The following is a 57,671-nucleotide window of genomic DNA, read 5'->3' as shown; positions in this document are numbered from 1 at the left end:
CTTATAACCTGCAGTAGCTGTAACCGGAACCTGGAACAACAAGTCTTTGGTATCTTTTTGCCAGAAATCAAGAATTACGTCCAGCTTTCCTTTGAAGAAGGTCGCATCAATACCAATGTTTTTGGTAATACTGGTTTCCCATTTGGCACTTCTGTTCCCGATACGGGTACGATAGTAACCTTCCAGTGCACTGGAATTTGTTCCGTTAAGGTCATACGACGATTCACCGAGATTGGCTCCGTACAAGCTGTACTGGTTGTTCGGATCCACGTTATTGGAATTACCCATCAAACCATAACCTCCGCGGATCTTCATTTCGGTGATGAACGGAATACCTTTCATAAAGTTTTCCGATGACAGACGCCATGCTGCCGAGAATGCAGGAAATACACCGTAGCGGTTGTTTGATCCGAACCTGGAAGATCCGTCCCTTCTTACAACCCCGGTAACAATGTATTTGTCGTTAAAGGTATAATTGGCACGGCCAAACAAAGAGTAGAAATTCACCCCTTTATAGAACTCGCTGCCAACGATCTTAGAACTGACATTGTTCATATTGATGTAGTTGACGTCCGTTGAAAACGGGTTCAGACCAGAGGAGTTCTGGTTTTTACCGGCTCCGCTGTTTAGTGCTTCCTGACCAACAATTACATCCAGTGCATGCAAACCAAACTGTTTTTTAAAATTCAGAGTGTTGGTCAAAGTCCAGGCGAAACGATGGCCTGAGCCTTCGTTGTAACCAAATGCAGAATTGTTTTCAGAGTTTTCATATTGCAGCCTGTTGAAACCTCTGTTGCTGTAATTGTTGAATTGTCCGCCAATGCTTGAACGAAGTGTCAGTCCCGGAATCACGTCCAGTTCAACATAGAAATTACCAAAACCGTTACCAGCGAAAGCGCTGTTATTGGCCAGTCCGTCACGGCTTGCAACCGGGTTGCGGGGATTGTTAAAGCCTTTTGCAGCTGTTCCTGCATATCCGCCGAATTCGTCATATACCGGAATAATGGAAGGCATACGGAATGCGGAAAGAATATCATTTTCATCTGCAGAAACACCTTGTCCGCCGCCGCCGCCGCCCTGGCCCAGCACCTGCAGATAAGTAAACTGTGCATTCTGGCCGATTCTAAGGTTTTTCAGCACATCGAATTCAGAATTGATCCGGAAAGCATAACGTTTAAAGCTGTTGTTCAGCAAAATACCTTTCTGATCCTGGACACTGAAGCCCGCATAAACACGGCTGTTGTCACCACCGCCTGAAAAGCCCAGGGTATGGCGCTGAAGCGGTGCGTTGCGTGTAATGGCATCATACCAGTCCGTTCCCTCCTTATTGGCACGAACAACCTGATAAATAGCACCCGCAGCAGGATTCACATTGTATTTCAGTTTTTCTGCGGCAAGATCCAATGTTCCGCGTACGCCTGTTGCACCACCGACATTGATATAATCCGGAAGTACAGGTGTGTCGCCGTTTCCGTATTGTCCGCTTGCTACGTTGGTGAATTTAGGAAGCGAGTCACCCTGGAAAGCATCATTACGGATGGCCTGCCAAGTCCAGTCAGCCTGTTCCTGCGGCGTAAGCATTTTCTGGCCCTTTCCGGGTGTTGTGATACCAAACAGACCATCATAAGTAATGCTCAGCTTTTTAGCTTTTTTGGTACCTTTTTTAGTGGTGTAAACGATTACACCGTTTGCAGCACGTGCTCCATAGATTGAAGCAGCAGCAGCATCTTTCAAAACCGTTGTTGACTCAATATCATCCGGGTTAAGGAAGTCGGTGGAGCCGGTAGGGACACCGTCCACAACGTACAAAGGCTCGTTACCGCCAAATGCACCGAATCCTCTTACACGGATCTGGCTGGTTGTTCCGGGCTGCCCGTTGGTAATCACCGTTACACCCGCAACGCGTCCCTGAAGCTGCTGCTCAACGTTACCGGACGGTGTGGCAGTAAGGTCCTTGGATTTTACGGTCGCAACGGCACCTGTAGTTTCGCGCCGGCTGTCAACGGTGTAACCCGTAACAATCACCTCTTCAAGACTGGAAATGTCGTCTTCCATTTTAATATCGACAACGCTCTGATTGCCGACCGGTACTTCAATTGTTTTGTAGCCAACAAAACTGACAACCAGTGCATCGTTCCCCGATCTTACAGTAAGTGAAAATTCACCGTCACCATTGGTGTTGGTTCCGGTCTGTGTTCCTTTCAGGACAACGGTTGCACCCGGGATCCCCACTCCCGCAACATCTGTAACTTTTCCGGTTACCTTTCTTTCCTGTGCAAATGCCGCCAACGAGAAAAGGCTGAGCACAAGAGAGAAGACAAGGTACCTCGCAGGATTCCTGTAAATTCTTTTCATAATTTTCTATTAGGTTAATAATCTTTAAGCAACCAAATTTATAATTATTTGAACATAATTTTGTCTCATACCTGCTAATATTTTTTTGTAGTGAAAAAATAGTATTATAAAAGGATAAAATAATGTCACTCAAATTGGATTTTAAGGTACTTGTTACCATTTTGTAGCCAAAATTTGTAAAAACATAATGTTTGTAACCGATAGCAACTTTTTATTTCCTTATAATTGAATGATAAATTTGTATCACTATTTATTTCTTGTTAGACGTACGTTTTTAATAATAGTCACATACATTCTTGTACTTTCTTGTCAGTTTGAAAAAGAATCTGCCTTGACAGAAGGCAAATTACTGGCCGGGAAGTACTGCAGCAGCTGCCATTTGTTTCCGGAACCGGCCTTACTTGATAAAAAAACGTGGATTAATGGTGTGTTGCCTGCAATGGCCGGCCAGCTGGGCATTGAAGTATTACAGGGAAATGTTTATCTGACAGACAAGAAATCGGTACTCACAGGTAAAGAATGGTCCAGATTGGTCGAGTATTACAAGACACTGGCACCGGATACACTGCAAAAAGCAACTGTTCCAGTTGTTGCCTCAGATGACTGGTGCAATTTTACATTGAAGAAACCTGCAGAAAATCCGGATGCAGTCAGCAGCACGACAATGGTTGCCATCGATGAAAAAAGACACCAGATTGTAACAAGTAGTTCTGAACGCTCTGCTATATATGAATACAGTTCAAACCTCGAAATAATTCTCAGCTCAGACTTGCCTTCCGCTGCAATCGACATTTCATTTGCACAACAAACCAGCCAGGAAGATATCATAACGTGCATGGGCGGAATGCAGGCAGCCGATCATACCAAAGGGCAAATATTAGAATACAGACAAAAAGACAGCAAAGCTAATCTACTGTCATCGGACCTGATCCGACCGATACAAACCCGGCCGCTGGATTATAATAAGGATGGATTGCAGGATTATGTCGTATGTGCTTTCGGGCACAACCGCGGAGGTTTGTATATTCTAAAACAAGATGCGGATCATACTTTTGAAAAAGTGCCGGTCCGGGAAGTTCCGGGCGCGACACAAAGTGTTGTACAGGATTTCAACCATGACGGCTGGCCGGATATCATGACTTTGTTTGCACATGGCGACGAGGGAATATGGCTGTTCCTGAATAATCAGCATGGCGGATTTACTACAAAAAACATCCTGCGTTTTCCGCCTTCATCTGGTTCCAGCAGCTTTCAACTGATCGATATGGATAAAGATGGGAAAGAAGACATTGTATATACAGCCGGCGACAACAGCGATTATTCCAGAATCCTGAAACCTTATCATGGCATTTACATTTATAAAAATACAGGCAACCTACATTTTGAAAAATCATACTTTTACCCGGTAAATGGCTGTACAAAGGCTATTGCCGCCGATTTTGACAAAGACGGAGATATTGATGTTGCCGTAATTGCTTTTTTCGCAGATTTCAAAAGCAATCCGGCCCAAACATTTTTGTATTTTGAACACGTTAATGAAGGCATAACATTCAAGCCACATAATGTTCCTGTTGCGGCAAGCGGCCGCTGGATTTGTATGGATGCAAGCGATTACGACAATGACGGCGATATAGATATCGTCCTGGGAAATTATTCAAAAGGCTTTCTGAATCAAGAAAATGTAAAGCCAAGCTGGAATATACACACTCCTTTTGTCGTACTGGAAAACAACATTTTGAATAAAAAGAATAAATAACCGCTGAAAGTTAAATTCAAGCCAGCAGCTAATTGTCTCTTTTCCAGTCTGCAGGCAAAAGGGTTGAAAAACGGTCATTTGCCAGTTCGCCTGCAATTTCAAAGCCCATTGGCATCGATACCCAGCCTTGCGGCGTAATAATCATGTAACCCTGAGGAAATGTAATCTGCGAGTAAGCATACGGCATATCCGAATAGGGCGACCTTCCTCTTTTCTTAGTATTGAAGATTTCGAGCTGCGTACGCGAAATGACAAGCCGCTCTGTAATCAGTTCGCCGGGCTGGATCAGCCTCATTCCTCTTATGGCCTCAATCCGGTTATGCAAATGATTAGCAAGCGTATTAACACCATTGACAGACCGCACCGATTTGAACATACGCAAGGAATCCGGAATAACCTGGTATACTTTAAAGCCTTGTTCCTGTAAGCTGTCGGCAACCATACTGGCCAGTAAATGCTTCAACGAACCCTGATAAGCGATCTTCTGATTTAAGCGCCACGATTTCTTCTGGAGACTGTCTTTCGGTGCAAGCAACTCAAAGCGCGTGCTGCCTCCATAATAAACTTTTCCGTTAAAATAATCAAAGTCATCCAGATCCTGATGAATACGGTATCCCAGTGCATTATTTTCAATAATCAGCGGCTTGGTTGTCTGTGCTCCCAGATGGCCGTCATCATCTTCCGAAATACGCAGTACTTCCGGATTTACAATTCTGCATTGCTTGCTAAACTGGCTGTTTCCCAGCAACTCACGGGTAATTATTTTTAAATGTTTTTCTCTTTTCTTGTTTTTTCTGGCATAAACGGTAACACCCTGAAGTTCCATTCCTTCTTTCAATTTGAACAGCACCGTTTTCAGGCCCGGCTGCTCGAAACGAAGCGTCTGTTTGATGGTTTCGTATCCCAGAAACGAGACGGCAATTTCAATGTTTCCAATGGAAAGGTCAGGCAGTTTGTAGTTACCATTTTCATCAGCATTGGTTCCAATGGAAGAATTATTGATAAAAACGTTGGCGAAAGGCAGTGGCTTGCCGGTTTTTTCGTCAGTAACCTTTCCGGTTAATGTGACGGAAGTACTTTGCTGGGCAAAGGTTTGAGTTATGGCAAATAGCAGTAGAAAGGCAATGAATTGCAGATTACAAATGAAATGGCGTGTTAAAATCAGACACATAAACGAAATTCAAAGCTTTTTGACCCAAATATAAAGTAGGGTTTTGTAATCTGCTGGATATGTACATGATTTGTTGCATAATCGTAAACAAAGGCGGCTCCTCCGGAGCCAAAACCACATGTAAAAACAAATTTGCTACAAACAGGATGCCCCTCCGGGGCGATCCATTCTGCTCCGGAAGAGCATTCTGTTTGTAGAAAAAACATGAGAATTGAAACACAATTGTAAAAATCCGGAGAAATTGCCTGTTTCCAGAAGGCTCCTCCGGAGCCAAAACCACATGTAAAAACAAATTTGCTACAAACAGGATACTCCACCGAGGCGCTCCATTCTGCTCCGGAGAAGGAGTTGCCTGTTTCCAGACAAATTTTTCAAACAAAAAAGGCCACTCTTTACAAAGAGCAGCCCTTGATTAAAAAGAAACATAAAACTATTTCAATTCAAGCTCTTCGCCGATTGACTTAACCTTATCCTTCAAGGCAGCATAAACAGCATCAAAATCCTCATTCTTTTCCAGAGCGGCTCTTACACCAACATAGAATTTGATCTTCGGCTCTGTTCCGGATGGACGACATGTGAACTTCGTTCCGTCTTCGGTAAAAAACTGAAGCACGTTGGACGTTTCGATACCCATTTCACCGGATGGAATCTGACTGGTTGTGCCGCTTGTAAAATCAGTGGTTGTCAAAGCTTTGTAATCATCCATCCGGATTACCGGCGAACCTGCAAGCGTCTTTGGCGGATTGGCACGGAAATCTGCCATCATCTGCTGAATTTCATCTGCACCGGATTTGCCCTTTTTGGTCAGCGAGATCAAACCTTCATAATAAAAGCCGAACTGCTTGTAAATTTCCATCAGCATATCAAACAGACTCAGCCCTTTATCTTTGGCATAAGCCGTTAACTCCGCAATCATGGCGCAGGAAGCAATAGCATCCTTGTCACGAACTGCATCACCGATCAGATAACCGTAGCTTTCTTCGCCTCCGCCGATAAATTGCTCAACGCCTTCTTTTTCACGGATAACCTGCGCAATGTATTTGAAACCCGTTAATGTATTGTAACAGTTTACATCATAAGCAGCTGCCATTTTATCGATCAGGTCCGTTGTTACAATGGTTTTGCAAACGAACTGCGTTCCTGTAAGCTTGCCGGCATCTTTCCACGCATTCAGCAGATAGTAAATCAGCACGCTTGCCGTCTGGTTTCCGTTCAGTAACTGAATTTCGCCATGATGATTTTTAACGGCGATCCCGACCCGGTCTGCATCCGGATCTGTTCCAAGTACAAGGTCCGCATCGATTTCGCGGGCTTTTGCAACTGCTTTCGACATGGCTTCACTTTCCTCCGGATTCGGATAAACAACGGTCGGGAACTGTCCGTTGCCTTTTGGCTCAGCCTGTTCTTCAATGACCGTAACGGCTTCAAATCCCATTTTGGAAAGCAAAGCCGGAACCAGTGTCACACCCGTTCCATGCAACGGCGTATATACGATTTTTAGGTTTTTCTGACGTTCGAGTGCGCCTTTGGAAATAGAAAGCGAAAGAATATGGTTAATGTATTTTTCGTCTACTTCCGCACCGATTTTGGTGATTCTCGAATTGTCTCCTTCAAATTTTACTTCATCAATGGATTGGATCGCATTTACCTCATCAATGATGTTGGAATCATGCGGAGCAACCACCTGCGAGCCGTCATCCCAGTAAGCCTTGTAACCGTTGTATTCTTTCGGATTATGCGAGGCTGTCACCACAACCCCACTTTTACATCCCAGAAGACGAATGGCAAACGACAATTCAGGCGTCGGGCGCAATGCCTCAAAAAGATAAACCGAGATACCGTTTGCAGAAAAGATATCCGCTATAATCCGTGCAAATTCGTCCGATTTAATGCGGCTGTCATAAGCAATGGCCACTTTCTTTTCTTCATTCGGAAATGCCTTGTTCAGGTAATTGGCAAGTCCTTGTGTAGCAGTGCCTACGGTATACCGGTTCATGCGATTGGAACCTATTCCGATCAATCCGCGCAAACCGCCTGTTCCGAATTCCAGGTCTTTGTAAAATGCATCCGTCAGTTCGGTGTCATTTCCTTCATCAATTAACTGTTGAATGGATTGTTTTGTATCGATATCGTAATCTCCGGTAAGCCAGCTACTTACCTTGGTCATTACATTCGGTTCCAATTTTGCGGTCATAATAAAGCTTAGTAGAATTGATTTATAGTGTAAATATATATACCGGAATTATTTACTTATTTCCAGTTCCTCTTTTTCAAGTTGTTTTACCTGTTCATGAGCTGTTTTATGGATCAGCTCAGCCACCAGCCCTGTCCAGCCTGTCTGGTGACTTGCACCGCATCCGCGCCCGTTATCGCCATGAAAATATTCATAAAATAAAACGTGTTCATTAAAATGCGGATCTTTTTGCATTTTCTCATCGTGGCCGTATACAGCGCGGTTACCTTCAGTGTCCTTTTTGAATATATCAATAAGGCGGCAGGCTATTCCAACGGCAGCATCTTTAATCGTTGTCAGGTTGCCCGAATTGGTCGGATATTCGATCAGGAAATCTTCGCCATAATACGCATGAAATTTCATCAACGAATCAAATACAAGGTAATTCAGCGGAAACCAGATGGGCCCGCGCCAGTTCGAATTTCCTCCCATGATATCCGTAAGCGCCTCCGCAGGCGTATAATCAACCTGAAGAACTTCTCCGTTTATATAAAACTTGTAAGGATTTGCTTCATGGTACTTGGACAACGCCCGCACGCCGAAATCGGACAAAAACTCGCTTTCATCCAGCATGCGTTTCATAATCATTTTCATACGGTGTCCGCGCAGGATCGAAAGCAGGCGGTTTTCTCCTTTTCCGGATTCAAACCATCTTGAAATCAGACGTGCAAGGTCCGGCCGGTTGGCAAGTACCCATTCCACGCGCCGTTTGAAAACAGGCAGTTTGTCGAGATTTTGCGGATCAAGAATTTCAACGGCAAACAACGGAATAAGCCCGACAATGGAACGCACTTTCAGCAGAATGCTTTGTCCGTTCGGAATATGGATAACATCGTAATAAAACTGGTCTTCCTCATCCCAAAGGCTGATCGAGGAATTCTTGCCGCCGATCGATTCCATGGCACCTGCAATGTGCAGAAAATGCTCAAAGAACTTGGAAGCCATATCCTGATAAACCGGATGGACCAGCGACACTTCAACCGAAATCCGCAGCATATTCAGCGTGTACATGGCCATCCAGCCTGTTGCATCCGCCTGTTGCAGCTTTCCACCGAACGGCATCGGCGTGGACCGGTCAAAAACACCGATATTGTCCAGACCTAGAAATCCGCCGCTGAAAATATTGTTTCCGGTATCATCTTTCTGATTTACCCACCACGTAAAGTTCAGAAGCAACTTGTGGAATATTTTTTCCAGAAACTCGATGTCGCCTACGCCGTTATTCTGTTCCTGATCAATTTCGTATACTTTCCATGTCGCCCAGCCGTGTACAGGCGGGTTGACGTCCGAGAAATTCCATTCGTAGGCAGGAATCTGCCCGTTCGGGTGCATGTAATATTCGCGCAGCAGAATTTCAAGCTGCCTTTTTGCAAAACCTGCATCCACGCGCGCCAGCGGAACACAGTGAAATGCAAGGTCCCACGCCGCAAACCACGGATATTCCCATTTATCCGGCATCGAAATGATATTGGCGGCATACAGATGTTTCCATCCCGAATTCCGCCCCCATTTTCGCCCCTGATTGGGTCCGGGCTGCGCGGGGTCGCCTTTCAGCCATTCATAAACGTTGTAGTAATAAAACTGTTTGCTCCATAACATGCCCGCATACGACTGGCGCTGAATGGATTTAAGGTCAGGATCGGAAACTTCTTTCTGCAGGTCGTCATAAAATTCGTCCGCTTCCCGGATTCTTTTGCTGAAAAGATCTTCAAAACCTCCGAACGGCTCCGAAATGGTATGATTCACAAATCGCAGCTTGAAGGTGGCGCTTTCGCCGGCTTTTATGGTTTTCGTAAATCGTGCAGATGCCTTGGTACCGATGCTGTTCGGATTGATCGTTCCTGACTTTCCTCCGCTTACAACATGGTCGTTGATCCCGTCTTTCGGGTAAGAAGTATTATTGGAAGTTCCGTAAAGCTTTTTAAAATTGGTCTCGTTTTCACAGAACAGCAGCTCATCCGCATTATCCAGATACAGATTATACTTGCCATGTTTCCGGTGCGTCACTTCGATCAGACGGTTTGAAATGCCGTTCATGATCGGCTTGTAATTGAAAGCCTCGTAACCCCAGGACCACGTATTGCGAAACAGGATCGTAGGCAGAACGGTTATCGGAGCATCTTTCGGACCCCTGTTGAAAACGGTGACTTTCATCAGAATATCTTCTTCATCCGCTTTCGCATGCTCGATGAAAATGTCAAAGTACTCGTCATTTTCAAACACTCCGGTATCCATGATTTCGTATTCCGGATCCTGTTTGCCTCTGCGGGCATTTTCCTGACGGATCTTTTCGTACGGGAAAGGCTGCTGAGGATATTTGTACAACATCTTCGTATAGGAATGCGTAGGCGTACTATCCAGATAATAATACATTTCCTTTACATCCTCGCCATGATTGGATTCCCGGTTTGTAAGACCGAATATTCTTTCCTTGATCAGTTTATCCTTGTGATTCCAGAATGCGAACGACAGACATATATGCTGTTTATTGTCAGAAAAACCTCCGATTCCGTCTTCACCCCAGCGATAGGCTTTGGAAAGTGCCATTTCATGGGTTATGTAGTTCCATGCATCGCCATTTCCGCTATAATCTTCTCTGACCGTTCCCCATTGACGTTCGGACAAATAAGGGCCCCACTTTTTCCATCCCGTATTTTCTTTCTGAAGGCTTAATCTAACTTTTTCAGCGCCGTGTGCCATTATATTTTTATTTTCTGAAAGGAATGAAATTCATTGTAAATCTACAAAAATTAAGATGCAGGTTTCCAAAAACTATATAATCTGATAGAAATCATAACAATCAGATACAATAAAAAAAACTAACCAGATTCAAAACAAGGTTACAAAACCGAACCTTCCAGTTCTGTCAGACTTGTATATACGCTGATTCCGAAATCCGGATTTCCTCCGTAAAAAGACGTAATCTCAGCCGCTTTCCGGGAAGTTTCAGTCAGTAACGCATGTCGTTCTGCATGTAATAAATCTTCTATATCAGCTACAAATTCCTTAAACATCAGCGGATTGGTCAGCTTGTAATATTTGCCGTCCTTTGCATGCAGAACCGGAACCGGTACCGACTTGCCTGCTGCATGCATGCTGCCGTATTTCAGCCGGGCAGCCGCATATTGCTCATCCGTAGATTCAAAAACGATCAGTTCTTTTGGTTTTAAAACGGAATTATGCTGCCTGATTTTTTCATCCAGTGAAGCAAGCAGACTGCGCAGCTGCCATGTATGCTTGCCCGAACGAATTCTTTCACGCAGCGATTGCCGGATCAGGTAAGTGAGTGCCTGCGTTACATTCAGGCCGATTTCAGCCATTTGCTTGAAAATGAACGAAGTCGGCGACATACCCGGGATCGTATTCGGATCATGCAGCACGATGGTTCCTTCCGGCGTCAGAAAACCGTCAATCCGTACACATACGTTGATGCCGAGTTGCTGGAAAACATCGGCAATGACCCGCTGGATTTCCTGGTTTATTTCAAGTGTTGTGTCCACCGGAATGCGCTTGCGGCTTGCTCCGGGCTTGTATTTGGCATTAAAATCAAAAACCCTGACCATTTTGATGACCTCACTTGGCGGCAATGCCAAAGGTTTTCCGTTGTCAAACTGAATGCAGCCGCATGAAAACTCCTGACCTTCGATAAATTCTTCAACAAGCACCTGATCTTCGGCATTGGCACTGCTGATAAAAGCCGTTGCCTCATCCTGTAAAAAGTAAGTATCCAGTTCAGCGATGAGCGCAGCCGGATGAAAAACAGTTTGACCATGGAACAGAACCGGAAAACCGATTCCTTCGTCCAGATTTGCCATTTTTTGCCCCCATGCCTGTTTCTGCGCAGGGTCCATTGCATTCCAGGTTGTGCTTTCCAGCTCCACCTGAAAAAAGCATTGATTGACTGCATATACGAATTCTTCCAGCGAATCTTCCTTTACAATGGCAACGCCGATGGACGAACCCTGATGCGGAGCCTTGATGACAAGCGGCAGACCGAGATGCTTTTTCAATACCTGAAAAAGAAGGGCATATTCGTTCGGAACCCACTGATCGAAGCGAAGCGTCCAGCTTTTTTTCTGCTGCGCGTTAACAAGCGCAATCATTTCATTCTGAAGTATTTTATCAATTCCGACGGCCGAGCCCATTAATCCCGGACCGCTATACGGAATTTTATACCATTCCAGCAAACCCTGAATGGCACCATCTTCACAATCCGGGCCATGCATGGCCAAAAAAGCAAAGTCAAAATGCTGTTTAAATTCCGAAGGTGAAATCAGAACGCCGGTTTCAGGCGGCAGAGGCTCATTTTCCAGCGTGGGAAAAGATTCAATATAGGTCCTGAAACCATCCTGAAAATGGTTTTTTGCAGGATAAAAATCCCTTATTTCACTGGCATACATTAAATCTTCCTGAATCCTGACAAACCGGCCGAAGCTGTCAACGAAAATGGGGACGGGCTCAAAAAGTGACTTGTCCAAATACTCAAAAGCTGTTTTTCCGCCTGCAAATGAAATCTCCCTTTCACGGGAAGGGCCACCAAAAAAAATCCCGATACGCATGTTTTAATCCTGATTAATGCATTCCAATCTTACCCGCAATATAAGGCACTAAACGGGAGGAATCAATTTCTGTAAAAAGTACGGCCCGTTTTTAAACAAAAAAGCAGTTTCCGGGAAGAAAACTGCTTTGATTGAAATTGGTATGATACGATGCTGAATCAGGCAAGAGCGGGTACATTGACCGACACGACGCGGTTGACATGAGGAACTGCCTTGCGGATCGATTCTTCAAGACCGGCGCGGAAAGTCATTGCACTCATTGGGCAGCTTTGGCAAGATCCCTGCAGTTCCAGCTTCACAGTCAGATCATCAGTCAGTTCAATGAATTTGACATCTCCGCCATCTGCATGCAAGTAAGGACGTACCGAATCGAGTGCCTGCTCGATAAGTTCTATTGTTTTTTCTTTTGAATCCATTATAAAAAAGTATGTTCGCTAAGATGCAAGATTATGTTCAAAAAATCAAATCTTTTGCCAGTTATATCAAACCTGAATTTCTACCGGCCGGGTTTTTTCCCTGGAAGCATTTCGGATGGCTACCTGCTGCGCAAGCGATTCGGCTGCGTCCCGGAAAGCGTCATTGACAATCGGATTTACGTCCATAACGGCCGGGCGGCCTTCATCCCCGGATTCGCGTATTCCCTGAACCAAAGGTATCTGGCCCAGTAAAGGAACGTCAAATTTGTCCGCCAGTGACTGGCCGCCGCCTTTGCCGAAAATAAAATACTGATGTTCCGGCAATTCCTCCGGAGTAAACCATGACATATTTTCCACGACACCCAGAATCGGAACATTGATTTGCGGTTGCCTGAACATCGCCATTCCTTTGGACGCATCGGCAAGCGCAACTTTTTGAGGCGTTGTCACGATCACTGCGCCGGTTACGGGCACCGTTTGCACCAGCGTAAGATGAATATCGCTGGTTCCGGGCGGAAGGTCAATCAACAGATAATCCAGTTCACCCCAGTCCGTATCTCCGAAAAACTGCTTCAAGGCCTGGCTTGCCATCGGACCACGCCATACGATTGCGCTGTCCGGCGGCGTAAGAAAGCCAATGGAAATCATCTTGATTCCGTACTGTCGAATCGGGTTAATGTAGTTTTTGCCGTCTTTCGGTGTAATGGTCGGCTGCATGTTTTCCGCACCGAACATAACGGGTATCGAAGGTCCTGAAATATCCGCATCAATAATCCCTACTTTGGCGCCTGAACGGTGCAATGCCATGGCCAGATTTGCCGTTACGGTCGATTTGCCGACTCCGCCTTTTCCGGACGAAATGGCAATTACGTTTTTCACGCCCGGAATCATCGGGCCGGCGTCCCGCGTTGACGTCACATTGGCGATCAGCTTGATGTTCACTTCCACATCCGGGCTCAGATGTTCATGAATGGCGGCTTCACAATTTCTTCTGATCAATTCTTTCAGGGGACAGGCCGGCGTTGTAAGCACAACTGTAAAACTGACCTGATTTATTCCTATTTCAATATCCTGAATCATACCGAGTGTCACCAGATCCCTTTTCAGATCGGGTTCTTCCACAGTGCTCAGGGCCTGCAGTACTTTTTCCTTATTGATTGTAAATTCTCCCATTGTAGCGGATTTGGGCAATTTAAATGATTTGCGGCCATGCCTTAATCCCGATTGCCTTACTTAAAAATACCTTGAACTGTTATATGTTTTCAACACCAAATATCCTCAATGAGTTTATTGCAGGTCCGAAAATTCCTGAATTCTCTTCTCAATTTCACGCAGTTCAGAGGAAACGTCTGTATTTTCCGAAATAGCCCGCAGTTTGGCATGAATGGATTGCAGCAGGCGCAGCTGGCTTTTTGTCGGACCGTGCATGGGCCGGTGCAGCATCATCTGGCGGATGGCATCCCACTCCTTCATGAAAGCAAGTGAGCCGGTATCAATAAAAGCGCGTGCAAAAGCATTCAGGATGATATCCTCTGCAGTTCGGTTCGGATGGATAAGATCTTCTTCATAAAACCGGTAATCGCGCAGTTCGTCAATCATGATTTCGTAGGAAGGAAAGTATTCGACCTGTTTGAACTTTTCCGATAACCTGTGACAAACGAGCCTTAGAGTGGATTTGCTGACCTGATTCAGCGGCAAGGTATCCCGCGTATGACGAACCGGGCTTACGGTAAGAACAATCCGGAGGTTCCTCTGAAAAGGCTGCAGTTTGAGAATAAGCTGTTCCAGCGCCATATTCACCTGATCAGGATGCAGAAGTTCCTTCACAAAACTATCGCCCGGCATCTTATGACAATTGCCTACGATCATGTTCGACTGGCGGTGCCTGTAAGCATAAGCTGTTCCCAGCGTAATGACCAGGATATCCGAACTTTTCAGAAATTCCCTGACGGTGTTCAGCTTTCCTATCAGTTTCATTTCCAGATCTTTCCGGTCATGGCTCCATTGCGACGAATGGAAATCATGATGAAACCAGATGTGATCGGAATCCTGGATATACAAAGCCGGATTCGGCAGTTTTCCGTCCAGCGCACTGTCGAGTATGCGTGTGATCGCCAGCGGGTTGAATATGTTCCCGAGCGGATTATTGAGAACGGGAAATTTATAATTGCTTAGCTGCCTGCCAAGTACATCCGCAAAACAGGAGCCTATGGTAAGTACTTTTGAATTATGACTGATCTTCCATTCGGAGGGAATTATGCTGACTTCGGTACTTAATTTAATCTGCTTCATTCAATTCATTAAAAAAATGGGTAATACAAAATTAACGGAATTAAGCAGTCAAGCACTTGTTACGATTTCGAAAATCCGCAGAAAGTGGTAATATTGATAATAATATGTGTTTAAATTTTAATCCGGACCTGAAATGCCTAGAACCGCGCCCTTTTTTGCATCTTTCCTGTATGTGTTTTTCATTGCATTTTCGGGTTGCTCGCAAAGTATGCCGGCTGCTCCGCAATATAAATTTGCAACCACGCCTTCCTGGCAGGATGAATTTGACTACTCAGGAAAACCCGATCCGGCAAAGTGGAGCTACAACCTGGGCGATCACGGCTGGGGCAACAAGGAACTGGAAGATTATACAGATAAAACAGAAAATGCAAGAGTTGAAAACGGACAGCTTGTTATTGAGGCATTGAAGAAAAAATCCGGAAAGGCGGATTACAGTTCGGCCCGGCTGGTTTCAAAAGGCAAAGGCGACTTTCTTTATGGAAAATTCGAGATAAAAGCCAGATTGCCAAAAGGCCGCGGCACGTGGCCTGCGATCTGGATGCTGGCGAGCGAAAATAATTACGGGAACAAAGGCTGGCCGGATAACGGCGAAATCGACATTATGGAACACGTCGGGTTTGACCAGAACCGGGTTCACGGCAACATTCATACCAAAGCTTTCAATCATTCCATCGGCACCAATAAAGGCAATAATGTCATGATCGAAAACGCATCCGGGGCTTTTCACATTTATGCATGCGAGTGGACGCCGGACTACATTTCCATCCTGGCAGACGGAAAGGAATATTTCAGATTCACAAAGGAAAATGCGTACCAATGGCAGGAATGGCCTTTTGACAAACCTTTTCACCTCATTCTGAATATTGCCGTCGGAGGCGGCTGGGGCGGACAGAAAGGCGTGGACGACAGTATTTTCCCGCAGAAAATGGAAGTCGATTACGTCCGTGTTTACCCGCTTGTGCAGAAAAAGTAGCTTTGAAATTCCAGTGCATGGAAGTAACTTGCACCATGGATAATTTTGTTGTTTCGGCCAGGAAGTACCGCCCAGTCACCTTTGATTCGGTGGTTGGACAATCACACATTACGACTACTTTAAAAAATGCAATAAGAACCAATCACCTTGCACAGGCTTTCCTTTTCTGCGGACCGCGCGGAGTTGGCAAAACAACCTGTGCCCGGATTCTTGCCAAAACGATCAACTGCCAGAACCTGGGCGACGATGTGGAAGCGTGCGGAGAATGCGAATCCTGCATCAGTTTCCAGAACAACGCATCTTTTAATATCCATGAACTGGATGCGGCTTCCAACAACTCGGTAGAAGATATCCGGAACCTGATCGATCAGGTACGTTATCCGCCGCAGACCGGAAAATACAAAATTTATATTATCGACGAGGTTCACATGCTTTCGCAGGCGGCTTTCAACGCTTTCCTGAAAACGCTGGAAGAACCGCCGGGATACGCCATTTTTATTCTGGCTACAACGGAAAAGCACAAAATCCTGCCGACGATTTTATCACGCTGCCAGATTTTTGACTTCAACCGCATTCAGCCCAAAGACATCGTGCATCATCTGGCCGATATTGCAAGGAAAGAAGGCATTGCAACGGAAAAAGAAGCATTGGAACTGATCGGACAAAAAGCCGATGGCGGTTTGCGCGATGCACTTTCCATGTTCGATCTGAATGTGACGTTTTCAACGGATAGCCGGCTTACTTACGAAGCCGTACTTGAAAATCTGCATATTCTGGATTATGACTATTATTTCAAAATAACGGATGCGCTTACTTCGGGCAGCATTGCGCGTTCGCTGATCCTTTTTGATGAAATCCTGAGAAAAGGTTTTGACGGGCATTTGTTTGTTGTCGGGCTTCTGGAACATTTCCGGAATCTGCTGGTTTGCAAAGATCCTGCGACAGTTACGCTTTTACAGGTTTCAGAATCTGCCGAAAGGAAATATGTGGAGCAATCCGCTTTGTCCGAAATGAGTTTTTTGCTGTCTGCGCTCAGTATTGCCGGCCAATGCGATATCAATTATAAATCGGCCAAAAACCAGCGGCTGCACGTTGAGCTTTGCCTGATGAAGCTTGCCAATTTGCCCGGAATTCTTCATCTTGATTCGCTGGCAGCCGTTGATGAAACGGCAAAAAAAAAAGTTGAGCCACAGCCTGTAACGACAGCAACTCCGGTCAATTCTGAAAATAAAAGCAATGAAATTGCTTCAAACGGAAACACCCAGCCGGGTACGGCCCAAGCATTTGCGGCCCAGCCGATTGCGGCCCAGCCTTCTCAGATTGCATCTGCGCCTTCCCGGCTGAAGAATACTGTTCCGCTCAGCATGACCGCTCCGGTTTCCGGCCCGGCAAAGGAAACAGCGGCCAAACCACAAGCAGAAACACCCGTCAGCAACGCAAGAAAAGAAGCACTTACGCTGGAAAATCTGCAGGCTGCATGGTTTCAGTTTGCAGAGAAGCGAAAACAGGCCGGAAATTCAACGACCGAAGAAATCACGTTGAACAAGGGATTTTCGCTGAATGGAAAAACGATTGAAATTGCGCTGGACAATACGCATCAGCTGGAAGCACTTCAAAATGCCCGTTATGATCTGATGGGTTTTCTGAAAAGCAGGCTGGATGCGCCTGATCTGGATATAAACCCGCGTGTAGCTCCGCAGGAAGTAAACAGACTACCTTACACGCCGGCTGAAAAATTCAATTATATGGCTGAAAAGAATCCGTATTTACTGGAATTAAAGCAGGCACTGGGCCTGGATGTAGATTTTTAACCGGCGTTTTTGCCACTTATAAAAGAACGGTGCAGTTTCATGACCTGCGGTATCAAAGCGGTTGTTTCGTCATTGATGATCGTAAAATCAGCAATTTCCCTGCGCTTTTCGTCCGAAACCTGTCTTTCTATAATAGCCCGGATTTCCTTTTCACTGCGGTTGTCCCGGCTTAATATCCGGCTGATTCTTAACGAAACCGGTGCTTCCACAACAATGACGTAATCCAGTGTATTTTTATCTCCTGCCGCATTCATGATGGCCGCTTCCTTGATCACGTACGGTGAATCGGAGTGCTGATAAACCCAGCTTTCAGTATCGCTCATGACAACCGGATGTATAATGGCATTCAGTTCTTTAAGCAAAGTTTCATTATTGAAAACCAGCGACGCTACATATGCCGTATTGTAAATGCCCGATTCATTATAAGCCTGCGGGCCGAGCAGTGCGGTTATTTTCTCCCGGATAACCGGATCGTGATTGGTCAGCCATTTTGCACGGCTGTCAGCACTGTAAACAGGAATATCCAGACAGGAAAACAGCCGGCAAACCATGCTTTTACCTGAACCGATTCCTCCGGTAACCCCGATCTGAAGAGCTTGTGACATCAGCCTGGCAATGAATGTATTTAAATAAATTTTATGATTGATTACTGAGGAATGGCATTCAGGTACTGTGCGACCTCAAAACTGATGTAAACATCCCTGTGGCTTACTTCCACCAGAGGCGAAACCGGCAAAGGAATGGGCAGACTCTCGTCAAAGTTGTTCTGGATTTTCGGAACAGGAACGGAAATGCGGATGGTATCCGGATAGGACCGGATCAGCGAAACAGGCCCGTCCACGGAAATCAGCGATGGCGAAACATTGATAATACTGGAAATAACGTAACCTTCACGGATGTTGATTCCTGCGCTGTCCACGCGGATTGGAATGATTTTCCGGATCTTGCGCTCAAAGTTCAGTTCAAAGGTATCGGCTACAACGTAATTGACATGCAGGTTTGGAAACAGTTCAGTGATCTGATCCGTCAGTGTCGTCGAATTGATAAAACTGGCTTCATTGGGATTCAGTACCTTGTACACTACCGGATTGGCATTGAAATTCAGCCAGGACTTCTGGAGCAGGCTCCATCCATCGCCGGAAACATTTACCGAAATCCTTTTCGGCAAAGGCTGCATGGGTACAAATGCAGAATTATCGTACTCTATGGCAAGCGGATAATTAAGCTTTATAGAGTAATTGTCCTTGTTCAGGACGTTCATTAACCAAAAGAATGATGCTGCCAGAAAGCATCCCAGGAAAGTTTTGATTTTGTTTTGGTTTGGTGGAACGTTACTCACAGCATTATTGATTTACACACACTTCAAAATGTATGCCGTTCTTTATTTACTTATTACTTATTAAAACCTTAAAGTAACAAACAAATACTGATAACAGGCAATTAGCCTGCTATGGTACGTGATACTGCGGATTTATCAACAGTCAGTTTGACGCCTTTATCCAGTTCCAGCGTTACCGTATTTTCTTCTACGGTGTAAATCCGAGCGTGGATCCCTCCTATCGTTACGACCTGGTCTCCTTTTTTAAGATTGTTCAAAAGCTCTTTCTGCTCCTTCTGTTTCTTTTGCTGCGGACGGATCATGAAAAAGTAAAACACACCGATAATTCCAACCCACATGACAACCTGATAAATCATGGCTTCGGAACCGCCCGCTGCTGCTTGTGCTAAAAGAGAAAACTTCATTGTAATAGATGGATTAGTAAAATATAGGTCCCGTTAAGGAATAATTGTGATCTTAATTGCTTTTCGACTGTGTCTCAGGAACCGAGTTAACAATTCCCCTCAGTCTCAGCTCCGAATACGCCGGTTCTGTGTTGGCATAAACGGTTATCGTTTTAACCTGCGGCCCCGACTTGTTCTTGCTGTCAAAGCGGACTTTGATATTCGAAGTCTGCTTCGGCCCGATGGGTTCTTTGGGCCATTCGGGTGTAGTACAGCCACAGGAAGTTGTAATGTTGTTGAGGATCAGAGGATATTCCCCGTCGTTCCGGAATTTGAAATCATGTTCTATGACTTCGCCTTCCCGGATTGTGCCAAAATCATAAGACGAACTGTCAATCAAAGCAAAAACAGGCATTTTTGAATCTGCCTGTTCTGCACTGTCCTTATCTTTAACCTTTGAGCAGCTGGAAAAAGCCATTACAATTCCCAGCAACACACAAACGGATCTTTTTTTCATGGAAGTATCAGTTGGTCTGCCCTTTGATCTGCGCCATCAGCCTGTCTACATCTTCGAGTAACTTTTCTGCTTTTTCGCGTGCGTCGTTTACAACTCTTTTGCCTTCGGTTCTTGCGGAGCTGTCAGGCTGATCTTTTTTATCAACCAGATCGTGAACAACTTCTTCCAGTTTTTCACGGTACTTGGATAATCTGTATGTCAATTGTGTACGCAGCACTCTTCCTTTGTCCGGAGCATACAGAATGCCCACAGCAGCGCCCGTCACACAGCCTGTCAGAAATGCAATTAAAGTGTTAGTGGTTTTACTCATGACTTTTAAGTTTTTAGCCTCAGCTTGCGCCGAGGCTTTATATTGATACTGTAATTGCTGTCCAAAAAAACTATTCCTTCTGCAACCTATTTGTTATCGATCAATCCGCGTCCGCTTTTTCTGATAATTCCTTCTTTGGCCAGTTTGACTGAAAGAACATCCAGGACGCCGTTCACAAACTTACCACTTTTTGGAGTACTATACCTTTTGGCTATCTCAATAAACTCGTTTATGGTCACCTTCACAGGGATTCCGGGAAAATGGATCAGTTCGGCCAAAGCCGTTTTGAGGATGATCAGATCAACAAGTGCAATTCTTTCCAGTTCCCAGTTTTTCAGCTGTTCGTCCAGGTAAACGGCATACTGATCATTTTCCTGCACGACAATCCGGCAAAGCTCCTCCACAAAAAAACGGTCTTCTTCCCAGTCTTTTGTAAAGGGCGCCAGCTGAAACGTATGGCTGTTGTCGGCGGATTTCAATGTCTTTATCGCAAGACTGCGGATCAGTTCACTATGATCGTCCCAGTAAAGGTCCCGCTGGACAAAGTATTCAAGCGGAATTTCATGCTTGAAAAGCACCTGCCGCAGAATGTGCTGGATAATGGCCTGATCTTCTTCAACCGTATGCGTGCTTTCTTTGCAGTATGCTTCATACACTTCATCTTTCCGCAGCGCATCCCGGTATACTTTACGAATGAGGTTCATATCGTTCTGCCAGCTGATGCCGTTGCGTATAATTTCTTCCTGAAGGCTTGCATCTTCTTCCAGCACCTGGATTATTCTGTTGCTGTTCAGGCCGGAATCTTTCGGAAAAGGAAATTCGGGATCATCGTATCTTCTTTCACGATCAATTTTCGCCTGATGTGAAAGTTCGATAATCATGGAAATCACGCGTATGAAATCCACGTAAATGGATTCCGTTTCGTTCAGTACCCGACGAACCATTTTTTCGCCGTCGGTCACCGTCTGCCGGTTGTAGGCTTCGTATGCGCTTCTTGCCACTTTCAGGACCTGCGCCGGAAGCTCCTCGTCTTCGGCCGGTTTGCCGTGCTTGATGAATTCGTCCAGCGTAATGCTTGCGAGCCGTTTCATTCCCGCCAGTTTTTTGCGGTCCTGAGGTTCCATGGAGTTCAGGTCCGGAGCAAAAGCTTCGTCAATATGGTCAAGAGCAAGCAAACGGTTGGCATCTGCTGTTAACTGGCGTGCGTACAGCGCCTGCACTGCTTTTGTTCTTAATAATCTTCTATTCAGCATAAGCCGGAATTACTAATTGGGATAAAAGGTACAGTAAATCAAAGAACGTTTTTGCATGTAAGGCAAGGCTGTCAATTTAATATACCCCGCATTTCTGATTTAAAATTGACCGCAAAATTAGACTATTTTGTTTAGAATTGAAAAAATGAAACCATGCCTTTTAAATTTGCAACGTTTTAAATAGATAGGATGTTGGTTAATCATACGTTCTGTAACGGCATCGGCAATTTAAAGTTTTATATCTAGGTGAAAGCATTAAAGTACCTCAATCAGTACTTGTGGAAATACAAATGGTACCTCATCCTTGGTATCGTTTTTACGATTATTTCTAACCTTTTCGGCATTCTTCCGGCTCAGCTTGTGCGCTATGCGCTGGACCTTGTAATTGAGACCCTGAATATCTATTACCTTTTTGACGGCGCTTCGCTGCAAAGTGAAATGTATGATATTTTCGCTTTCAGCATTTTGCTTTACGGCCTGCTGATCCTTGCCATGGCGCTGCTGAAAGGCATATTCCTGTTTCTTGTAAGGCAAACGATCATCGTGATGTCCAGGCATATCGAGTTCGATCTTAAAAACGATATTTACAGCCATTACCAGACGTTGCCCGCAAGCTTTTTCCGCCGCCATAATACCGGTGACCTGATGGCGCGCATTTCAGAAGATGTCAGCAACGTCCGGATTTATCTCGGGCCGGCGCTGATGTACGGCATCAACCTGATCGTACTTTTCTTTCTGGTTATTTCCTATATGCTGACTGTGAGCAGCAAACTGACGCTTTACGTGCTGCTGCCGCTTCCGGTTCTTTCCGTAAGCGTTTACATTGTCAACAGCATGATCATGAAACGTTCGCAGGCCATTCAGAAACAGCTTTCAGGACTTTCGACTTACGTTCAGGAAGCTTTTTCAGGAATCAGGGTGATCAAATCGTTTGTTCAGGAAAATCACTCTTTCAGTAACTTTCAGAAAGAAGCGGAAGATTTCAAGGACAAATCGCTCAGTCTTACCAAAGTGGACGCTTTCTTTTACCCGATTATTCTGCTGCTGATCGGGCTGAGCAACATTCTGATTATTTACGTGGGCGGCCAGGAAATTATTAACGGAAACCTTACGCCGGGAAATATCACCGAGTTTATTCTTTATGTAAATATGCTTACGTGGCCGGTTATGGCATTGGGCTGGACCACAAGCCAGATTCAGCGCGCCGCTACTTCGCAGGCACGTATCAATGAATTTCTGGATGAAAAAACCACGCTTGTTTCCGAAAAGAACGTTATTAAAAATCTGGACGGGGCTATTTCGTTCCGCAACGTGGGCTTCATTTATCCCGATTCCGGCATTCAGGCACTGGACAATTTTGATCTTGAGGTAAAACAGGGCGAAACAGTCGCCATTCTGGGAACTACGGGTTCGGGAAAAAGTACGTTGGCGCATTTGCTATGCCGCCTGTACGATCCGACCCAAGGAGAAATCCTGATCGATAACATTCCGATGAAGGATTACGACGTGCATGCTTACCGCCGGCAGATCGGTTATGTTCCGCAGGATGTATTCCTGTTTTCCGATTCCATTGAAAACAACGTCCGCTTCGGTACGCTCGACATGCCTTTTGAACGGATTGAACAGGCTGTCAAAGACGCTGATCTTTACAATAACATAGTTGATTTTCCGGAAGGCTATAAAACGACGCTCGGAGAAAGAGGCATTACGCTTTCGGGCGGACAGAAACAGCGGCTTTCCATCGCAAGGGCCATTGCCCGCGATCCGAAAATCCTGGTTCTGGACGATTGTCTTTCCGCGGTGGACACCAATACGGAAAACATCATTCTCAATAACCTCAAACGGATTATGGATCAGCGGACTTCCGTGATCATTTCGCATCGCGTGTCTTCTGCCAAGCTGGCCGACCGGATCGTGGTGCTGGATGACGGAAAAATTGTGGAACAGGGAACGCATGCCGAGTTGATGGCGCACAACGGAGCTTACAAGGAACTTTACGAAAAACAATTGCTGGCCGAGGAAGTGTAATTTTTATGAATTAAAATCCCCCGGCCGCCAATTTCTGTTCATTTGGCTTTTGCGAGCTTTTTCATTTCTTCTTTCAGCTCTTTCATTTCCTGATGCAAGTTTTGCAGGCTTATCTGCTGCACATCCGCTTCCAGGTCAAACGTCAGCTTACTGTTCACGAGCCATATTTCCCTGATTTCGCTGCGGTCCAGACGAATGGCGCCGTACTCCGGATTCATTGAAATAAGGTTGATGAACGTGCCCTGATTTTCTTTCTGCACCCTTTTCACCAGAATACTGTCCACCGTCACGACAACGTACATTTGTTTGTTGTTCAGGTTTTCCCAGTCTTCAACTGCCTTTCCGACGATCCATTCACCGGAATGCAGCACGGGCGACATACTGTCGCCATCTACCTGAAAACCCCTGAAAGTAGCGTTGCGGTACTCGGGCAGCGGAATACTGAACGCGGGCAGTGATTCAAACCACTGCGCATCGCCAATGTTATTGGGATAGCCGGCCGCGGCTTTTGCACTGACCATTACAATATTCTCCTTTCCCGAGCTGTCCACGGTAACTACTTTGGGGCTCATCAGAATCTTTTCGGCATAGAGGTATTTCTGCTTGCTGTCGCCAAAAAGCCATAACGGGTTGATATGGTATTTTCTCAGAAGCTCTTTGACAACATGGCCGGGTATGCGCGTCCGGCCTCTTTCAATGTCAGCCGTAGTCGCATTGATTCCCAGCTCTTCGGCAAATGCCGACTGCGTCAGATTCAACTCTTCCCTTACTTGCTTAAAGCGCCTGAACTCTTCGTCAATTAGCATATGCAGCTTATGAAATCCGTAATCCTTGATTTTCTTAATACATTCAAATATACAAAAAAATTGGAATATTTCCTTTCATATTTTGGACAACATCCATATATTTGGAAATATTCCATAAACTTGTAAAAATTCCAAACACAATGGACCGAACAATATTACACATGGACCTGGACACATTTTTTGTCTCTGTGGAAAGGAAAAATGACAGCCGGCTTAAAAACCGGCCTGTGCTTGTAGGAGGAATCGGAGACCGCGGCGTTGTGGCCGCATGCAGCTACGAAACGCGGCCTTACGGCGTACATTCCGGCATGCCCATGAAAATGGCAAAAGCACTTTGCCCGGAAGCAACGGTTATCAAAGGCGATGCCGGCGCTTACTCCAAGGAATCCAAAACTGTCACAGAGATCATCCGGCAAGAAGTACCATTGTTCGAAAAAGCGAGTATTGATGAATTTTATGCGGATTTGTCGGGCATGGACAAGTTTTTTGGCTGCTATGAAATTGCGACGAATCTCGGAAACCGGATCAGGCGTGAAAGCGGACTTCCCATTTCCTTCGGACTTTCGACCAACAAGATCGTTTCCAAAGTAGCCACCGGCGTTGCAAAGCCCGACAATCAGCGGAAAGTGGAAGCCGGCGAGGAAAAGCCGTTCCTTGCGCCGATGCTCATCCGTAAAATTCCCATGGTGGGCGAAAAGACAAACCAGATCCTTTACAATCTCGGGATCAAATATGTAAAAACAGTTCAGCAAATGCCTATGGAAGTCATGGGAAGGGTTCTGGGCAAAAATGGCATCGTGCTCTGGAACCGCGCCAACGGCATCGACGATACGCCCATCGTGCCGTTTCATGAACGCAAGTCCATTTCCAACGAACGTACTTTCGGGAAAGATACGGGCGACGTCCGCCGCATGCGTGAAATGATCCGCGCCATGGCCGAAAACCTTGCGTTCCAACTCCGCAACGGCAACAAACTGACTTCCTGCGTTTCCGTAAAAATCCGTTATTCCGACTTCAACACTTTTTCAAAACAGATTAAAATCCCTTACACTTCCGCCGATCATCTGCTGATCCCGCAAGTTGAAAAACTGTTTGATCAGCTTTATAACCGCCGCATGATGGTGCGCCTCGTGGGCGTCACGTTCAGCGATCTCGTCACCGGAAATTATCAGATCAACATGTTCGACGACTGCGAGGAACGGCTGAACCTTTATCAGGCCATGGATTATATCCGCAACAAGTACGGAACGGACGAGCGCGGCAATGCGATCCTGAGCTGGGGCACAACGCTGGGCATACCCAATATTGCCAGCATGGGAAATCCGTTCAACGGCGAACCGCCCGTTATTCCCGCGCACCGCAACCAGTGAAAAGGCAGAGCGGCCCTTTTACGAGTTGTATTTTTCGGCAAGCGGCATGTTTTATCTTCAAACCCGACTCTTTAAAGTAATTCCTATCGATCATTTTTTGCCAACGTTAAAAGCAAGTACCCAGTATTTTTCCCACTAACATGCTACTCAACTGCCACTCTTATTTCAGCCTTCGTTTCGGAATGATCCCGGAAGAAGAATTGCTTCGTATGAGCAGAGACAACGGTTACGGCTGTATTGCTCTTACAGACATCAACAATACGTCCGGCTGCCTGAGTTTTATCCGCATGGCGCCCAGATACAACATCAAACCCATTGTTGGAATTGATTTCCGGAACGGCATACGGCAGCAGTTTGTGGGACTTGCCCGAAACAATGCAGGGTTTCAGGAACTGAATGCCTATTTATCAGAACATCTGCACTGCAAGAGGGACTTTCCGGACCAGGCACCGAGGCTTGCCAATGCCGTTTTCATCTATCCATTTGAAAAACTGCTCAAACTGAAAAAGCAAAAACTGTTTCCCAACGAATACATCGGCGTTTCGATCAAGGATCTTGATAAAATAAGGATTTCACCATTAAAAAAATACACAGACAAATTTGTCGTGCTGCAGCCGCTGAGCTTCCGAAACAAGCGCGACTTCAATGCACACCGTTTGCTGAGGGCCATTGATGAAAATTCCATGCTCGGCAAACTTTTGCCTTCCGAATTCGCTGACGTAACAGAGCAGATCGTGCCGTGGAAAGTGCTGGAATATCATTTTACGCATAACGAATTTGACAGAATTCTTTACAACACCGCAAAGCTGATGGAAGAATGTGAGATCCATTTCAGCTTTGGGGACAGCCGTGAAAACCAGAACCTGAAAATATTCGGAAAAAGTGAAAAAGATGATTTCCAGCGACTCAGCACACTGAGTTATCAGGCGCTTGGTTACCGGTACGACGACAACATTACAGACCAGATTTTTGACAGGATCGCCAAGGAACTGGAAATGATCCAGAAGCAGGATTTTGTGCCTTTTTTCTTGGTCAATCACGATATTGTGAGCTATGCCCGCCGCAAAGGCTACTATTACGTCGGACGCGGAAGCGGCGCCAACAGCATTGTAGCATACCTGCTGAATATTACCAATGTGGATCCGATTGAGCTGGACCTGTACTTTGAACGCTTCATAAACCTGCACCGGAAAAACCCGCCGGATTTCGACATTGACTTTTCGTGGAGAGACCGTGAAGACGTTACCAAATACATTTTTGATACCTATGGGAAAAACGGGCGCACGGCTTTGCTGGCAACGTACAATACGTTTCAGCACAGTGCCGCTGTGCGGGAACTTGGAAAAGTATTTGGCCTTGCGGCACATGAAATTGATCTGCTCAGCGAAGGAAAATTTGATCCGAAAAAGCTGGATCAGTTTTCTACGCTTGTGATCCGGTATGCAAAGTATTTTCAGGAAAATAACCAGCCTAATCACCTGAGCATACATGCCGGCGGAATCCTGATTTCGGAGAAGCCGATCAACTATTTTTCTGCTACGAACCTGCCGCCGAAAGGTTTTCCCACCACGCAGTTTGACATGCTCATTGCAGAAGATATCGGGCTTAACAAATACGATATTCTCGGGCAGCGAGGTTTGGCCAAAATCAAGGAAACCATTGAAATCATCCGCTATAACCGCCCTGAAGCGCCTGAATTCGATATTGATGATGTAAAAAAATTCAAGGCCGACCCGAAGATCAATGATATGATCAAAGCGGCACAATGCATCGGCTGTTTTTATATTGAATCGCCTGCCATGCGCATGCTTTTGCGGAAACTGGAAGTGAACAATTATCTCGGTCTGGTGGCTGCCAGTTCCATTATCCGTCCGGGCGTTGCCAAAAGCGGCATGATGCGCGAATACATTCTTCGTCACCGCATTCCTGAAAAAAGAAAAGAAGCACATCCGATTCTGCTGGAACTGATGAAAGATACCTACGGCGTGATGGTTTATCAGGAAGATGTGATCAAGGTTGCGCATTACTTTGCCGGTCTGGATCTGGGCGAAGCGGATATTCTGCGCCGCGGCATGAGCGGAAAATTTCGCGGGCGCGATGAATTTGAACGTGTCAGGAAAAAGTTTTTCAAAAACTGCAAGGCAAGAGGCTACTCGGAGGATCTTGCCAAGGATATCTGGATGCAGATTTCCAGCTTTGCCAGTTTTGCTTTTGCCAAAGGGCATTCCGCTTCCTATGCCGTGGAAAGTTATCAGACGCTTTTTCTGAAAGCATATTATCCGCTGGAATACATGGTGGCCGTGCTGAATAACGGCGGCGGTTTCTACGCAACCGAACTGTATGTGCACGAAGCGCGTATGCTGGGCGCAAGTGTGCTGGCGCCGTGCGTAAACCACAGCTATGCACAAACGGTCATTGAAGGTACCGACATTTACATTGGCATGCAGTTCCTGAACGGAATCGAAGAAAAAACCATTTTAAAAATCATTCAGGCGAGAGAAGCAGAAGGGGAATTTACGTCCCTGAACAATTTTCTGGACCGCGTGCCGCTTTCCATCGAGCAGCTCACGATTCTGATCCGCATCGACGCATTCCGGTTTACGGGCATCAACAAGAAAACGCTGCTCTGGAAAGCACATTTCCAGCTTGCCAAAAGTCCTGCCAAAGTGCCGCAGAAACGATTGTTCCATTCTGAAATAAAAGATTACAAACTGCCGACTTTCCATTCCACACCGCTCGACGATGCTTATGACCAGATTGAACTGCTCGGTTTTCCGCTCTGCAGTCCTTTCAACCTGCTGAAAAATGCGCTGCCCAAAAGCATCATGGCCGAAGATCTGGATTTGCATATTGATGATGAAGTCACATTGTACGGCTATATGGTTGCTGTTAAAAACACGCGTACATCAAAAGGAGAAACCATGCAGTTCGGAACATTTCTGGATCAGAAAGGGCATTTTATCGATACCGTTCATTTTCCTGAAGTAGCGGCCAAGTCGAATTTTTCAGTGAAAGGCATTTACCGCATCTGCGGAACCGTTGTGGAGGAATTCGGATTTCTGAGCATTGAAGTCACTGAAATTTCCCGCATGGATTCTGCGACGCGGTAACAAAGGATTGATCAAAAAAACATTTATTAACCGTTTTGAAATACTTTTTCCTTGCCCATCCGTTTTTAGTTGAGTAAAAAATGATCACTTTAGAAGCGCCTCAACCAAATAATAACAGCTAATGAAAAAGTACATTCCTGTTTTAATTGTCCTCTTCTGTATTTTACAAGCCTGCAATAAGGAATCCGGCTCCATATCGGGCAACTGGGTAACTGAAATGCCGGGCCAGCCGCAGCACAAATACGGGTTCAGCCTGAAAGATGACGGCAATGCTTCATCCATAAACATGAAAAACCTCAACTATGAAAAGTGGGAAAAACAAGGCGATCTGCTCATCCTAAAAGGCAGCAATCCGGAAAATAAACAGTCTTCCGGCATAACGGAAAGACTGAAAATTATTTCAGTGGCCGACAGCACTTTGATCCTGGAAAAACCGGATGGCAAAAGAGTAAAGTATGTCAAGACGGCAGAAGTGGAAAAGGTTGTCAATAATTTCGAGATCTATGAATGTTTTGCTTACATCAACAAAAAAGATTCTGCGTTCATGCATCTCAACGTTGCCGACAGCATTGTAACCGGCGATCTGGTTTACATGTTTTTTGAAAAAGATAAAAACCAGGGAAAAATCATCGGAAAAATGCGTGGAGACACGCTTTTGGCCAAATACCATTTCATATCCGAGGGCGTGCTTTCCACGCGCGACGTTGTTTTCCTGAAAAACAGCAGCACATGGACCGAAGGCTTCGGCGAAACAGAAGAAAAAGCGGGATCAACGGCTTTCAGGGACCGGACGAAAATCAGCTTTAAAAAAGGATTGCCGTTTAAAGGCATTCCGTGCAAGTAGCGGCAAAACATTCATTTCCTCTTGTGCAATCGCAATCTTTAAATTTCTAGTTCGTTCCTCGTGAATCCTATTTAAATTAAAATCAGAAAAATGAAAAAGGCTGTTATAGCTTTATATTTTGCCGTATCCGGAATCTGTACGGTTCCATTTGCTTCTGCGCAGGATTTGTCAGCCAGGAAAATACCGCTTGACCCGAATGTTAAAACCGGAAAGCTCAAAAACGGAATCACTTATTACATCCGCAAAAACGCCGAGCCTAAAAACCGTGCGGAACTGCGCCTTGCGGTAAAAGCCGGATCAGTACTGGAAACGGATCAGCAGCAGGGACTTGCCCATTTTATGGAGCATATGAACTTCAACGGCACGACGAATTTTCCTAAAAATGAACTGGTCAATTTTCTTCAGAAAACCGGCGTACGTTTTGGTGCGGATCTGAATGCATATACCGGATTTGATGAAACCGTATACATGCTCCCGATCCCGACCGACTCTGCGGGATTGCTGGAAAAGGGCATTCAGGTACTGGAAGACTGGGCGCATGGCGCATTGCTGGATTCTGCCGAAATCGAAAAAGAAAGAGGCGTTGTGCTGGAAGAATCGCGGATGGGCCGCGGCGCGCAGCAAAGAATGCGTGACCAGTTCCTGAAAGTGATCCTGAACAATTCCCGCTATGCCGAGCGGCTGCCGATCGGGAAAGACAGCATCCTGAAAGTTTTCAAACCGCAGGCCATCCGCTCGTTTTACAAAGACTGGTACCGTCCGGACCTGATGGCGGTGATCGCAGTCGGGGATTTTGACGTGGCCAAAACGGAAGCGATCATTATTCAGAAATTCAGTTCCATTCCGGCGCCCGTTAACCCTAAAAAAAGAATCAGGTATGATATTCCGCTGGACGGGACCACGAAAGTAGCCATTGTAACCGATCCGGAATATCCGCAAAACCTGATCCAGCTCATTTACAAACAACCTAACAAAAAAGAAAAATCGCTGAAAGATGTGCGTGACAACTTTGGGCAGGAGCTATATAATGCCATGATGGGGCAACGTGTTCAGGAGCTTACGCAAACGGCAAACCCGCCGTTTCTGTACGGAGGAAGCCAGTACGGTGATTTCATGGGAAATCTGGATTCGTATACTTCCATTGCGCTGGCCAAAGATGCACTGTCCATGAAAACTGCGCTGACAGCCTTGCTGGAAGAAAATGCAAGGGTTCAGAAGTTCGGTTTTACGCAGCCGGAACTCGACCGTGCAAAAAAAGATTTCCTGAACGCAATAGAACAGTATTACAAGGAAAAAGACAAAACGAAATCATCGAGCCATGTTCAGGAATATCTGAACCATTTTTTGCTGGACAAACCTTACATGGGCGCCGACGCCTATTTTGACTTTGTAAAAAAATACCTTGGCGGCGTTACGCTGGCGGAAGTCAATGCGCTTGCAAAGAAATACATTACGGACAAAAACCGTGCGGTTGTCGTCATGGGTCCGGAAAAAAGCAAGGATGAACTGCCGACCGAGGCCGAAATAAGAAAACTTCTGGCTACTGCCGGAAAGGACGTTACGGCGTACGTGGATGAGGCTGTGGATTCACCGCTGCTCAGTTCCGAGCCGAAGGCCGGCAAAGTCACCAATGAAAAAACATTGCCTGAACTGGACGTTGCAGAACTTAAATTATCAAACGGCGTCAAAGTGCTGCTCAAACCAACGGATTTCAAGAATGACGAAATCCTGATCAAAGCCACGGCAAAAGGTGGCTATTCCCTTTTCCCGAATGAACGTGAAACCGGCATTTTTGCCAGTTACCTTGTGGAATCGGGCGGTGTGGGGCCGTATAACCAGACGCAGCTGCAGAAGTTTATGGCCGGAAAAACGGCCAGCGTCGGGCCGTATATCAGCGAACTTACCGAAGGTATTGCCGGAAATACAAACCCGAAAGATCTCGAAACGGCTTTGCAGCTGATTTATGCCTATTTTACCGCTCCGCGCAAGGATACGGCCGTCGTAAGCGGCATATTGGCCAATCAAAAATCGTATCTTGAAAACATTCAGAAAACGTTAACGCCTGAAAAAGTCTTTTCCGATTCGCTGAATGCCATACTGACGAGCCACAATCCCAAACGCCGGCCATTGAAACCGGAAAGTATCGACAAAGTCAGCCTGAATCGTGCGCTGGAGATTTACAAAGACCGTTTTTCAGATGCTTCCGATTTTGTGTTTACGATTGTAGGCGCTTTCAAAACGGAAGAAATCAAGCCTTTGCTGGAAAAATACATCGGTGCACTTCCTTCCACGGAACGTGACGATAACTTTAATCATCCGAATATTTTTCCGCCAAATGGCCGCATTGAAAAAACGATTTACAAAGGTCTGGAACCGAAAAGCCGCGTGACGCTGATTTCCAGCGGTGAATTTGAATACAGCCCTGAAAACAACATTCAGATCGAGGCATTGCAGGAAGTACTTCAGATCAAGCTCATTGAGGCGCTGCGCGAAGAAGAAAGCGGCGTTTACGGCGTAAGCGTTTCCGAAGGAACGGATAAATTCCCGACCGGACATTACCGTTTCAGCATCAGCTTCGGCTGTGCACCGGAAAATGTGGAAAAACTGGTAAAACGCACGCAGGAAGAAGTTGAAAAAATCAGGCAGAACGGCGCGGATAAAAAGGATATTGAAAAATTTGTTGCAGAAACAAGGCGCAAAATGGAAACGGCCGTTAAGACAAACAGTTTCTGGCTGGATTATCTGGACGACAATATGTATCTGGGCGACGACCTGAACGAAATTCTTCAGCAGGAAAAACTGCTTGGTTCCATTACCGAAGCCAGCACAAAAGCTGCGGCACAGCAATACTTCAAGGATGCGGATTTCATTAAAGCAGTGCTGATGCCGGAAAGCAAATAATTTATGACTTTGAATGCAGCTTTTTAAGTCCTTTCAACAGATGTTCCAGTCCGTTCAGGCGAATTTCATAAAGGGTACTCAGCATCATGCCGAGCTTGCCGGAAGGAAATCCCTGACGCTGGAACCACTCGAGGTACGTTATGGGCAGTTCGGTAAGCAGAGAATCCTTGTATTTACCAAAAGGCATTTTATAGACAATCAGTTCTTTCAGAAGTTCAGAGTCGGGCGATAAAATTTCTTGCATGGTTGTTTCAGTTTTGATTTGCAGCTTCACTGTCTGCACGTAATTTAAGGATTAAATCCGTCTTTAAATCAAACAATGATTTTTCCAGACCCACCGGGTATGTATGCGGATTGACAAACCTTTTGGTTCCTTCATGAAAGTGGGCAAGCTGGGATTTTACCCGTTCACGCGTTTCGTGAATTGATGGCAAATTATAGATAAGCTGACCTTTGGCAAACACAGGAACAAGCAAGTCTTCATACGGCATGGTTTCGAAAAATGAGCGGTTACGGGTAAAATCGTAAGGGTCAATCATCGTCGACTTTCCGATCAGAGCCGTTTCTGTATTGAAAATCATATCCGAGACAAAACCTTTGGAATCCCTGAACCTGCGCACCTGCTGAATGCCCGGCGTGGAAACCTTAATGGCCTGTTCGGACAATTTCAGTTTGTAATCCCATTCGCCATTCGGATTTTTGATGGCGGCAAGCTTGAAAACGCCGCCCAGCGCAGGCTGGTCATAAGCCGTAATCAGCTTGGTACCAACGCCCCAGATGCCGATGCGTGCGCCCTGTCTTTTAAGACTGTCCATAATATGTTCGTCCAGATCGTTACTGGCCACAATGCCGGTTTTTTCAAATCCGGCTTCATCCAGCAATTTTCTGGCTTCGATACTGAGGTAAGCAAGGTCACCGGAATCCAGCCGGATACCGCCGAGTTCATAACCACGTTCGCGAAGCTGATGCCCGACTTTTATGGCATTCCGGACACCCTGAAGCGAATCGTACGTGTCCACAAGCAGCGTTACATTGTTGGGCATGTGTTCGGCGTAGGTTTCAAAGGATTCCAGTTCGCTGTCAAACGACATGACCCAGCTATGCGCATGCGTTCCTTTGACGGGTATGTCATAAAGTTTTCCCGCCAGCACGTTAGACGTAGCATCAAAACCGCCAATATATGCCGCGCGGCTTGCCGTAACGCCGCCATCCGGACCTTGCGCACGCCGCAAGCCAAATTCCAGCAAGGCATCGTTTTTGGCAACCAGGCGCATGCGGGCTGCTTTTGTAGCGATCAAAGATTGAAAATTGATCAGGTTCAGCAAAGGCGTTTCCAGCAGCTGGCATTGCAGGATCGGGCCCTGAACTCTCAGCAGCGGCTCATTTGGAAAGACAACGGTTCCTTCCGGAATGGCATCTATACTACATTGGAATTCCATGGATTCCAGATAAGTCAGAAATCCTGGCTCGAACAGCTTTTTTCCGTCGCTGCCCGTCAGCGAACCGATATATTCCAGATCTTCTTTTTGGAATTTGTATTCATTCAGATAATCAATAACGCTGTTTAATCCGCATGCAATCGTAAAGCCGCCCTGAAAAGGATGTTTTCTGAAGTAAAGGTTAAACACCGCTTCCTGTTCCGCCTTGCCTGCTTTCCAGTAGCCATAAGCCATCGTGAGCTGGTACAGATCGGTGAGCAGGCTCAGTGAAGTGCCGTATAGTTTGTTGATCATTTTTCTGTTTACTGTTTATACCAAAGACCTATTTAAAAAAAATTCCTGATCATTTACAATCAGGAATTTTACACTTCCGAAAAATTTATTTACTAAAATGCTGATTATGAATCATTCGGATCATTTATTACTTTACAAAAAACCTTTATAAATCAGATCGCTTCAAGGATTCTTTCGATAGCAACCTGGTAACCGATTTTTTCTTTCAGCTCGCTGATGGCCACACGTTCCTGTTCCATGGTATCCCGGTGACGGATGGTAACGGTTTCGTCTTCCATCGTCTGATAATCCACGGCAATGCAGAACGGCGTTCCGATCAGGTCCTGACGCGTATAACGCTTTCCGATGGCAGCACCGTCGTCATACGTCGTGCGGAATGACGATTTCAGCGAATTGGCAATAGCCTGCGCTTTTTCAGCAAGTCCGTCTTTTTTAACCAGCGGAAGCACGGCTACTTTGAACGGTGCCAAAGCTGGATGCAGCTTCAGATATGTACGCTCTTTCAGACTGTCGCCCTCGCCTACTGTTTCGACGGTATAGGCATTGCAGAAGGCGGCCAGAAAAAGGCGGTCTGCACCTACGGAAGTTTCAACGACATAAGGAATATAATTACCGTAAGGCTTGCCGTTTTCATCCAGGTCCGAATCAAAATACTGCTGCTTCTTTTTGGAAAGTTCCTGATGATTTCTCAGGTCAAAATCGGTTCTGGAATGGATTCCTTCAATTTCGCGGAAGCCGAACGGGAACTCATATTCAATATCCACGGCTGCATTGGCGTAATGCGCCAGTTTTTCGTGATCGTGGAATTTCAGCTTTTCAGCGGGCAGGCCAACGGCTTTATGGAATTTCATGCGGGCTTCTTTCCACTTTTCATACCATTCCATTTCGGTGCCGGGGCGGATGAAAAACTGCATTTCCATCTGTTCGAATTCCCGCATACGAAACGTAAACTGACGCGCCACAATCTCGTTCCGGAACGCTTTTCCGATCTGCGCGATACCGAACGGAATCTTCATTCTTCCGCTTTTCTGCACGTTCAGGAAATTCACAAAAATGCCCTGCGCCGTTTCCGGACGCAGGTATATAAGACTTGAATCTTCGGCTACGGAACCAACCTGCGTGCTGAACATGAGGTTAAACTGACGGACTTCCGTCCAGTTGGTCGTACCGGAAACCGGGCATTTGATATTTTCAGAAATGATCAGTTCGCGAACGCCTGCCAGATCTTCGGCGCTCAGCAGCCGTCCCATTTCGGCAAGCAGTGCCTTTGCTTTTTCAGACTGCCCTTCTGCTTCATACTGTTCGGCTTTTCCTTCCAGCAACTGATCCGCACGGTACCTTTTCTTGGAATCCTTGTTGTCGATCATCGGATCATTGAACCCGTCCACGTGGCCGGAAGCCTTCCAGGTCAGCGGATGCATGAAAATAGCCGCATCAATGCCGACAATGTTGTCATGAAGCTGCGTCATTGCTTTCCACCAGGCTGCTTTCAGGTTGTTTTTCAGCTCAACACCATTTTGCCCGTAATCATAAACGGCTTGCAGTCCATCATATATTTCAGAAGAAGGGAATACAAAGCCATATTCTTTGGCATGCCCAACAATGTCTTGTAAAGAAGTAGCAGGTGCTTGATTCATTCTGTTTGTTTAAAAATCTATTGAAAACGACTGTAAATCCATTAAAATCATGAATTTGGCAAAAATAGGAATTTTGACGGCATGGAACATTGATATGCTTAAATTTTGCCTGTGAGGATTGAAATTCATGATAAATGATCCGCATCAATTTGCTGCTGGTATGAAGCAAACCTGCATGGAACGGGTGAACGTGTGTCCTCACACGTTTTTGCACGATGCCGTTCGACTTCAGACTTCCTGATATCCAGCAACAATCCGGCAGATCGGGTAAAAGGTTAAAAATAGTTAAACCAGGATCTGCGGTATTTTCTGAAAGCGCATTTGGGCTAGTTTTGCCTTACTCACCCAAATGATCTCCGTTACACATGCTTAAAAATTATTTCAAAATCGCCTGGCGAAATATCCTGAAACGCAGGTTTTACTCGTTTGTGACCATCTTCGGCCTGTCGGTCGGAATGACATTCAGCTTTCTCATCATGAGCTACATATGGGGTGAATTGAACGTCAACCGGGATTTAAGGAACATTGAAAACCAGTACATTGTCCGAAGCAAATGGAAAAACCCGGATATGGGGATTGACATAGCCACACTTGGACCTCTTGGCAAAACGCTCAAAGAAGAATATCCGGATCTGGTCGCCAATTATTACCGTTATGATGCTATTACCGTGGCCGTTTCCAAAGGCGACAGACATTTTCGCGAAGAAGTACAGACAGGCGATTCCACACTGCTTTCCATGTACGGCTTTCCGCTTGCTGAAGGCAATGCAGGCTCCGCACTGAGCAAGCCCAATGCCATCGTTATTACAGAAGACAAAGCATTGAAATACTTTGGGAAAACCAATGCCGTAGGTGAAACACTTACACTGCATAACTTCGTTGGCGGAAAACAGGAATATGAAGTTTCGGCGGTCCTGAAAACGCTTTCCAACAATTCGGTAAGCCGTTTATTACAAAATCAGGCAGAGCTATTCATACCGCTCAGCAGTCTGGAAGGAAGGAAAGGCTCAGAAAACAACTGGCAAAATCCGTTCATGATCACATATGTAGAACTCCGCGATGGCATAAAAAAGGAAAAACTGAATAAACCGCTTGCACAAATACTGGAGACGCATGCACCTGAAAATATAAAAGCTGATCTGCAGGTCTATTTAACTTCACTGACGGATTACTATCGCGAGGCCAATGACGGTCTGGTCAGAAAAATGATCTTGACGCTTTCCGGAGTTACCGCTTTTATTTTGCTGATGGCCATCGTCAATTTTGTCAATATTTCTATCGGTAAATCCTCTTCGAGGTTAAAAGAAATTGGTGTCCGGAAAGTACTGGGAAGCCTTAAACGACAGCTTGTCGGGCAATTTCTTGCCGAGTCCGTTTTACTTGCATTTTGTTCTGTAATCCTGTCTGTTGCCTGCTATGAAGCATTCCGGACATTATTCGGAAACCTGTTGGGAAAACCGCTGGATTCATTGGTTCATTTATTTCCTTACTCCATCTTCATACCGGTTGCAAGTGCTTTGCTCGTCGGCTTGCTGGCTGGCATTTATCCGGCTTTTGTGCTTTCCGGCGTTCCTTCGCTTGATTCCATGAAAGGAAAGCTGAAATCATTGAAAGAAAATATCCTGTTCCGAAGGCTGCTTGTTGCTTCACAATTCATAACGGCGCTGTTTGTTTTTGCCGGTGCTGCCGTTGTATCGCAGCAAGTGAATTTCTTTTTCAGCAAAGATCTGGGTTATCAGAAAGAATCACTGGTTTCTCTGGCTGTTCCACGCGATTGGACGCCGGAAGGTCTGACCAGAATGGAATCGGTCAGAAATGAATTTTCACGGCTTAAAGAAGTAAAGCAGGTCAGTTTGTCCTACGAAATCCCGAATGGCAACAACGGCGGACATTACGGCATTTACAAAACAGGCCAGGATTCTACGAAAGCTGTTCATACGCAGTTTCTTGCAACAGATGAAAAATATGCCGATACGTACGGTTTAAAAATGATTGCGGGAAAGTACTTTCAATCCGGCCAGGGCGAATCTTTTTATACGGATAAAATCATTTTTAATGAAGCAGCGCTGAAAGTACTAGGGTACAAAAGCGCGGATGAAGCAGTTGGCCGTCAGATCAGGGTACATTATTTCCCAAAACCGCTGTCAATCAAAGGTGTCATTCATAATTTTCATTTTGAATCCATGCACAAGGTTATCAAGCCACTGGCTATAATTCATGTGCGCAATAGCGGCGCTTACAGATACCTTACTTTCCGGCTGAATCCTTCAGATTTAGGCAAATCCATAGCTGCTATTGAACAAAAATGGCGGGAACTCATGCCGGATGCGCCGTTTGAATACATTTTCATGGACGACACGCTTCAGAAACTTTATCAATCGGAAGTTCAGCTGAAAAAAGCGTCGCAGCTTGCTACAATTCTTTCAGTTCTCATCGTATTGCTTGGCGTTCTGGGAATGGTTTCGCTGAATGTTGCCCGGCGCACACGGGAAGTCGGGATACGTAAGGTTCTGGGCGCAACGGGAATCAGTATTGTGGCACTGTTCCTCAAGGAATTTCTGCTTGTTCTTTTATTTGCCATTGCTGTATCGTTTCCGCTTATTTACATCATCATGAGCAAATGGCTTCAGAATTATGCTTACCGCATTGATATTGGCATTTCTACTTTTGTGTGGACAGGAATGTTTTTCGGGATGATCATCAGCCTGATCGTTTGCATGCAGACTTACAAGGCTGCTTTAATGAACCCTGTGAAGTCCCTTAAAACGGAGTAAAAGGTTTAACTTGAGACTTTGTGACCGTACTTTTTAGCAAGCTGCATGGAACGTGTGTCCTCACACGTTCTTGCACGATGTCATTGACTTACCAAATGCTTTAACTCAGCCTTATCGAAAACAGATCTTTGGAATTCAGGTAAATCCATGAAACGACAACAATGGTAACAATGCCGCCGATCATCACAGAAGGAACCGTACCGAACGCTTTGGCCATGGCACCGGATTCAAAAGCGCCCAGCTCATTGGAAGAGCTTACAAACATGCCGTTAACTGCCGCAACCCGTCCGCGCATTTCATCCGGCGGATAAATCTGAAGGATTGTCTGCCGGACAATTACACTCACACTATCGAAAACACCGGTGGCAAAAAGCGCCGCGCATGACAGCAGAAAGTTGGTGGAAAGTGCAAAAACAATCGTGAATACGCCAAATCCCGCAACCGCAATCAGCATGTTCCGCCAGGCATTGTGCGTGGGCGGAAAGTACGCCATGGCAAACATCGTGAGCAGCGAACCAATGGAAGGTGCTGCCCGCAGCAAACCAAGTCCTTCGGGCCCTACTTTCAGAATGTCTTCTGCAAATACCGGTAAAATGGCCACTACGCCGCCGAAAAGCACCGAAAACAGATCAAGCGAAATGGCATAAAGGACGATTCTGGTCCGGAATACGAACCGAAATCCTTCTTTAAGACTTTCGAGGATCGGCTGGGATATTTTTGCCAGTTCAGGCCGCGTTTTGATCATGCCCAGCAATATCCAGCAGACAACAAAATTGGCGATAACCAGCAGCAGCGTATTGGTAAGACCCATATAAGCATACAAAAAACCTGCAATTGCCGGCCCGGTTATGGAGCCCGCCTGCCAGAATGAACTGCTCCATGTAGAAGAATTGTGGTAAATAGCCCGTGGTACCAGAAAGGGTTTCAGCGAACTGGAGGCAGGAGAATAAAATCCTTTTGCAAAGCCTATCAAAGCAAAAACCGAATAAATTACAACCAGATGCTGCGACTGAGACAGCATGTTGTAAATTCCGGGCTGAAAAGCAGTGTACAAAATCACAGAACCCAGCAGAATAACAACCAGACTGATATGCATGATCGTTATTTTATTTTTCTGATCGGCAATATAACCTCCGAAAAGGGAAGTAATGATAAATGGAATAACCTCGGCAAGCCCGATCAGTCCCAGGGCAAGCGGGTCATGTGTCATTTTATACAGTTCATACGCAACAATTACTTCCTGAATAAGAATACTTGCCGAAAACAGAAAAGTATTGGAAATATAAAACCGGAAATCAGAATAGCGGAGCGCTGCGTATGGATCTTGTGAAGTTACTGTTTTCAACTTATGGATTGTGGTGTTCTCCGGAGTAACAAGTTTGGCAATGATTTATGTTCTGTTTGTCCGGAAAAATCAGGAAGTTTATTAATAAAATCAATTTAGTTATTTACAGAATACCATTCAAAACAACAACCTGCTTATATACCGGCGGGCATTATTCCGGAATCCAGAAAAGGATATGAAGCTGGAAAAGAAACCCTGAACATCGTCCCTCTTTCAGGATGGCTTTCAATGTGCATATGGGCATGGAGCATGTTGACAAGCTTTTTAACAATAAACAGGCCAATGCCTTCCCCACCCGAATGCTGGGAAACTTCCGTTTTTGTTCCGTCTGCCTTGTTATGGTCTGCTTTCAGTTCAGAGTCGTTGAGTTTGCTGATCAGTTCATCCGGAATGCCCGGCCCGGTATCCTGAACCATCAAAAACCAGCGCTGTTCTTCTCCGTCCTCTTCATTTCCCCAGCTTATTTTTACTTCGCCCTGACTGGTGTATTTGATTGCATTTAAAATCAGGTTCTGTGCTATGCGGCGGATTTTGACCACATCGCCTTCAATCTTCATGCCCTGCGGCCCGGAATACGGCAGCAACAGTTTCTTGTGCTGTGCCATTGCAAATGAAGTTTCACATAATTCGGTAAACAGCTCCGAAACATCGAATGATACGATCTGCAATTCCTCCTGCCCGGATTCCAGCCGTGAATAATCCAGAAGCTGGTTAATCATGTAAGTAACCTGCTTCAGGCTGCGCTGCAGCATATCAAGCGTTTTGCTGCGGTCTTCTTCCACATCAATCATATTCAGCAGGCTGGCGGCACCTACAATGATACCGAAGCTTCCTCTCAGATCATGCGAAGTGGAGCGAAGGAATTCCCCGCGGTCCCGCACATACTGGCGCATGCTTTCGAGTGCAGCCAGCGTCTGCCCAGCTCCTTCCAGCTGCTGTATCAGTTCATACTGCTTCTTTTCCGACTCCTTTATAGCCGTAATGTTAAGCTGCGTGACAACGACTCCAGAATCGTGTTTGGTAATGGAAATGCCGAGCCATTTGCCGTTTTCCTGCAGTTTTTCTTCATAATGGTTGGTTGCAGTCAGTGCAACATGCTTCATTTTCTCAAGCTCAAAGGCAGAATAAAGGTCAGACGCCATTTTGTACTCGGTACCGTTGCTTAATTCAGGGAAATACTTCCGGAACTTGTGATTATAGATCAGAAGCTTGAAGTCTTCAACTTTATTCGAATCGCTGAAAAGCGTTTTGAAAAATCCGATGGATGCAGGCGAACTGTCCAGCACGGCCTGAAGACTTTCCGCAGTTTCAGTCAGTTTGTAATTGGCATTCTCAAGTTCAGTGTTGACATGCTGAAGTTCCCGTGTGCGCTGGTCCACATGCCGGTTCAGTTCCTGCGTCATCATTTTCTGCAGATGAACTTCCACGCAGTTTCCGATGTAGCCGGTAAATGCATTGTTACTGTCAAACATCGGTTTGGCATTTTCAAGCATCCAGCGGTAAGCGCCGTCTGCACGCAGCAGGCGGTATTCAAAATTCAGGGGCTTGCGCGCGAGAAAAGCCTGTGAATAACGGGCAAGATAATTTTCCTGATCTTCGGGATGAATGTGCTTGATGATATCCATTTCCGATTGGTTACCCGTAAACTCCTGCCATGCTTTGTTCAGAAAGCTGATCTCGCCGCTGGATTTTGAAACCCAGATCAGTGTCGGAGCATCGTTGATCAGGTTTACAAACCACGTTTGCCGTTCCTGCAACAATTTCTGAGCCCGGCGGTGCTCGGTAATATCTTCCATAACGAGCAAAATTGCCTGCTGACGCTGATGTTGCACCACTTTACGTGCATGCAGCAGCATGATTTTATCTCCTACACCTTCAAAGGCAAGACTAACCTCAAAAGAATTGATGATGGCATCGTTGACGATGACATTCGAGAGCATTTGCCGTAATACCGAAATATCCCATTGTCGCTGGCCCAGCTCGTAAAGCATCATTCCGCGGATATTCTGCTCCGGGATACGGAAAATTTTATGAAACGCCTTGTTGGCGACTTTGATCCGCAAGTTTTTGTCAAGTACCAGCGTAGCTTCATGAATGGTATTCAGAATGGCCTCCGAATAGCCGTAAGCCTCGGTAAGCTGATCGTTGCGGACCTGAAGTTCCTGATTGATCGTCAGCAGCTCTTCATTCGTGGATTCTATCTCTTCCTTGCTCGTTTCCAGCTCTTCATTGATACTCTGAAGTTCCTCATTGCTGCTCACAATTTCTTCATTGGCCGACTGAAGCTCCTCGTTCGTAGCCTCGTGCTCTTCAATAATGGAATGCATGTCTTCCCGTAGAGCGGCAAGCTGCTCTTCCAGTTCCCTGATACGCTGGCTACCGGCTTCCGAGTAAGGCAGCGAGGCAGGTTTTTCAGGGATTATTTCCTGAAAAAGAACAAGGCAAAGCAGCTGATCAGCAGGACCCTTTACTGGAACGGCTTCAATTTTCACGTAATGTGTCTGGCCGTTTACCTGAATTTCCAGTCCCGACCGGGAAACCGGCAGGCCTGTTTTCCGGGCTTTATGAACCAGATTCCGTAGTTCCAGAACCAGCACAGGCCTTGCCATCCGGGCCAGATTGAAACTTGGTTTGCCCGGCGAAGGTTCAAGAAAAAGTCCGGTGGAACCGCGCAGTTGTATAATTTCCAGATCCTGATCCACGACAACGCTCGCCGGAACATAACGGGTCAGCAGCAGGTCGTCAATGATTTGTTCAAGATCGATTGTAGTTACGGGTGAGTTACCCGATACTGGCCTTTTTTGTGGCATCTGGGGTAGTTTGGCTTCATTTGTATAAGAACCGACATCATAAAGGATTTTGGCAGAATAACCGTTTCTGCGTGTAAAAACCTTGTGATTTTTGTCTGTCTGGGTAAACAGGGAAGCAACGCTGCTTGCTCCTTCCGATTTTCCCAGCAGCAAATGTCCTTCCGGATTCAGCGCATAATGAAAGCTTTTCAAAGCCTGCTGCTGTAACTGATTGTCAAAATAAATCAAAACATTGCGGCAACTTACCAGATCAAGCCTTGAAAAGGGAGGATCTTTCAGCAGGTTATGCGGCGCAAATACGCAAAGGTCACGAACTGCTTTGTTAATCCGGTAAGTACCGTCCACTTTTACAAAAAAACGTTCAAGCCGTCCCGCCGAGATATCCTGTACTTCGCTTGCTGAGTAAATGCCCAGCCTTGCCTTTGCGATGGCTGCTTCGCTGAGGTCACTTGCAAAAATATGAATGTTTGCCGCCCGGGTTCCGATTACTTCCAGAAAGATGATTGCCAGCGAATATGCTTCCTGACCGGTGGAGCATCCTGCGACCCATATCCTGATCGCTTCTCCAGGGCTCTTGTTGTCTATGATTTTCGGCACCAGCTCATCTTTCAGGTACGCCATTGTATCTGTATCCCGGAAAAAATTGGTTACATTGATCAGCAGGTCGCCGTAAAGCAGGTTAGCTTCCGAGGCATGCAGTTTCAGGTACTGGAGATAACTTGCAAAGGTTTCCAGCTTGAAAAGCAGCATGCGTCTTATAATCCGTCTTCTGATTGTTGTGATCTTATAATTTTCAAAATCTACCCCGAGTGATTTTTTAAGATATCTGAGAATCAGGACAAGATCTTTATCAACAGCCTCCTGCTGCTCTTCGTTAAACTCGAATGACCTGAAAATGGCCGAATTCTTGCTTAGCCTTTGTAATTCTATGGCAATTTCTTTGGGAGAAAGGATCAGGTCCACAACTTCCTCGGAAATTGCAGACATCGGCATACTTTGGAATTTGGCACTTTCGTCCTGTACAATCGTTATGCCGCCCGCCGACTTGATTGCTTTAAGGCCCAGTGTGCCGTCGCTTCCGATCCCGGATAGCACAATGCCGATAATACCGTCTTTCTGATGTTCAGATAAAGATATAAAAAAGCTGTCAACCGGCATATATGATTCAGACGGCAAGTTGCTGTTAACCAGCACAAATTTCCCGTCAACTGCTTCCAGCCCGGAATCCGGATAAACAATATAGAAATGATCCGGCAGAATCCTGAGCCCTTCGGCAGCTTTCAGCACAGGCATGGACGTAAGCGTATCCAGCGTAGTTTCCAGCCGGGTTTCATGCTCCGTAAAAGCATGCTGTATATAGATAAATGCAAGTCCGGTTGTGGTGGAAAGCAGTTCCAGAATCTGCGTCAACGCTTCCAGTGCTCCTGTCGAACCGCCGATGGCAACAATAAAACCAGGTATTTGGCCGGATTGTTTTTTTTTAAGCTTGTTTTTATTCTCTGACATTGTTTACTAACTAAAACTTAAAAAATCACCAGCAGCATATGTGTATTGCCAAAAGGGATGGACTATTTAAAAGTAGAAGAAATCGGAATGAAATTACAATTTATGGCTTTACTTACAAATAATTTTAAGGCTTCTTCTTTCTGAATGGATATAGACTGCAAGCTTTATAGTTTCTGATTTGTAGAATAATTGCCTGAACCGCAGCGCCTTTGTTGTTCGTATGGCCTGTTGAAATACTTGTTATTCCACAAAGTGAGTTCATGCCCGTATCTTGTGTGCATCGTTTCATCAATCAATAGCTCATTCGTACCGCCGGATTGCTCTGCGCCCAGGCCGGTTATCTGACGATAAAAGCAGACTGTTACCTTTATTAAAAAATAGTTTATTTATTCATGTACGGAAATAGATTCTCCGAAACAGCCTCCCGGCCAGTGTCCGGAAAACCAATGCCACGATCCGCGATTTTACAGCCGGCAGAGGATTCCAAGCCGCTTTCAACACCAAAAAACAACCTCGTCCGATACCGTACACCTTTGTACGATTCCGAACGATCACGACTTCGCTTCAAAAGAAAACTATTTGGCTATCAATAGCTTAATATTCTGGCAAGGCTTTTTAAAAAGTGTTGACATCAGAGAAGCGGGTATTTGCACCTGAATCTTCAATCCCTGTTTTTATATGATCAAGTTAGACAAGATTTCCAAATATTACCCGGCAGGTTTTGGCAAGACGTATGTTCTGCGCCACATTGATCTCGACATCAAAGAAGGCGAATTTGTATCCATTATGGGGCCGTCCGGCTCGGGAAAATCAACTTTGCTGCATATTCTCGGCCTGCTGGAAGAGCCGTCCGAAGGTGAGTACCTTTTTATGGACGAACCCGTTCAGAAACTTTCCGAAAAGAAACGTACGGAGCTGCACCGCCATCACATCGGTTTTGTTTTTCAGGCCTATCACCTTATTGACGAACTGACTGTATATGAAAACATTGAAACACCTTTGCTCTACAAAGGAACTTCGTCATCGGAACGCAAAAGCCGCATCGCCGAACTGCTCGACCGCTTTAATATGGTCGCCAAAAAAGACCTTTTCCCGCATCAGCTTTCAGGCGGACAACAGCAGCTGGTAGGCGTGGCGAGAGCCATTGTACACAATCCGAAAGTGATCTATGCCGACGAACCGACCGGAAACCTGCATTCCGAACAAGCCATTGAAATCATGGAATTATTTCAGAAACTCAACAAGGAAGACAAAGTGACTATTGTTCAGGTCACGCACTCGGAAGTAAATGCAGGCTACGGAAACCGGATCGTACGGTTGAAAGACGGCTGGCTGGCATGAGGCGTCACGCTCATCCGATCCCTATCAAAAATTTAACAGCTATGAAACATTTACTTTTACTTTTCTGCCTGCTGCCGTTGTTTTCAAAGGCACAAAATACGCTGAGCCTGGCCGAATGCGTGGATCTTCTAGTAAAAAACAACCTTACGTATCAGCAAAGCAATTTGCAGGCCGAAGCTTCACAGGCGCAGCTGAAACAGACAAGGTCGCAGATTTTCCCGCAAATCTATATCGGTGCAGACCAGAGCCTGAACATCGGGCGCAGTATTGACCAGTATACCAACGCGTATATAGACGAGGTTTACAGTTACAACGCCATCGGAACCGGTTTGAGAATTCCGGTTTTTCAGGGATTTAAACTCCAGAACCAGATTCGCCAGGGCGTGCTGCTGAAAGAATCCTTTGCGGAAAACAAAACGGCGGTCCTGAATGCACAAACGGTACTGCTCATGCAGGGTTATGTAAATGTACTGGCGACGAAATCCTTGCTGGAAGCTGCTGACCAGCAGGTTGCGTCTTCCCAGCAGCAGGTTGACCGTGTTGAAAAGCAGGTGAATGCCGGCGTAGCAGCCTCCAATCTGTTGTTCGAGATCAGGGCGCAGCTTGCCAACGACCGTTTTGATCAGGTTACGGCACTGAACAATTACCGTACGGCGCGGCTTGCCTTGTTTCAGCGGATCAACATTGCACCCGACGACAAAGTGGAATTTGAATCGCTTGCTCCGAAAGATACTACGCAGCATGCCGACAATGTAGCGGCCATTTACGAAGATGCCCAGAAAACTTTTCCTGAACTGCGCAGTGCCGAACTGTACCGCCAGAGTTTTGTGTATCTGGTAAAATCCATCAAGGCTGAAAATTATCCGTCCTTGTTCATGGGCGCCAATATCCGAGCCTTTTACGCTTCCACCAACACGAACCTCGATTATTTCAAGCAATTGAACGCAACCCGAAACGGGTCTTTAAGCCTGAGCCTCAACATTCCGATTATGGGCCGCTGGGTTACACGTCCGCGCATTGATCTCGCAAAAGTACAGGAACGACAAGCGCAGAATACACTTGATGTAACCAACCAGCAGTTGCGGCAGGCCATAGAGCTGGCCGTACTGAACCTGAATGCGATGGCCGACAAATACGCTGCGGCGCAGGGACAGGTGGAATCACTTACAGCCAGCTTTTCGGTCGTTGAAAGCAAGCTGAACGCCGGAGTGGCGAATATTTTTGAGTACTCGCTTGCCAAAGCCAATCTTGCCAAAGCACAGGCAAATGCCATTCAGGCAAAATACGGATTTCTGATGCAGCAGAGATTGTTACAATATTATCGTCAGGGAAACTGGGAAGGCGTTTTCTGACCTTGAAAAATACAGCATGATAACGGCCAGAAAGCTGCCGGTCAATGTTTTGCAAAGATTGTTAGGTTAAATTTGGTATCGGTAATTTTTAGAGGCAGCCTGTTCGCTGCCTCTTTTTGTTATATTTTTTGTTAAATAAAGCTAAACGATACGGTGGTTACATAAACATCTGTATCTTGCTTTTACTAACTAAAACAACAGTCATGAAAAAACTTCTTCTTATGAACCTGCTTGGCATTTTTTGCCTTGCCGGTGAAACAATGGCGCAAATTCCGGCGGGAACGCGGTATCGCGCCGCCACGCTGAGCCTGGAAGGCTCCAATCAGAAAATAGAATATGCTCTTGAAAAAAACAGCGGCAATTCCGTTTCCTTTAATCCTTCTTTCCAGATCGGCAGATTTACCGGTAATAATAAAATGCTGGGCCTGGGCTTTGGTGCAAACTTTAATTTCAGTAGTGGCAAAAACAAAATTGGAGGTCAGGAAAACACCAGCCGTTACAGTAATAACGCATACACTTTATCGCCTTTTATCCGGCATTACAAAACATTAAACGAAAAATGGTATGCATTCCTGAACACGTCGGTTTATGGTTCTTATCTGAGATCGACACAGCAGAGTTACGACATTGCAGAAAAAGATATTGAGAACGGTTATGGTGCCGGGCTTACCGTTGTACCCGGCATTGCTTACCGGCTCAAATCAAGGTTTGCGCTGGAAGCGGACGTGAACTTATTGTCACTGGGAATCGGGTACAGTCATATGAACGACAATAATTCCATCTCTTTTAATTCAGCTGTAACAACCGGACTGACAAGCTATTTTTCTTTAAGGGCATCGTGGTATATTCAAAAAGCAAACTAAATCAGCTATGAAAAAGATCTTCATTTTTACCCTTATGCTGCTGTTCTGCACAGCCGGCTACATACATGCGCAGTTTGCAGGAAGAAAATTTATTTCCGGAGCAGCAAGCGTTAATTTCTTCAACCACAATCCCGATCTGACGACTTCCACCAATGGATATAATTACAACATCAATATTCACGCCGGGAAATTCAAATCCGAAACAAGGGCCAGCGGCTGGAATCTCAGCCATTCATTAATCGGCGGAAAATCGTATATGCCCAATAGCGAAGTAATGAAAACCTACAAAGGCATCAATAATTTAGGTTTTGGCATTGGCCGCTTCTGGCAGTATTACAAGCATTTCAACAACAAACTGGGTGTCTTTGCAGGGCCGAACATAGACCTTGGCTATACTTTTACAAAAGGTCCGAGTCCGGAATACAATACTCCCAACACAACCCGGGGCCACACGATTGCGCTTTCGGCCGGGCTCAGTGCCGGAATGTATTATCAACTGTCGGAAAAATGGTGGATAACGGCTTCACTCGGATTTTCCAATCCGGTTTTTGTATCCTATTCTGCTTTTGAATCAACACAGCTTCGAACGGATGAAACGATCCTGAGAAACGGTTTTAATTACAAATTAACGCCTGCTATTAGTTTCCCATTCGTAGGACTTGGTTTCCGGTATTTTCTGAAAGAGTAAAAACTTGATTGTTTCTTGATTTTTTCGGCCCGGGATCATTAAAAAGTGGACATATATGCCTTATTTGCTATATCCATTTTATGAATAATGAAAAAATACCTATTGATTTTTGCCTTAATCTGGCTAAATGCTTGTCATAAACCCAATTACACAAATCTGGGTACGCCGTGGGAACCGGATTACAAGGTTGACAGGTCAGAGAATGCGATCAGGGAATTTGAAAATCAGGATATGAAGCAGATGTCGGCGCCGGGCGGAATCGTTCTTACCGGAAGTTCATCTTTTACAAAGTGGAAATCTGCCGGTGAAGATCTGGCGCCTTTGCCCATTATCAACCGTGGTTTCGGAGGTTCCACTTTTCCGGAAGTTATTTACTATGCCGATCGCACGATCACGAAATATCAGCCGAAAACCGTGGTTATTTACTGCGAAAACGATATGTTTGGCTCAAAAGCAAAAACGCCGGAGCAAGTCCGGGACGCATATGTCACGCTTGTAAAACGGATCCGCGACAAACTGCCGGAAGTGCAGCTGTACGCCGTTTCCCTGAAACCTTCTCCTTCCAGATGGGCAAAGCGGGACGATGTCATCAAGGCAAACAGGCTTATTCAGGATTATATAAAAAAGGACCGCAGGCACGGATATATCGACGTATGGCCTGTAATGCTGAAAGACGGAAAACCGGACCCGGCTATTTTCGTAAGCGACAGCTTGCATATGAACGATGAAGGATACCGGCGCTGGACCAAAGTCCTGAAACCTGTTCTTGAAAAAACAGCCTGATGATTCAGAGCTGACGGTGAATTCAGAAAGTTAAAGAAGTAAGGGTATTCGTTTTAACGTAAGTCACCATAAGAACGGAAATGTTCTCCGGGTTTAAAGTGGCATAGCATTCAAATTAATGAAATTAACAGCGGTTTTTGACATTGGCAGGACCAATAAAAAGTACGTACTTTTTGATGAAAAGTATCAGATTGTAGAAGAATTCTCCGAGTCGCTGCCCGAAACGACCGATGAGGACGGGTTTCCGACGGAAGACATAGAACTTCTGACCAACTGGGTAACAAGTCGCTGGACAGATCTGCTGAATAATCCGGAGTATGATATCAAAGCAGTGAATGTGGCTGCCTACGGAGCCAGCCTTGTACATCTGGATGCTGCACACAAACCGCTTACTCCGCTTTATTCGTATCTGAAGCCATTTCCTGAAGACCTTCTCAATCAGTTTTACAGTACGTACGGCGATCCGACCCGCATATCCCTGCAGACCGGCTCGCCCGCTATGGGTATGCTGAACTCGGGCATGCAGCTTTACTGGCTGAAATATACGCAGCCGGAAATTTACAAGCAGATTGCCATGACGCTGCATTTGCCGCAATACATTCTTTATCTGCTGACCGGACGAAAAGTAAGCGATTACACTTCACTGGGCTGCCATACGGCATTGTGGAGCTTTGAAATGTGGGATTACCATGAGTGGGTAAAAGCAGAAGGCATTCACAAGAAACTGGCGCCTGTTCTGGCTTCGTCGTCGTTTATTTACCGTAATGGAGACAAAGGAATCCAGTCAGGATTTGGCTTGCACGACAGTTCCTCTGCGCTGATTCCCTACCGGATGGCTGTTAAAAAGCCGTTTGTGCTGCTTTCTACCGGAACCTGGTGCATCAACTTCAATTCCTTTACTTCCAAACCGTTGACTTCTTACCAGCTGGAACGGGATTGCATGAATTATCTTACGCCCGAAGGCAGCGGCGTGACGGCATCACGGCTTTTTCTGGGAAAAGAACACGATTTTCAGGTCGCACGCATTGCAGAATATTTCCGTGTTGCACCGGATTTTTATAAAAGTGTGAAGTTTGACGATGAAATTCTAAAAGCGGATACGCCCAAATTTTATCCGGCCTGCATGACAGGCAACGGGCCGTTCCCGGAACCAAGCCCTATGGAATGGCAGGTGAGCGCGTTTGCCTCTGCAGACGCTGCATACCATCATCTGATCAAAGGACTCACGGATATGCTTGCCGTTTCACTGGAACTGGTGGGCGTAAACGACGTACAAGCTATTTACATCGACGGCGGATTTGCCAGAAACGACATATTCACCAGACTGATCGCACGTAATTTTCCAAAGCATACCGTGCATGCCACAGACCTTCCGTATGCGACTTCGCTGGGAGCTGCGCTGCATGTTACGCGTCCGCAGAACTTTGAGTTTTTAAATGACAACCGGGAAATCAAGGCATAACCGTTAACTGATCCTGCTCCAGTTCGTTTCCTCTTTACGCAGATTTGCCAGATGAAGGCGTATAGGCTGGTTAACAGACTGGAGCAGTTCCGGGTCCGAGTTCAAAATAGCTTCTGCAGACAGTCTGGCTTCTTTCAGAATCTGTCCGTCCTGCGCAAGATTCGCAACCAGCAGATCCACAAGGCCGCTTTGCTGCGTTCCTGAAAGATCGCCCGGGCCTCTCAACTGAAGATCCACTTCCGCAATTTCGAATCCGTCGTTGGTCCGACACATCGTTTCAATCCGCAATTTGGTGTCCTTGCTTATTTTGTAATCCGTAATCAGGATACAGTAAGATTGCTCCGCGCCCCGCCCTACCCTTCCGCGCAACTGGTGAAGCTGTGACAAGCCGAACCTTTCCGCATTTTCGATGACCATTACAGATGCGTTGGGAACGTTTACGCCTACTTCAATAACCGTGGTCGCAACCATGATTTTTGTTTCCTGGCTAACAAAACGCGCCATTTCGTAATCTTTATCCTTTGACTTCATCTTGCCATGCAGAATACTCAGCGGAACATCCGGAAAAGACCTTGAAACGCTTTCATACCCGTCCATCAAATCCTTCAGATCCATTTTTTCCGATTCTTCGATCAGCGGATAAACCATGTAAATCTGCCTTCCTTTTGCAATTTCATCTTTCATAAACCCGAAAACAGAAGCGCGGTTTGCATCATAGCGATGCACCGTTTTGATAGGCTTTCTTCCTGCTGGCAGTTCATCAATGGCCGAAATATCCAGATCTCCGTAAAGCGTCATGGCAAGTGTCCTCGGAATGGGCGTTGCGGTCATCACAAGCATATGCGGATTAATGCGCGGGTTTTTAGCCCAAAGTTTCGCCCGTTGCGCTACACCGAAACGGTGTTGTTCATCAATAATGCACAATCCCAGATTTTTAAACTGGACAATATCCTCGATCAGCGCATGCGTTCCTACAAGCACCTGCATGGAACCTTCCAGCAGTTGCTGATGAATAACTTCCCTGTCTTTTTTCTTCGTTGATCCGGTCAGCTTTCCAAGATTGATCCCGAGCAAATCCGCAAATTTTTTCAGGCCCATATAATGCTGATCGGTAAGGATTTCGGTCGGTGCCATCAGGCATGCCTGCGCATCGTTGGACAAGGCAAAGAGCATGGTGATGAAAGCCACAATCGTTTTTCCCGAGCCTACGTCGCCCTGCAAAAGCCGGTTCATTTGTTTTCCGGTTTTCAGGTCTTCATGAATTTCCTGTAAAACCCTGATCTGCGCATTGGTAAGACTAAATGGCAGATGATTGGCATAAAATTCCCTGACCAGATCATTTTTGCTGAAAACAAGGCCCGGGTATTCGGTTTTATGCAGCAGCTTATTTTTGATCAGCCGGAACTGATTGTAAAAAAGCTCTTCAAATTTCAGCCTTCTCTGCGCCTGCACAAGCCATTGCTGGCTTTGCGGCAAATGGTAATTCCAGAGCGCGTCTGCTTTTGAGACCAAACGGTATTTCTGGACAAGATTTTCAGGAAGTGTTTCGCGAATGTGCTGATGGGCAATTTCGAGCAGGTTCCGGATTATGCGGCTGAGCGTACGGCTATCCAGAAAACGCTTGCGAAGCTTTTCTGTTAATGGATAAACCGGCTGCCAGAAACCGCCGTTTTCATTTTCCGGCGTCATCAGGTCGATGTCGGGATGCGTCATGCTCCACCTTCCGCCGAAAGCAACGGGTTTGCCGTACACAATGTATTCCGAGTTGGGCCGCAGGCTTTTTTCATACCACCCGATACTCTGGAACCAGACCAGCTCCATGATGCCCGTTCCGTCTGTAAAATACGCAACCAGCCGTTTTTTTCCGCCTTCGCCTACGGTTGTCATTTCGCGCAGCCTTCCTTTGATCTGCGCAGCGGGAAGCTGCTCGTTCAGGTCACTGATCTTGTGAAAAACAGTGCGGTCTTCATGCCGGAACGGATAATGCTGAATAAGGTCTCCGTATGTAAAAATATTCAGTTCCTGATTCAGCAAAGCCGCTTTTTGCGGGCCAACGCCTTTCAGGAATTCGATTTTGGTATCGAAAAAACGGGTACGTACCGGTGGATTATTTTCAGAAATCATTATTCAAATATACAATCTAAAATCACTTATCAGGAATGAAAGCGAAAAGGCTTGCTTCACAACTTTTCAATAGCGTAATTCGTTACTGCAAAAATCCAGTTTCATTAAAACCAGTTTATCATTCATTATTTTATGAAAACAACATTTTTAACGCTGTTCCTTACATTGATCGCATTTACATGGGCATCTGCACAAAAAAGCCCGAGAGTGACTGCAAAAGGTGAAAACGTAACCATTGCTTACGGCCAGCCATCCAAAAGAGGACGTGTGCTTTTCGGTAACGCAGGAAGCGGAAGCCTTGAACCTTATGGAAAAGTATGGCGGATCGGTGCCGACAGCGCTACGGCAATTACGTTCAAGAAAGACGGAATGTTCGGCGGCAAGGCGGTTAAAGCAGGAACGTACACGTTTTTTGCAATTCCTGCCGAAAAAGAATGGACCATTATCCTGAACAGCGAAGGAAATCAATGGGGTGCTTACAAATATGAAGAAATCAAAGGAAAAGATGTGCTGAAAGTAACTGTTCCAAACAAGACTTACCCGTCTTCACAGGAAAAACTGACTTTTACCGTTAAGAACAATTCACTTGATTTCCAGTGGGATAAATCAGGTTTTTCTGTCCCTTTGAAATTTTAGGTTTTATAAATCAGAAACAAAAAGTGCCTGTACTTGCCAGAAGTGCAGGCATTTTCTGTTTCTAAACAGTTATAGAACAGGCTCGATATGAATAGCCGAGCAAACAGAACCCGGCCTTCCAATAATGTATATTTTATTATTAAGCCAGTAACAAACCTGCGAAGACAATACTGGTTTTGTTGATGTAATACAATTTCCTATAATGTATTTATCGCCTTTATTAAAATCAATGTTTAATGCAACAGCTGACACATTGTCTGGAACACTCAGGACTGTTTTGACCTTATCCTCAATTAAAATAGCCTGATCAATTAATGAATCCTTATCCATTATCTGAGATCCAACAAGATAAATCTTGTCTTTATTGAAGCTAACATTCCAGATGTAAGCTGAATTATTACCAACAGAAATGAATTCTTTATTTTTCCAGTAACCTGTTAAATAATATTCATTATCTTCAGGTGCGAACTCTCCTGCTGAAAGTACATCATTATTTGCTATTTCAATGCCATTTACTATTCCGACATGATCGGATAACATTATTTTCACCTGATTTTCCCAATAACAAGGCTTTCCTTCATCAATTCCCGCTATGTAAATGTCATTATTATCAAAAGCTATGTCAGTTACACTGGCATAGCCATTACCAAGAATGGTAAAAACATTATTTTCCCACAAAAAGGCATAGTATATATCTGTCAAGCTATCATGGTATAGCCCTACCATGTATAGATTTCCCTTATGAAACTTAATAGCACTTACAAATCCATCATCTTTGCTTATAATTACACATTTTCCATTAACCCAATAACATGGCTTTCCGTTAATTGTCCCTCCTACAAAAACATCACCTTCATTAACTAGAATGTCGTTTGCAAAAGAATGATCATTTGAGAGTATAATTTCTTTACCGTTTTTCCAGTAAGCGGCGTTTGAATAATTATTGAAATTATTAATTGCGCCTGCTATAAAAATATCAGCATACTGATGAATTTGGTTATTAGAATTGATGATTGTATCTGATTGCCAAATGTCTTCTCCTGTTGTATTAAGTAATTTACATTCCCAGGAAGCAACAAGTAAGCATAAAAATGGAAATAGCTTAGTAGAAAATAATAATGCACTCATATAGATGATATTTAAAATAAAGGCAAACTGAATCTTTAAATTAAATAAAGCGCAACTTTTTGAACATGAAAATTTATTTATCCAACTGCCATAAATAATGAGCAAGTGGCTAAAAATTGTCTAAAACATACAAAAATTTTGCTTTGACAAAGTACATTTACTGTTCAACCTTCATAAAAATCATGGCATCCCGGTTTCTCAGCCAAACCGCCTGATCGCGCTGGTTGTTGGCCTGCATGGTCAGAACCGATGAAACGACTCCTGTTCCCAGCGATACCCAGAAGAACTTGCGGAGATTGTCCCTATTGCCTGAAACGAGCGAAACGATTGTTCCGGCGGAGCCAGCGAGTGAAATAAACAATGCGATGTTTCTTGTACGTCTTGATTTCAGGTATAATTCCAGTCCGCCCGGAGAAATCATGAATTCGCTCCGCAAGGCTTTTCCTCCTGAATAAATAACATTGTTTTTAACATAACTGTTGCCGCCTCTCAGGTAAATGGTTTCTTTGTCATACCATTTCCGGGCAAGCTGCAGGGAGCTGTCAGCAGAAAACTGAGCTTTGATTTCAAAGGTTGTCAGCAACAAAAAGAGTCCCGTTATGCATGCAAGCCTGCACTTGTACAAATTGCTGCAGACCAATCGAAAAGAATGTACAATAAAGCATTGGACAACGTACAAGGAGCGAAAAACTTGCTGGTGCATAGCAGATTGGAATGATGTTGTCCGAAGGCGCATGGATGTTGAGGAACTGAAACAAAGGTCAAAAAAACAGCAGTGCTTTCGGAATAAATATAATTCCTCCTACAATGACAGCTGAAATGGCAAGTATGAGCACTGCGGCGGCAGCTGTATCTTTTACTACTTTGATTCCAGGATGGTATTCAGGTGAAACGACGTCTGCCAGTTTTTCAACGGCTGTATTAACCGCCTCTGCCGACCATACAAGTCCGATCTGGATAACCAGCAATGACCATTCGGCAGATGAAATATCAAAGAAAACACCTGCAATAACGACGAATATACAGGCAAGCAAATGGATGCGGGCGTTGTTTTCGTATCGGAATAAATTATAAATACCTACGCCGGCATACCGAAAGCTACGCACAGCTTTAAGAATATTTATGGGTCCCTTCATGCTTTTTGAGTTCGTCGAAAATATGGAACGCAAAGTACAACAACATCATTACGAACGAAAACGTAAAAGTATGTTTTATTGCAAACGGGTCCAGCATACGGCTTGTTATTCCTTGCAAGAGTGCTTTCGGCTGCGTCACCATATCCCAGCTGTTCCATCTGCCATACCGGCCCAGGTATACGCCAAAACCGCCGAGAAGCATAGAAACCAGAACTACGAGCCAGGCAACTGCATGGTTCCAGCGATGTGCAAAAATCCGGTGCACAATCCGGATGCTGCAAAGGCCTGCCAGCAAGCCTGCAACTGAAAAATTGAAAAGCATCAGCGCATCATACTAGATCATATGTTCCGGAACGCTGCGAACGTATTTCAGATCGGTTATGATGTAAGGTGCATTTGGAAAGAACAGAAGCCAGATCAGGAAACAAACGATCAGCAGTCCTAACGGCAGCCTGCGCCTGATTTCAAATGACCAGACCATTTGAATAAACAGCAATGGCACCCAGGCAAGAAACAGGTTCCAGACAAGAAATATAAAATCCCAGTCGTAGCTGTAAATACGAAATGCAAGCAGTGCTACGGCAGAAAACGAAATAATGGAAAGCAGGACAATATTCAGATTTCTCTGAAGAAAATAAAACTGTTTTTCATACCTAAACATAGCGTGTGTAAAGAACGGTGAAGCATTTCAAAATGGCCGGAAACCTGACTAAAAAACTTTCGAAAATGATCGTTAGAGATCATTCTACTTCTTTTCAGAAAAGGCCTCCATCATGGCCCATTCCCTTCCGGCTGATTTGGCCTGAAAACTTTCCAGACATCCGCGGTCCTGAAGCGTAATGTAGCAGGTCTTTCCGTTGCGTCCGCCAAAGCAGATGTTGGATACTTTCTTGCCAATGGTTTTAATGGTCTGGATTACTTTGCCTTCGGGTGAAAGAACGGCTACTTCACCGACGCCATGCCGTGCAATGTACAAATTCCCGAGAATGTCGCACCGCATGCCGTCCATACCGCCGTCTTCAAAATGGTAAAGCAGTTTTTTATTGGACAAAGTGCCGTCTTCAGACAGATCAAAAACCCAGACATTTTTCTGTACGCTTTCATTGACGTACAGCTTTTTCTCGTCCGGACTTATGTCAATACCATTGGTGGTACCCATGTTTTCAGCAGCAATCTTTGTTTTACCGTCGGGTGAAACGTGCCAGATCTGGCCGGTGTTCTCTTTCCAGTTCGGATCGGAACAGAAAATATGCCCGGAAGCCGTAATGGCAAGATCGTTGGGCTGATTCATTTTCGGCTCATTGGCGAAAACAGTTGTTTCTTTCGTGATCAGATTCACTTTCAGAACATTATGGCCTGTAAAATCGGCTACATAAAAGGTATTTGCATCGCCGAACCGGATTCCGTTCCCGGTGCTGCCTTTGGGAAGTGTGACAAAAAAGCTGGCATTGCCTTTCTTGTTGATCTGGGCAATAGTGCCGTCGCGGGCAAAATTGACTGCATATACATTTCCGTCCTGATCAACAGCTGGTCCTTCGCAATTGCTAGTAAATTCACCTTCGTTGGAAAAATTCTTGCTTTTGGTTTGTGCAAAGGAAGGTTGCGCCAGCAATAACAAAATGCTATAAAAGACGGATGCAATAAGTTTGTTCATAAGACTGCATGAATCGTTAATTCATTAATTTTTCAGTTTGATGGCACATCCGACGGGTTTTGTTACCGTAGTCACAACCGGTTTCTGGCTCAGAAGATTGGTTACGGCTTCATCAACGTACAGTTTTGTGACACCTGACGGATCCTGCGGATTGTCATCAATCATACCCATATACCTGACTATGAATTTGGCCCCGTTTTTCTGAAGTATATAAACCTGCGGCATACGGATGGCACCAAACGCCCTGGCTGTTTGCTGTTGACTATCGACCA

At 45.4% G+C, this 57,671-nt stretch carries 42 protein-coding genes and 1 pseudogene (2 of these 43 running past the window's edge); 16 read left to right on the top strand and 27 right to left on the bottom strand.

Annotated features, from left to right (window positions below):
- Nucleotides 1-2,355: the 5' portion of a SusC/RagA family TonB-linked outer membrane protein gene (locus tag FEM55_RS13365; protein ID WP_138281874.1), read on the bottom strand. It extends 897 nt beyond the left edge of the window; 2,355 of the gene's 3,252 nt are visible here — the first part of the coding sequence; its start codon is at nt 2,353-2,355; its stop codon lies off the left edge, out of view.
- A gap of 331 nt (nt 2,356-2,686) precedes the next feature.
- On the opposite strand from FEM55_RS13365, the gene FEM55_RS13360 reads away from it, so the two are divergent.
- Nucleotides 2,687-4,111, top strand: coding sequence for an FG-GAP repeat domain-containing protein (locus FEM55_RS13360; protein WP_229209249.1), 1,425 nt, complete (start codon nt 2,687-2,689; stop codon nt 4,109-4,111).
- 28 nt (nt 4,112-4,139) lie between these two features.
- Here FEM55_RS13360 and FEM55_RS13355 read toward each other — a convergent pair whose 3' ends face one another.
- The 7 genes from FEM55_RS13355 to FEM55_RS13325 all read right to left on the bottom strand — a co-directional run bounded on the left by FEM55_RS13355 (nt 4,140) and on the right by FEM55_RS13325 (nt 14,782).
- Nucleotides 4,140-5,282, bottom strand: a complete 1,143-nt coding sequence (locus tag FEM55_RS13355) for a carboxypeptidase-like regulatory domain-containing protein (RefSeq protein ID WP_138281872.1) — start codon at nt 5,280-5,282, stop codon at nt 4,140-4,142.
- 430 nt (nt 5,283-5,712) lie between these two features.
- Entirely contained in the window at nt 5,713-7,476 is a 1,764-nt protein-coding gene (locus FEM55_RS13350; protein ID WP_138281871.1) for a phospho-sugar mutase, read from the bottom strand.
- Between the two features lie 48 nt (nt 7,477-7,524).
- Complete coding sequence (locus tag FEM55_RS13345) at nt 7,525-10,215, bottom strand: MGH1-like glycoside hydrolase domain-containing protein (RefSeq protein WP_138281870.1); 2,691 nt, start codon at nt 10,213-10,215, stop codon at nt 7,525-7,527.
- 140 nt (nt 10,216-10,355) lie between these two features.
- Complete coding sequence (locus FEM55_RS13340) at nt 10,356-12,074, bottom strand: D-alanine--D-alanine ligase family protein (RefSeq protein WP_138281869.1); 1,719 nt, start codon at nt 12,072-12,074, stop codon at nt 10,356-10,358.
- A 158-nt stretch (nt 12,075-12,232) separates the two neighbouring features.
- Complete coding sequence (locus tag FEM55_RS13335; RefSeq protein WP_138281868.1) at nt 12,233-12,490, bottom strand: NifU family protein; 258 nt, start codon at nt 12,488-12,490, stop codon at nt 12,233-12,235.
- Between the two features lie 66 nt (nt 12,491-12,556).
- Nucleotides 12,557-13,663: an Mrp/NBP35 family ATP-binding protein gene (locus FEM55_RS13330; RefSeq protein WP_138281867.1), complete on the bottom strand. Its 1,107-nt coding sequence runs from the start codon at nt 13,661-13,663 to the stop codon at nt 12,557-12,559.
- A 114-nt stretch (nt 13,664-13,777) separates the two neighbouring features.
- Entirely contained in the window at nt 13,778-14,782 is a 1,005-nt protein-coding gene (locus FEM55_RS13325) for a GSCFA domain-containing protein (RefSeq protein ID WP_138281866.1), read from the bottom strand.
- Between the two features lie 133 nt (nt 14,783-14,915).
- Between FEM55_RS13325 and FEM55_RS13320 the strand changes: the two genes are divergently transcribed.
- The gene (locus FEM55_RS13320; RefSeq protein WP_138281865.1) at nt 14,916-15,755 is read left to right on the top strand and encodes a glycoside hydrolase family 16 protein; all 840 of its coding nucleotides are present in this window, start codon (nt 14,916-14,918) and stop codon (nt 15,753-15,755) included.
- A gap of 35 nt (nt 15,756-15,790) precedes the next feature.
- Nucleotides 15,791-17,566: a DNA polymerase III subunit gamma/tau gene (locus tag FEM55_RS13315; RefSeq protein WP_138281864.1), complete on the top strand. Its 1,776-nt coding sequence runs from the start codon at nt 15,791-15,793 to the stop codon at nt 17,564-17,566.
- On the opposite strand, the gene coaE is transcribed toward FEM55_RS13315, so the two are convergent.
- The 6 genes from coaE to nusB all read right to left on the bottom strand — a co-directional run bounded on the left by coaE (nt 17,563) and on the right by nusB (nt 21,368).
- The gene (gene coaE / locus FEM55_RS13310; protein WP_138281863.1) at nt 17,563-18,171 is read right to left on the bottom strand and encodes a dephospho-CoA kinase; all 609 of its coding nucleotides are present in this window, start codon (nt 18,169-18,171) and stop codon (nt 17,563-17,565) included. The two genes, FEM55_RS13315 and coaE, sit on opposite strands and share 4 nt — an antisense overlap.
- 41 nt (nt 18,172-18,212) lie before the next feature.
- Nucleotides 18,213-18,827 carry a YbbR-like domain-containing protein gene (locus FEM55_RS13305; protein WP_138281862.1) on the bottom strand — a complete coding sequence of 205 codons (615 nt, stop codon included), beginning with the start codon at nt 18,825-18,827 and terminating at the stop codon, nt 18,213-18,215.
- A gap of 179 nt (nt 18,828-19,006) precedes the next feature.
- Nucleotides 19,007-19,309 carry a preprotein translocase subunit YajC gene (gene yajC / locus FEM55_RS13300; RefSeq protein ID WP_138281861.1) on the bottom strand — a complete coding sequence of 101 codons (303 nt, stop codon included), beginning with the start codon at nt 19,307-19,309 and terminating at the stop codon, nt 19,007-19,009.
- A 52-nt stretch (nt 19,310-19,361) separates the two neighbouring features.
- Entirely contained in the window at nt 19,362-19,805 is a 444-nt protein-coding gene (locus FEM55_RS13295; protein ID WP_138281860.1) for a DUF1573 domain-containing protein, read from the bottom strand.
- Between the two features lie 7 nt (nt 19,806-19,812).
- Complete coding sequence (locus tag FEM55_RS13290; RefSeq protein ID WP_138281859.1) at nt 19,813-20,115, bottom strand: YtxH domain-containing protein; 303 nt, start codon at nt 20,113-20,115, stop codon at nt 19,813-19,815.
- 86 nt (nt 20,116-20,201) lie between these two features.
- Entirely contained in the window at nt 20,202-21,368 is a 1,167-nt protein-coding gene (nusB, locus tag FEM55_RS13285; protein WP_138281858.1) for a transcription antitermination factor NusB, read from the bottom strand.
- 246 nt (nt 21,369-21,614) lie between these two features.
- Between nusB and FEM55_RS13280 the strand changes: the two genes are divergently transcribed.
- A complete protein-coding gene (locus FEM55_RS13280) occupies nt 21,615-23,396 on the top strand; it encodes an ABC transporter ATP-binding protein (RefSeq protein ID WP_138281857.1) in 1,782 nt (593 codons plus the stop codon).
- A gap of 38 nt (nt 23,397-23,434) precedes the next feature.
- On the opposite strand, the gene FEM55_RS13275 is transcribed toward FEM55_RS13280, so the two are convergent.
- Nucleotides 23,435-24,202: an XRE family transcriptional regulator gene (locus tag FEM55_RS13275; RefSeq protein WP_138281856.1), complete on the bottom strand. Its 768-nt coding sequence runs from the start codon at nt 24,200-24,202 to the stop codon at nt 23,435-23,437.
- Between the two features lie 140 nt (nt 24,203-24,342).
- Between FEM55_RS13275 and dinB the strand changes: the two genes are divergently transcribed.
- From dinB to FEM55_RS13255, 4 genes are all read left to right on the top strand, one after another.
- Nucleotides 24,343-25,572, top strand: coding sequence for a DNA polymerase IV (gene dinB / locus FEM55_RS13270; protein ID WP_138281855.1), 1,230 nt, complete (start codon nt 24,343-24,345; stop codon nt 25,570-25,572).
- 140 nt (nt 25,573-25,712) lie between these two features.
- Nucleotides 25,713-28,682 carry a DNA polymerase III subunit alpha gene (locus FEM55_RS13265; RefSeq protein WP_138281854.1) on the top strand — a complete coding sequence of 990 codons (2,970 nt, stop codon included), beginning with the start codon at nt 25,713-25,715 and terminating at the stop codon, nt 28,680-28,682.
- Between the two features lie 121 nt (nt 28,683-28,803).
- Nucleotides 28,804-29,526 carry a lipocalin-like domain-containing protein gene (locus tag FEM55_RS13260; RefSeq protein ID WP_138281853.1) on the top strand — a complete coding sequence of 241 codons (723 nt, stop codon included), beginning with the start codon at nt 28,804-28,806 and terminating at the stop codon, nt 29,524-29,526.
- A 90-nt stretch (nt 29,527-29,616) separates the two neighbouring features.
- The gene (locus FEM55_RS13255; RefSeq protein ID WP_138281852.1) at nt 29,617-32,427 is read left to right on the top strand and encodes a M16 family metallopeptidase; all 2,811 of its coding nucleotides are present in this window, start codon (nt 29,617-29,619) and stop codon (nt 32,425-32,427) included.
- A gap of 1 nt (nt 32,428) precedes the next feature.
- Here FEM55_RS13255 and FEM55_RS13250 read toward each other — a convergent pair whose 3' ends face one another.
- The 3 genes from FEM55_RS13250 to FEM55_RS13240 form a co-directional block, all read right to left on the bottom strand.
- Nucleotides 32,429-32,671 carry a DUF3820 family protein gene (locus FEM55_RS13250; RefSeq protein ID WP_138281851.1) on the bottom strand — a complete coding sequence of 81 codons (243 nt, stop codon included), beginning with the start codon at nt 32,669-32,671 and terminating at the stop codon, nt 32,429-32,431.
- Between the two features lie 7 nt (nt 32,672-32,678).
- The gene (locus FEM55_RS13245; RefSeq protein ID WP_138281850.1) at nt 32,679-34,160 is read right to left on the bottom strand and encodes a nicotinate phosphoribosyltransferase; all 1,482 of its coding nucleotides are present in this window, start codon (nt 34,158-34,160) and stop codon (nt 32,679-32,681) included.
- Between the two features lie 152 nt (nt 34,161-34,312).
- The gene (locus tag FEM55_RS13240; protein WP_138281849.1) at nt 34,313-35,797 is read right to left on the bottom strand and encodes a glycine--tRNA ligase; all 1,485 of its coding nucleotides are present in this window, start codon (nt 35,795-35,797) and stop codon (nt 34,313-34,315) included.
- Nucleotides 35,798-36,162: 365 nt separating this feature from the next.
- Here FEM55_RS13240 and FEM55_RS13235 point away from each other — a divergent pair, with 365 nt between their 5' ends.
- Nucleotides 36,163-38,571, top strand: coding sequence for an ABC transporter permease (locus tag FEM55_RS13235; RefSeq protein WP_138281848.1), 2,409 nt, complete (start codon nt 36,163-36,165; stop codon nt 38,569-38,571).
- A gap of 100 nt (nt 38,572-38,671) precedes the next feature.
- Here FEM55_RS13235 and FEM55_RS13230 read toward each other — a convergent pair whose 3' ends face one another.
- Nucleotides 38,672-39,916, bottom strand: a complete 1,245-nt coding sequence (locus FEM55_RS13230; protein ID WP_138281847.1) for an MFS transporter — start codon at nt 39,914-39,916, stop codon at nt 38,672-38,674.
- A gap of 134 nt (nt 39,917-40,050) precedes the next feature.
- On the bottom strand, nt 40,051-44,232 hold the full coding sequence (locus FEM55_RS13225; RefSeq protein ID WP_138281846.1) for a CheR family methyltransferase: 4,182 nt from the start codon (nt 44,230-44,232) through the stop codon (nt 40,051-40,053).
- Between the two features lie 678 nt (nt 44,233-44,910).
- On the opposite strand from FEM55_RS13225, the gene FEM55_RS13220 reads away from it, so the two are divergent.
- From FEM55_RS13220 to FEM55_RS13195, 6 genes are all read left to right on the top strand, one after another.
- Nucleotides 44,911-45,573: an ABC transporter ATP-binding protein gene (locus FEM55_RS13220; RefSeq protein WP_138281845.1), complete on the top strand. Its 663-nt coding sequence runs from the start codon at nt 44,911-44,913 to the stop codon at nt 45,571-45,573.
- A 41-nt stretch (nt 45,574-45,614) separates the two neighbouring features.
- Nucleotides 45,615-46,925: a TolC family protein gene (locus FEM55_RS13215; RefSeq protein ID WP_138281844.1), complete on the top strand. Its 1,311-nt coding sequence runs from the start codon at nt 45,615-45,617 to the stop codon at nt 46,923-46,925.
- Nucleotides 46,926-47,128: 203 nt separating this feature from the next.
- A complete protein-coding gene (locus FEM55_RS13210; RefSeq protein WP_138281843.1) occupies nt 47,129-47,788 on the top strand; it encodes a hypothetical protein in 660 nt (219 codons plus the stop codon).
- Between the two features lie 7 nt (nt 47,789-47,795).
- On the top strand, nt 47,796-48,476 hold the full coding sequence (locus FEM55_RS13205; RefSeq protein WP_138281842.1) for a hypothetical protein: 681 nt from the start codon (nt 47,796-47,798) through the stop codon (nt 48,474-48,476).
- An 87-nt stretch (nt 48,477-48,563) separates the two neighbouring features.
- Entirely contained in the window at nt 48,564-49,259 is a 696-nt protein-coding gene (locus tag FEM55_RS13200) for a GDSL-type esterase/lipase family protein (protein ID WP_138281841.1), read from the top strand.
- 118 nt (nt 49,260-49,377) lie between these two features.
- A complete protein-coding gene (locus FEM55_RS13195; RefSeq protein ID WP_138281840.1) occupies nt 49,378-50,721 on the top strand; it encodes an FGGY-family carbohydrate kinase in 1,344 nt (447 codons plus the stop codon).
- A gap of 3 nt (nt 50,722-50,724) precedes the next feature.
- Here the strand turns inward: FEM55_RS13195 and recG are convergent, their stop codons facing one another.
- Complete coding sequence (gene recG, locus FEM55_RS13190; RefSeq protein ID WP_138281839.1) at nt 50,725-52,845, bottom strand: ATP-dependent DNA helicase RecG; 2,121 nt, start codon at nt 52,843-52,845, stop codon at nt 50,725-50,727.
- Between the two features lie 132 nt (nt 52,846-52,977).
- Between recG and FEM55_RS13185 the strand changes: the two genes are divergently transcribed.
- Entirely contained in the window at nt 52,978-53,481 is a 504-nt protein-coding gene (locus FEM55_RS13185; RefSeq protein WP_138281838.1) for a DUF2911 domain-containing protein, read from the top strand.
- A 69-nt stretch (nt 53,482-53,550) separates the two neighbouring features.
- Here FEM55_RS13185 and FEM55_RS13180 read toward each other — a convergent pair whose 3' ends face one another.
- The 6 genes and pseudogenes from FEM55_RS13180 to FEM55_RS13155 form a co-directional block, all read right to left on the bottom strand.
- Nucleotides 53,551-54,609, bottom strand: a complete 1,059-nt coding sequence (locus FEM55_RS13180) for a hypothetical protein (protein ID WP_138281837.1) — start codon at nt 54,607-54,609, stop codon at nt 53,551-53,553.
- A 157-nt stretch (nt 54,610-54,766) separates the two neighbouring features.
- A complete protein-coding gene (locus FEM55_RS13175) occupies nt 54,767-55,195 on the bottom strand; it encodes a hypothetical protein (RefSeq protein WP_229209247.1) in 429 nt (142 codons plus the stop codon).
- A 175-nt stretch (nt 55,196-55,370) separates the two neighbouring features.
- Complete coding sequence (locus tag FEM55_RS13170; RefSeq protein WP_138281836.1) at nt 55,371-55,745, bottom strand: diacylglycerol kinase family protein; 375 nt, start codon at nt 55,743-55,745, stop codon at nt 55,371-55,373.
- A pseudogene (locus tag FEM55_RS13165) lies at nt 55,720-56,406 on the bottom strand (DUF1361 domain-containing protein). The gene FEM55_RS13170 and the pseudogene FEM55_RS13165 overlap by 26 nt, the downstream one beginning before the upstream one ends.
- 84 nt (nt 56,407-56,490) lie before the next feature.
- On the bottom strand, nt 56,491-57,399 hold the full coding sequence (locus FEM55_RS13160; RefSeq protein ID WP_138281835.1) for an SMP-30/gluconolactonase/LRE family protein: 909 nt from the start codon (nt 57,397-57,399) through the stop codon (nt 56,491-56,493).
- A gap of 24 nt (nt 57,400-57,423) precedes the next feature.
- Nucleotides 57,424-57,671: the end of a thioredoxin family protein gene (locus FEM55_RS13155; RefSeq protein ID WP_138281834.1), read on the bottom strand. It continues 403 nt past the right edge of the window; only the last 248 of its 651 coding nucleotides appear in the window; its start codon lies beyond the right edge, outside the window; its stop codon occupies nt 57,424-57,426.

Origin of the sequence: Dyadobacter sediminis (assembly GCF_005860765.1) — a bacterium.
Taxonomy (GTDB): domain Bacteria; phylum Bacteroidota; class Bacteroidia; order Cytophagales; family Spirosomataceae; genus Dyadobacter; species Dyadobacter sediminis.
This window is presented reverse-complemented; position numbering and strand designations above follow the sequence as displayed.

Bases quoted from the DNA above. Each gene is read 5' to 3' on its own strand.
- dinB (WP_138281855.1), top strand. From the start codon at position 24,343: ATGGACCGAACAATATTACACATGGACCTGGACACATTTTTTGTCTCT.
- FEM55_RS13200 (WP_138281841.1), top strand. From the start codon at position 48,564: ATGAAAAAATACCTATTGATTTTTGCCTTAATCTGGCTAAATGCTTGT.
- FEM55_RS13275 (WP_138281856.1), bottom strand. From the start codon at position 24,202: ATGCTAATTGACGAAGAGTTCAGGCGCTTTAAGCAAGTAAGGGAAGAG.
- FEM55_RS13265 (WP_138281854.1), top strand. From the start codon at position 25,713: ATGCTACTCAACTGCCACTCTTATTTCAGCCTTCGTTTCGGAATGATC.
- FEM55_RS13330 (WP_138281867.1), bottom strand. From the start codon at position 13,663: ATGGGAGAATTTACAATCAATAAGGAAAAAGTACTGCAGGCCCTGAGC.
- nusB (WP_138281858.1), bottom strand. From the start codon at position 21,368: ATGCTGAATAGAAGATTATTAAGAACAAAAGCAGTGCAGGCGCTGTAC.
- FEM55_RS13195 (WP_138281840.1), top strand. From the start codon at position 49,378: ATGAAATTAACAGCGGTTTTTGACATTGGCAGGACCAATAAAAAGTAC.
- FEM55_RS13185 (WP_138281838.1), top strand. From the start codon at position 52,978: ATGAAAACAACATTTTTAACGCTGTTCCTTACATTGATCGCATTTACA.
- FEM55_RS13225 (WP_138281846.1), bottom strand. From the start codon at position 44,232: ATGTCAGAGAATAAAAACAAGCTTAAAAAAAAACAATCCGGCCAAATA.
- FEM55_RS13205 (WP_138281842.1), top strand. From the start codon at position 47,796: ATGAAAAAGATCTTCATTTTTACCCTTATGCTGCTGTTCTGCACAGCC.
- FEM55_RS13210 (WP_138281843.1), top strand. From the start codon at position 47,129: ATGAAAAAACTTCTTCTTATGAACCTGCTTGGCATTTTTTGCCTTGCC.
- FEM55_RS13305 (WP_138281862.1), bottom strand. From the start codon at position 18,827: ATGAACGTCCTGAACAAGGACAATTACTCTATAAAGCTTAATTATCCG.
- FEM55_RS13325 (WP_138281866.1), bottom strand. From the start codon at position 14,782: ATGAAGCAGATTAAATTAAGTACCGAAGTCAGCATAATTCCCTCCGAA.
- FEM55_RS13245 (WP_138281850.1), bottom strand. From the start codon at position 34,160: ATGATCAACAAACTATACGGCACTTCACTGAGCCTGCTCACCGATCTG.
- yajC (WP_138281861.1), bottom strand. From the start codon at position 19,309: ATGAAGTTTTCTCTTTTAGCACAAGCAGCAGCGGGCGGTTCCGAAGCC.
- FEM55_RS13220 (WP_138281845.1), top strand. From the start codon at position 44,911: ATGATCAAGTTAGACAAGATTTCCAAATATTACCCGGCAGGTTTTGGC.
- coaE (WP_138281863.1), bottom strand. From the start codon at position 18,171: ATGTCACAAGCTCTTCAGATCGGGGTTACCGGAGGAATCGGTTCAGGT.
- FEM55_RS13295 (WP_138281860.1), bottom strand. From the start codon at position 19,805: ATGAAAAAAAGATCCGTTTGTGTGTTGCTGGGAATTGTAATGGCTTTT.
- FEM55_RS13340 (WP_138281869.1), bottom strand. From the start codon at position 12,074: ATGCGTATCGGGATTTTTTTTGGTGGCCCTTCCCGTGAAAGGGAGATT.
- FEM55_RS13315 (WP_138281864.1), top strand. From the start codon at position 15,791: ATGGATAATTTTGTTGTTTCGGCCAGGAAGTACCGCCCAGTCACCTTT.
- FEM55_RS13180 (WP_138281837.1), bottom strand. From the start codon at position 54,609: ATGAGTGCATTATTATTTTCTACTAAGCTATTTCCATTTTTATGCTTA.
- FEM55_RS13170 (WP_138281836.1), bottom strand. From the start codon at position 55,745: ATGAAGGGACCCATAAATATTCTTAAAGCTGTGCGTAGCTTTCGGTAT.
- FEM55_RS13160 (WP_138281835.1), bottom strand. From the start codon at position 57,399: ATGAACAAACTTATTGCATCCGTCTTTTATAGCATTTTGTTATTGCTG.
- FEM55_RS13335 (WP_138281868.1), bottom strand. From the start codon at position 12,490: ATGGATTCAAAAGAAAAAACAATAGAACTTATCGAGCAGGCACTCGAT.
- FEM55_RS13355 (WP_138281872.1), bottom strand. From the start codon at position 5,282: ATGTGTCTGATTTTAACACGCCATTTCATTTGTAATCTGCAATTCATT.
- FEM55_RS13350 (WP_138281871.1), bottom strand. From the start codon at position 7,476: ATGACCGCAAAATTGGAACCGAATGTAATGACCAAGGTAAGTAGCTGG.
- FEM55_RS13290 (WP_138281859.1), bottom strand. From the start codon at position 20,115: ATGAGTAAAACCACTAACACTTTAATTGCATTTCTGACAGGCTGTGTG.
- FEM55_RS13345 (WP_138281870.1), bottom strand. From the start codon at position 10,215: ATGGCACACGGCGCTGAAAAAGTTAGATTAAGCCTTCAGAAAGAAAAT.
- FEM55_RS13260 (WP_138281853.1), top strand. From the start codon at position 28,804: ATGAAAAAGTACATTCCTGTTTTAATTGTCCTCTTCTGTATTTTACAA.
- FEM55_RS13235 (WP_138281848.1), top strand. From the start codon at position 36,163: ATGCTTAAAAATTATTTCAAAATCGCCTGGCGAAATATCCTGAAACGC.
- FEM55_RS13240 (WP_138281849.1), bottom strand. From the start codon at position 35,797: ATGAATCAAGCACCTGCTACTTCTTTACAAGACATTGTTGGGCATGCC.
- FEM55_RS13320 (WP_138281865.1), top strand. From the start codon at position 14,916: ATGCCTAGAACCGCGCCCTTTTTTGCATCTTTCCTGTATGTGTTTTTC.
- FEM55_RS13215 (WP_138281844.1), top strand. From the start codon at position 45,615: ATGAAACATTTACTTTTACTTTTCTGCCTGCTGCCGTTGTTTTCAAAG.
- FEM55_RS13255 (WP_138281852.1), top strand. From the start codon at position 29,617: ATGAAAAAGGCTGTTATAGCTTTATATTTTGCCGTATCCGGAATCTGT.
- recG (WP_138281839.1), bottom strand. From the start codon at position 52,845: ATGATTTCTGAAAATAATCCACCGGTACGTACCCGTTTTTTCGATACC.
- FEM55_RS13250 (WP_138281851.1), bottom strand. From the start codon at position 32,671: ATGCAAGAAATTTTATCGCCCGACTCTGAACTTCTGAAAGAACTGATT.